The following is a 57,671-nucleotide window of genomic DNA, read 5'->3' as shown; positions in this document are numbered from 1 at the left end:
CATTGAGCGAAGCGGTTCAGTTCGCGATTGAGAACGGGTGTGAGACTGCTGTCGAGCGACTGGCGATGGCCGAACGTGTGCATGCCTGCCTGGATGAACTCGGTAGCCTGTTGGTGTGTGAGCCAGATCATCTTGGAGCCTACCACGTGTTCGAGATGGCGGCCGAAAGTGCAGAGCGTTTGGCCTGCAAGCATCGCGGTACTGTTCGTCGTCAGGTGCAACGTGCCTTCCGTGCAGAGTGTCAGGGTTTGTCGAATGATGAACTACGGCAGGCCGCTGGATCGCTGGCCGGTTGCCAGGACGGGACTAGTACGATGGAGCGATACGACAAGCTCGATGTCATCAGGGAAGAACTCGCAAGACGGGAGGTGTCATAGACGCAGGGCGGCGGGCGATCAGTTCAATGATTCGTTCGCACTCTTTCACATATGCCACCGTGGCACACAGAACAAAAGTTGGGGGTGGGGTACGCCCCGGTTCGGCCCCCTGGCTCGCGATGCTGTATTTACATTACCCATCGGGAACGCTCAACAATTTTGCGTTTGGGGAGTTCTGGAGACGTGTTCCCAGAACATCATTCGATTGAGTTGCCCTATCAATCTCAGGACGGTTTGGCCGTTTAAATCCGTCCGCTTCTTTTGGTTGCACGCGTCGACAATCTCTACGCAAGCATAGAGATATGACACGTTGTCATGCCGTTATTTCCTATAAAGAAAAACTCCTTCTTTTCGGCATTGCAAGTATTGTATCTTTTGCGTAGATGCCCATGATGTTGGTGTAGTCAGCACCGGAAACCAATAGGTTGAAAATCAAATCATGGCTAACGCAGAAAAGATGATGCCGATCGGAGATGCGGTAGAAAAAGTTACGGGGCGAACCTGGAATAGCTCGACATATTGGAGATGGATGCATCCACCAAAGGGGCCAGCCCTGGCGTTTTGTGTCATCGGGGGAACGCGATTGACAACAGTGTCGGCTGTCAGGGAATACATGGATGAGTGTACCAAAGCGGCATCCCGTCCACCTGCGGGAAGCACTCGACGTTCTCCCGCTAAGCGTCAACGCGACATCCGACGCGCGCAACACGCCCTTGAGCGGGAGGGTGTTTGATGATAGCCGCGACATCCCAGCCTCAAGCATCAGTCAATGATGATCAGGAAGCGATGGAGCTAATGCGAATTTTCTCGATCGCTGGAGATGCATTTCATTCCTGGCACGAAGAATCTCAACGCGGTGTGAGTCTCGAGTCCAGCGATGCCCGAAAGCGACTCGATGCATTGCTCAACGATTTAGCGGCGGGCAAATTCCCTACTACGTTTCCACCAGAGAACAGGCGGAATGAACACACAACTTGATTCCCAAAATCGTGCGACCCAGCGGGTTGGGCTTGCTCGACTTAATCAGCAAGTGAACGCGCAGCAACAGCAGGCTGCGAAAACTCCAAGCCCTCTGCAAAGAGCCCTGAACGGGAGAAAAGCAAACGCCGCTGGCAGGCTAGCAGACCAAATTGCAGCCAATCCTCTGGAATCGCAAGTGCAAGCCAGCCCACTGCGTCAGGCAACGGCTCAGAGACGGGCCAACACACAGGCGTCCCTTCAGCAAACTCAAGCTCGCCTTGCATCGCCCGCATTTGGGCAGGTTTCGCCGCCAGTTCAAACGCTCAACGACTACAGCAATCTACAGCATCAGGCGGGGCCAAGTTTGCTCGCGCAATCGGCGGGTGTGGGGCCTGCTGGTCAGGCGTCGATCATGCCGGTAGCAAACCAATTTGGTCACACCGATCAGTACAACATCACGACACGTCGCGGCGTCTCGACTCCCGGCCCCTCAATGGGAGATCAGGGAGCGATCGATGCGGCCTATGCGGCCCGCCATGCGAACCACCAGATGCCACGGTTCGGACAGGTTCAGCGAGACTCGTTTGTCCCCGCCGGCGAGGAGCCGATCATGCGGTCAGTGGACGGTTCTCGCACACTTTCGGAATTGTTCCCATCCGCCAGCAACGCTGGGGACCGAGCCAAGTTCGAAGCGTATCGGGAGAGCCGGGCGGATCGCCGAGCAAACGCCCGGGCGATGAGGCAAGAGCAGCTCGCTCAACAGAAGCAAGCCGCCCTTGCTCTCCAGAACCAGACGCCTGTGATCAATGCGTTCCAGAACCCGATTGCCCTGGAAGCGATGCGGCGAGATCCGACGTTGGCGTTCGGCGCGGTTAACTCCCTTAATGAAGCTCTCCAAGGACGACAGCGATTGCAGTCAGACAGGACTGCCACGGTGGCATCTCAGGGGTTGCGAGAGCGGGAGCTTGGCTTGCAGGAGGCGTTGGGGACCGGTCAGTTGGAAGTCGATCGAATGACGGCCGAGGCGAACGCTGCCCGGGCGCAGGCGGAAGCGAACGCGATTGGCGATCCAGCGAACCGTCAATTCCAGAACGACATGGACTTGTTTACCGCGGCGTCTGACGTCCCTGGCATGGAGGATCAGGCCTCGGCGTTGTTCGACCGGATGAATGGATCCGAACAACCGGCCCCGGTCGCTGGGGATAGCTCGCAGCCTCCATTGAAGCCTGTTCGCCCAGGCGACGACGGGTCGGTTGATTTCGCTCATGCCGAGAACATCGTCCGCGAATTGCAAGCGCAAGGCCTCGAGGGCGATGCTCTGGTCGCCGAGGCTGCGAATCTTGGCGTGAGCATCAACACGCTTCACCAGATCAGCGAGAACGCTCCTGGATCGATTGGACAGTTATTCGGTTCGCTTGGCAGTGCGTTTGGCTTCGCCCCTGGTCACGAACGCAACATGCGGTTTCACCAGACGCTCGGAGATGCCCTCGGCGTTAACCCCCGCATCGGACCGAGCAACCCACCGCTACCGCCTGGAGCCACTCCGAGATTCTACAACCGCAGGTAGCCTCACCGCGACGACAACCGATCAATGATGTGCCACGGTGGCATATTTCCAATTCACCGAAGTTCCCCCTTTCACGTGTGAAGCAATGACCCAAAGACACCTCAATCGAAAGGATGGTTTGCGATGCAAACGAAGGAAACAGCCGAAGCCGTAAACGAAAAAAGCCCCGGCCAGGACAGCAACCTGGAGCGAGGCGAAGATTCAGCGAGCAGCTTGAATCGAGACGACCGAGTTATCGCGGACGCGCCCCGCGATACAGCCTCACACGAGGTTCTTCTGTCTCGCGTGTTGATCGATGACACTCTGCAAGCTCGTACAGCGATCGACGAAGCAACCGTGGCGGACTACTTGCGAGTGGCGGCTGACGCGTCAGACGATGGCAACCCGTGGCCGTTTCCGCCCGTTCAGATGGTCGGCGGATATCTGATTGACGGACACCATCGGTACGAAGTCGCAAATCGTCTTGGGTACGAGACAATCCTTGCGAATGAGCATCCTGGAACGGAAGAGGACGCGGTTCTCGCAGCGGTTGCTGCCAACTCTAGCCACGGCCTGCGTCGAAGCCGCGAGGATACCCAACGAGCGATCCGGCTAGCTTCCCACGCGTGGCCCGATCTTTCGGCAAGGGAGATTGCGCGCCGCGTTCGGTGTTCACCTCAGACGGTTCTCAATCTTCGTAGCCGGGAAGCAGCGAGTGATTCAGTGTCCAACTTGGACACCACTGGACCGTCGCAAGAGTTGACGTTGCGCGAGGCAATTGCTGGCCTGGGATTTGGTGAGTTTCTTTGCCAGCGATACCTCGGTGATACCGGGCGGGCTTGCATGACCGCAGTTGGGCCGATTGAAGACGGCCGCGGATATCGGTTGCTTCTTGTGTCTGGCGACGACACCCAATTAATCGATTGTATCGACGCGGACGAAGCCGCAGAGGCCATCGAAGACGCTCCTGACGCCTGGAGCAACCAAGCGTTGAACTCGCCGTTTGTCGTGCTGGGCGAGACCCTAGCTGCGTAGCTTTCACAATTGATCCCATCGCCAGGATTGAGCCGGGCGATGCGTCTATTCCGAGGGAGCCACCAATAACAAAACCCGCCCACCCAAGTTTGGCGACGAGGGGCGAGCGGGTTCGGAGATTAAGCTGTGTCAGTATCGCACCGCTCGCGGGGCTATCAACCGCGACCATTCATTCTTCCATGTGATTTTGATCCGTTTGCCATCCTGCCAACTGCTCTGCATCGGCGCGCTGACGACGCCCGCTACCTGGTTGGATTGATTCAACGAAAACTCGCTTACGGCGACACTGATCATCGTGGCCGGGTTCCACTGATGGGCAAGTACCTGAAGCGGATCATGAATTCCGACAACTACAAGGCGGTCATTGATTGCCTGATCGAAGGTGGTGTCATTTGCCGGGACCACTACGCGGTTGGCGATCAGCCCTACAGCTATTGGTTGGGGGACCAGTATCGAGGGAATCATCACATCCGAGTCGATGCCACCGATAAGCGATTGATCAGAGCTCTTGAAAGGTTTCATACCGAACGGGCGATAATCCAGCGATCGCGAATGCGACCAGTCCATCGTCATCTGCAGCGTGTGCAGTACCAACTCGGCATTGACGGCGAAGCTGCCCGAGCAAGCTTGCTGGGCTTGCCGAAAGGCAAGAACGCTTTCGATTCACAGGGGATACTTGTTCGCGACTTGCAGCAAAGGCTGATGCACTTTTCAGTCGGAAAATACGGGCGAGTGGCAAACTCAGTCACGAACCTTTCACGGCAGATCCGGCCAGCCCTGCATCACAGGGGCGAGCCACTTCATGGGATCGACATTAGTTGCTGCCAGCCAGCTCTGTTAGGACATCTAGTCTCTCAGGAGCACAACGGCAGGACCAGCCAACAACCCAACCAGCACAGGCAAGGAGGAGGAGAGAACGCAACCATATATGATTCCGAAAACACCCCCAGAAGTGCCACAATGTCACATGAAGACCGAGAAAGCCTGGATCAGTTTGTCTCACTGACTCAACGCGGCGAGTTCTGGGAGTTTGCCTTGCGAGACTTCGAGGGAGTGTCACGCGACGAGATTAAACGCCGGATGCTCTGTGATGTCTTTGCCAAACGCAAAGCCAACAAGAACGGGGCAGAGTATCATTCGGCGTTCGAGGACTGGTTCGAGCGAGTGTTCCCGCCGGTCTACCGGTTCATTCGGTCGGTTAACAAGGATGGATGGGAGCATGCCAACCTCATCCGCGAGCTACAGCGGGCTGAATCGGGATTGGTCATTGGTCAAGTTTGCGAAAGCCTGCGCGTTCGCCATCCCGAGATGTTTGTTATCAGTTTGCACGATGCGCTGTATTCGACCGAGGCCAATGTGCCGACGATCCGAGCGGAATTTGAAAGGGTGTTTAACGCGAACGGCTATCCGATGGCGTTGTCGCCAGGCTAAGCGAACGAGTGATTTGCTACGATCTATCGCTATCACGCGGGCCCCCAGTCGGAGCATTGGGGCTGGTGTTCCGCTGCGGTGGCTTGCTGACGACAAATAGACTGTAGCGTGCAAAAAAGCCGGCGATACACCAAACCCAGTCGTGTTCGCTGGAGCGAGTTGCGGGTTCACCAATTGTTGCTAAGGAATTCGGCTCGGCGTGCCAGTACGGCTGATCACGATTGGTCATTCGGAAGTGCTTTGACTCTCGGACGCATCCAGCTAATGATTCTCGTCGATAGATCGGTCGAGCACCAATTCCTGCTAGTGCCATATCCAGGGGCCTGGAGCCTAAACCTGTCAAGAAACATTCCATTGACTCTGCCCGCCTTCTTTCGGAATTCCTGCTCAAGCAAGGCAAATGGCATTGCGAATCCTCGTTGTGGTTTGTTGGTGAATGCGATGATTCGTTGCCAAGTATCTGGATCAGGCGTGTGCAATTTATCCCGCCAATTGGCGCCGCTAGCGCACTGAAACAAGAACAGAGGCCTTCCACCCCATGTATCAGCGAAAGGGTTGACGCAAACAACGTCCAACTGCTCTTCATTGCTTTGCTCAGCTAGCCAGGTCTTAATGGCACCGCTGATCTCTGCTTCTCCAAGTTGCTGACTTACCTCTCGCACAACATCGCTAATCTTTTGGGCGTTGCCGGGGGCCCAGCCTGTTCTAAATGCTTGCCAACCGAGTGCATGTAGAGACTCTACCGTCAATTCCTCGAACAGGCTTCCCTGCTCGGTATAGTCGCTGCCGAATTGCCTTGCCCAGCCTTTCATCCACACCTGGGTCGCAAGCAACAAACAAAACGAATAGGCGGGACACTTGTTCCAATCGCTATTTCGACAGATAGTTCGTCCTTCAACATGAAATGCTGCACCATCTCCCATGGACTTTTCTCGGCGTCCGAGTTCAATCCATGCATCTGATACGACTTCGAGAGCGAAGTCCTGCTCGTTGTAAATTAGATTCTCACAAAGAATGTCCACGACATCATTCTGCGAAATCTCCTCTTCTTCGAAGATCACGCTTGATTCAATCCAATCTGTCAAAATGTCACGTTTGACATTGTGAGCTTTAACAGATAGCTGGAATCCCTTGTCCGGTAGTGCAAGCATTTCAGCCTTCTTCCTCGAGCTCTTTGCGAATCAGAGGGAAAAGTTCGAGCAACTGCTTTACGTCTGCACCTAACCGACGAACCGCGGCCCTCAATTTTCGAGATTTCTTGTGATGATGAGCAGTAGCCAACGCCTCTTCTACCTCGTCTGCTGCCCGTTCGATATGTCGAGTTGTTTCTGCTTCTGCTCCCCCTGCCATGCGAAAAGCGGTCTCAAACACAGGCTTCTTGGTACGTTCCAGGTACGCGACTGCAGCTGGGCTCTCAAGAATTTCACCGAAGTTGTCCGTTTGTCGTGAGTCTCGGACAATGGGGTCAACTTCTTCATTGCCAAAAAGCCAAAGAGCGAAATTTGCGAGTTGGGCTAGCTTGCTTTTGGGTACTGGCGATTGGGCGGAATCGGAATCCGCAAAGATGTCTACATCAAGGTATTGCCTGACACCTTCGGTGCGTAAAGAAAGGTACAGCACACTAAATCTATCCTCGACCTTTTCAATGGCGATTTGATCGCTTTGACTCTCCATTTGTAGCAACATGCGATACGCAATGTAGTTCTGACGGACAGTCGGAGTCTTGCTTCCGATCCGGCGAGTCACTTGCTCATATGTAAGCTTTTCTGTGTCAATTAAGTGAGCGATGAACTCAGCCTTCTCTGCCGGATTCCATTCTTTGATTCCACTCACATGGCGAAATCCTAGGTACGCTTGAACTTCCTTTCTAGTTTCCGCCAAGACGTACGGGATTTGCTTCAAACGTTCCATTGAATCATCCGTGGCCTTCGATGCAATTGCAGCCCACCTTTTGCTGACGCTTGTCTCATCGCGATGAGCTTTCCAAAGCATTTTTAAAGCAGCAAGCCGTCGGTTGCCCTCGACGACGATAAGCTCACTTTTTCCCGCCAGCTTTTCTTTTACGACGACAACTGCTTCTTGAGTCCAAAAGCCACTTTCGATAAATGAGACAGCGAGTTCTTCGAGAACGGCTTCAGACTCCATCCAGCGCAAGATTTCTTCTTGTTCTGGATTGCTATTGACCATCCGTCTTCCAAGCCGCGGATTTACCGGGTCGAGGAAGAGTTTTTCGACGGACTCACGCTCTATTGTTTCGCTAATTGTCATTTAGGATCACGCTGCAGAAAGGTAAGTTTTGTGTTTCTCGTGGAGCAACTCGCGAGCAACCATCTCTACAAGCCTAGCATTCACCGCGTTCCCCAATGCTTTGTAAGATTGGGTTGGGACTTTTGGCAGGTGACGCAACTCATCCATGCTCTGAAGCCTGCTACATTCCCTTGGCGTCATATATCTTCGTTCCCAGCCGATGATCGGTATCTGACTCATGGTCATTGCTACCAGTGAGGGGGCTGTCGTCGGGCGTTTGACCCGTACTCCAGATGCTCGGAACTGGATGACGAAGTTCCAAATGTCGCGATGCTCTCCCTTGCAATTCCACTCGAACTTCTGCAGGCTTGGTGGGAAGGCTCGAAGCGATTCGAGCCATGGTTTAATCCACTTCTTATTGTTCCGGTAAAATTGTCTGTTCTGTCGGATAAATCGCTGCTTCCAATGTGGGAAGGTTCCCGTTTCGGAACGAGCGTGACTAGGGACATGCTCCAGGATCTCGCTACGCCTTCGGTACGCTAGGGTGCACCCGAAGCTCCCACGGTGATTTCTGAGCGTCGCAAGTGGAACGCGGTGGAGACTTGGGTATTTAGTGAAAGGGTATGTTGCGCCAAATTCCATCGCCCAAATCGGAAACGACGGCAGCTGGATGTTTGCCGGAGCGAATTCTAAAAATTGGCCCCAAGCTTCAAGGCATGCTGTCGCCTGATCCGAAAGCAATTTTGCTTCGGGTGGGTTGTTGTCGAGGACTTGATGGATGCTTGGCTCACCCTCTACGGGGTCTGGCCATCTAAAGTCGTCGAGGCTCATTCTAGACCCGACGATGATTAGCCTTTGCCGAATTTGTGGAATTCCAAACATATTGGGAGATAACACCCGTGTCTTGACGTCGTAGCCGCAGCGAGTCAGCTGTCGACGCATCTTCGACCACGTTCGCCCCCCATCGTGTCGTTCAAGGTTTGCAACGTTTTCAAATATGAAGTATTTCGGGCGGTGTGACTTGAGGATCCGGAGCACATGCCCTGCAAACAAGTCCCCCCATAGCTTGCAGTTTGTCCCAAGTTGCTCTCCTGCCTTCGAAAACGGTTGGCATGGGAATCCAGCGCACAAAACGTCATGAGCTGGTACATCGCTGGAATGGATTTTCCGCAGGTCTCCAGCCGGCACGATTCCAAAATTTGCAGCGTAAACCTGCTGCAGGTTTGGATTGCTCTCACTGGCCATCACGCACTCATGCCCCAGCCGGCGAAGCGCGAGGTGAAATCCCCCGAGGCCAGCAAAAAGATCGATAAAGCGGAGGTGTTGTTTTCTGTGCATCGACGTCTAGCAAGTTTTTGAGAAGTTTCACGATTGGCAACGGCGTAGTCTCGATTGATGCTCTCCTTGCCGTCAGTGGCGTTTTGAAGAGGTGCCGCTCGCGTACTTTTTTATCGGACGATCAGCTTAGAGACTTTGTAAGTCTGTTCGGATTATGCGGGTTTTCCGGCTCGACGGTAGTCGGCAAGCTGTGAGGTGAGCTTGACAAAGACGTGTGTTCGTTGAGGCTCACACCGAGAGCCGAAACACCATCGCACCTCAAAAACGCATCAAATCCCTGTTGCTGAGCGTTTTTCTTAAACGGGCAACTAGTATGCGTGGCGAATCTGCGAACAACTTGAGGCCGAAAAGGCTGGGCAGGCTCAAAAAGCGATTCAGCCACCTCTTGAACGCGTGAAACCAAACTCAGCGGCGATCGCACCCGCAGTGTCTGGATCCGACCGAAATAGCTCGATGGTCGCACTGATGCGAGCTTGTCGAGCCTCTTGTTTCAATTGGTCGTCCGACAGAGTGGCAGCATCGGTGATAACGTCTGGGTTCTGTTCCAGCCATTCAGTAAGGCAAACAAAACTCTCACACGCCCTAACTCGCTGGGCCGCTGTTCCTTCGCGAAGTGCTGAGGCCCATTCTCTGGCGATTCCTTCCGATCCACCGAGTTCATCCCAGAGACGACCAACTAAAGACTCGATCGACCAGCGTTGTCTCTTGGCCCGGCAGATATCCGACCAACCCTTGAGCATCGCTTGCCGGCGTTTCGTCCTCTTGCTTCGCTCTCGACGATCCTTCTCGGATTGCCATCTGCATTCATCACAGATAGCAAGACGATGCTCTGAACCATCTTTTCGTGAATGAAGGCGAAAGCATCCAGCAGGAACCCAGACACGACAACGAGGACACTGACGCACCGGAGTAGCAAAGGCCGTTGAGGCGGATGCATCAACGCCGATCGGTGCGACTGAAGCCGATGGAGTGACCGGAGATGGGGCACGGATGCGGGGAGATTCGTTGGCGGCGGGGGCCGGGCGTGCGCCGCTTCGTGTGGCTGGAGCGATCATGGCTCAAGTATGCCACCCGCAAAAACATAGAGCAAACCAATTCCGCACAACTGCCACCGTGACACATCGTGTTGATTCGATCGTTCAGGGTGGAAACGTTTCCACTTCGGGCTTGTGTCCAACCTGGACAGTTGCCGAAAAGAGTTTCGGACACACTGTCCAAAGTTTTGGACAGTCGACGGACAGAATGTCTGTTTTCCCTGCATTTCACTGCAATCGTTTACTGCTCTTTGCAACAGCCATTTGGGCCGCTATATTCCGTTTTCATCTATAAGGAAAACGCCGCTTATTCGTTGTTGGCGAAGTTCTCTGGGGGTGCAGAGGTCGCAAGTTCGAATCTTGTCATCCCGACTCGTCATTGACAGTGTTTTTGACGATTTCCAGAAATGAAACTGGAACAAAAGGCAGTGATTTAGAGCGGTTTTGACCCTCTATCTCTGCCCCGCCGCCGAATTCCTCTGAGTTCCGCCGCATTCAACCTAGCTCTACCCACTATCCAGCCTCGAATTGCTGCTCATCCGGGGCCAATGCAGCAAATCTCATTTCCAGCGACTTGCTGCGTGAGCATGCTGACAGGCACATGCCCAGCCCTGGCCACCTAGAGCCTGCAAAGCCCCCGCTCCCTGGGCGAGGCGTCAGGATGACACTCGGAACTGCGCCACGAACAATGCGTTGGGTAGGTGGCACCGATCAGTTCTTAAGTGAAAGCGAGACTAGAAAGGTCGTCCAATCTGTAGAACGCATGCATTGCAATCGAAGGAAAACTTGCCTGAAAACCGAAGATCAAGCCTGCCCCCTAGCGAAGCCTGATCATCCCTTCTCTGCCGAGGTGAGCAACCGCGGCTTTTCTTAAGGACGATGGGGCGAATGCGTAATGAACTTCCGTTCGTCAGGCTCCGCGACGCAACGGAACGGGTTGCTGTGGAACCTTCTGCAGCGTTTCCAATGCAATGGGCAGATGCTCGGGGCTGTTCTGGAACAATTCCTCTATATGCGATTGAGGATCATCGAGCAGACGCCGGTACGCTGTCGCGATCAAATCAATGAGTTCATAGTCACACGCTCGCAACACGCGAACGAAACATCGGTCCAGCGCCGGCACGACTTCCTCCGGAACGGAATCCTGCATGCACAAAGCATGAAGACCGGCGAAAGTGAGGTGCTTTTGATGGGCTTCCAGCATCGTTGCTGCCGTTTCCACCGTCGCTTCGTCCAGCCCACCTAGCTTTGCAAGAACACACATGCTTTTTGCACAGACTTCACCGTCGCGATGATCCGTCAGAGAACGAAGTTCACGAACAATGGACTCGCTGCCAATCGCTGGTCGCTGCGACGCCATCCGTTCAATCGCCGCAATCGCATTCATCGTGATTGCGACGTTTGCCGACCCCAATTTGTCTATCAACAAGGATTCTTGCTGGTCATCCAGCTTGCCATCCGAATTCAAGTGTCGAATCGCGATCACCTGACTGGATGCCGATGATTCGTTTGCCAGCTTCCACCATTCGCGTTGCGACTGCGTCAACCGAAACTTTTTCGCTCGTGGTTGAAAGAAGGAATCGTTGGTTTTCAGCAGGAACTTCAGCGACTTTTTCATGGGGCGTTTCAGGTCGCTGGGTAAATCGCTTGACCACTTGAGCGTCTCATCGTCACGGGCCCATGCCGCAATCGCGTTGGCATAGGCAAGGGATTGACCGTCGAGAAAAGGTCGTGGGAAAACGTCCCACTGCGTCGAGTCCCAGTGAACCGGGTGCTTGGCAACAAGACTGATGCTGTTGCGAATCATGCCAAGTCCCGTCCCGACAACGGCAAGGTCGACTTGCTCAGGCAAATGTGCCCCGGCAAAGTTGTTTTGCGAAAGCAAATCGCAGACGACGGCATTGATCAGCGTGGCAAGCCCCATCGCCGGATCGCTGTCGATCGTCTGGTCCAGCATGATGCTGCGGTCCGACGGTTCATAGCGACCGGCCAGCCCGCTGGGACCATCACAAGACCCACCACCGCAACAGCCATCGCCTGCACTCTGAGCTTGCGGGAGGGCATTGCGAACCTGGATTCCGTTGACATCATGCCCGAGGTGTTTTCCGACAAACGCGATCACGTGCTGCGGATTCCGCTCGGCTTCATAGAGGTCGAAGATCGCTTTGCGACTCACCACGGGGAGTGAGAGGCGTTCAAAGCCAACACATTCAGCGATCTGTTGCAGGCAAAATTCAATTCGCGACTTGGCGGAATCGGACAGGTTCGCTTTCGGTTGAAAGAACACGATGCAGGACTCGGGGTTTCAGGGGATTGACCGAACAAGACAGGACGCCGATCGTTGACCAGAGTACTGAAAGCCCAGACCACAAGGCAGCGCCAGTTTTTGAAACGTCCCCGCGTGCCAACATCTCGTCGTGGACGAGGCAACGAGTCCCACATCTCGTAGTGGACGAGGCGACGAGTCCCTCCCGATCCATCCCGCAACAAACGAAGCGAGACGCCCCGCGTCCACGAGGTATCTTCGCGTCGTTGGCTTTCTGTGCAGGGGACTCCTCGCGTCGTCCACTACAACGCTGCACGCCTCAAAAACACCCGTAGTGGACGAGGCGACGAGTCCATGCGCAATAAAAAACACCCAGGCATCGACACGCACCACAACATGCTAAATCAACCAGGCATTAAGATGGGAAGGCCCCCTTCCGTCGATGCAGCAAGGCTCGTCCGCAACGGCGTTGTTGTGCAGGGGACTCGTCGCCTCGTCCACTACGGTTTCTCTCATGAAACGCGATCACTTGAAGCGTTTGTCGCGAGGGTACTATCAGGGCGAAGCGATTGTTCACTGGACGATCACGATTCTGGATCGTCGCCAAGGCTGGCTTTGTCCGGCGTTCTACTACCGATTTCGTGAACTCTTGACCCATACGCTGTTTCGGTATGGCATTGCTTGCCCGATTCACTGCCTGATGCAGGATCACGTTCATATGGTGTGGATGGGACTGTACGCCAAATGCGATCAACTCAACGCCATGAAGCACTTTCGCCCCCGATGCGATGAGTCCTTGAATCGCATTGGCTTTGCACTCCAAGACCAAGCCTACGACCATGTTTTGAAGGATGAAGAACGCATGCCATCCCACTTTCGCGAGCTCTGTGATTACATTGCCAGAAACCCCGAACGCCGCGGGTTGGTGGAAATCGATAGCTTCACAAAGTACGCCTTCACCGGTTGCCTGGTGCCTGGGTACCCCGAATTGAAACCCTTTGAATCGGACTACTGGGATCGCTTCGACCGCATCGTTTCACGCCTCAAAACTCAAGGCATTCAACAATGGAAACACCCGTAGTGGACGAGGCGACGAGTCCTTTCCCATCCCTCCCGCAACAAACGAAGCGAGACGCCGCGCGTCCATAAGGAATTTTCGCGTCGTTGGCTTTCTGCGAAGGGGACTCCTCGCGTCGTCCACTACATCCTTTCACGCCTCGAAAAACAAAGACTGCAGCAATCAAAGCCCCCGTAGTGGACGAGGCGACGAGTCCTTCACCACGCAATGGACTCGTTGCCTCGTCCACTACCAATTGTTTCACGATGTCCCCGGATGCGCCATGCGATCCGGGGCGAATCGACTTCTTGAGAAACGCTTCGCAACCAAGCACCCAGCCGCTGAGTGAACAGCCGCTGAGTACCCATGAGAGCGGATTCTCCGGCATCTCCAATCTCTGACTGACATATTGCAGGTCGGCGCTTGCTGGGGGCTTTCGAAAATCGCAATCTCTTCCGCTTCGTTGATGATCGCAGTTGTCAATGTCGTTGCGAGGGCACACCGAGTCTGGTTAAATCGAATGATCTCACTTATGCAGATCGTTCACCGTGGAAGGGAAGCCGGTGAATCCATTCACCTCCTGTTCCCAATGGCTTGCCGTTTCCACTTGCTTGCGGGACGTCTAGTCAGTTCACTTTCTGGCACTTTTGAGATTGGTGGTTTTAAAATTGCACGCTCCCAGTGAGAACGAATCTGTGTTGAAACATCTCGAGCGAAGTGCCACGCAAAGCAGTCTTTGTTCTCGTGGTTGGGCTGGGCCCATTGAGTGCCTCTCGGCGGGACAGGCTGCAACGCTTGCGGCGCACGTACAGACTTTGGATCAGGACCTGGAGGCAGCGTGGGCGAAGGACCTTGCGACAAGAGATCGTTGGCTGTGGGACGTGGCGAGTTCTGAGTTGGCCTTGCAGCATATCCGACCACTCCTAGGTGAAGACATCGTCTTGTGGGGGAGTATGGTTTTGAAGCGGGATCCTGGTCAGGCACACCCATGGCATTCTGACATGGAAGTGTGGGACGCAAGGGAAACGGATGCCGTGAGTGTGTGGATTGGCTTGGAGTCCATTTCTAAGGCTTCTTCGCTTAGCTTTATTGATGGCTCCCATCGGGCTGGCGTGTCGGTTCAGGAGGCTGCCGCCGATCTTCCACGCGATGCTCGAACGGGCGAGGCCGTCCTGGAATTGGCTCGATCGTATTGTGATGACGACGTGGCACTTAGCACGGCCGACGCCTGGGACGGGGCGATGCTGATGTTCGCGGGGGGAACTTGGCATGGCTCGCTTAACACTCGATCCGAAGGCACCCGGGTTGCACTTCTGTTGCAGTACGCCCGGGCGGATTTTCGCATTCGTCAACCGGATTGGTCGCAAATGGATTGGCCTTTTCGCTATGACGATACAGTGCAACCGGCGTTGTTGTGTGTTAGTGGCGATCCAGAGATCGCGCGTCGAACTGGCAATCGTCTGGTGACACCTCCGCCGGCGAATCCCAATTCATTGTGGAAACCCTCGGAAAGCCTGCGTGCTTTGCGGCCACAAATCCACGCCTGCAATTCCCCACTGGCCAAGGCCGAGGTTGGTGATCGGCGGCCAACCGTTCTTTTTGAGGGGCACACTCAGGGATTGAGGAAAATCAGCGCCCACACCTCCGTGATTACCGCTGGTGCGGTTCCACATACTTTGCATCAACACGCTGACGAAGAGTTTCTTATCGTGTTGGGCGGCGAAGCAGAACTGCAGCACGCAACCAGGAAGGATGATCCCGAACCCGATGTCTTTCGAGTTGCCGCAGGCGATTTTGTTTTCTACCCAGCCTACTATGCCCATTCGGTTATCTGTCCGGCTGATGCGGCTGAACCAGTGTATTACCTGAAGTTTCGATGGAATTCCAAAGTCGACTGGGGCAAGCAAGCGGCTGCGAAGCTGGGAATTGAGAAGCCACGAAACCTGAACGATTGGCTGCCGGCCTCAGGCTGTGGGTTTGCTTCACAGTTGATTGATGAAGGGCCAACGGACTGTCTCACTCAATTACATCTGCACGCCAGTACAATCGAACATACGAGCGGCTACCCGACTCATGAAGATGAATGCGACGTTGTTACTGTCGTAATGGAAGGCACTGTCGAAACGTTGGGGAAACACGTGCAGGCTCCCGCTGTCTTGTTTCATCCCGCTGGAACTACTCATGGGTTGAAAGCTGTCAGCGAGTCGCCAGTCCATTGCTTAGTGATCGAGTTACACCATGCAAATGATCCAGAGCTTCCGCTGCCCCGCCGTCGCTTGCGAGATTACTGGCGATCCTTCCGAACGCCGTGATGAAGTAGGCGAACTCACGCCCCGCGGCCGCACTTCGAAAACCAATGGACTCTGCCTGTACTCTGCCTGGTCGACATCATACTAGGCAGCGGTTTCGGTGATGATCTCTTCGCAAATGACAGCCTTCAATCAGCGAGTCGTGCGTGGTGAGAGACTGTGAGTCTGCAGAGCCAATCGTTCGACGGCGAAGCATCAAGCTATTCACTATTTGCTGATGCAAACGACGTTGCTAGTGCCTGAATTGGGTAACTCTGTTCAGCACTTGCTTGGATTGGCACGTCTTTGTTTGCCAATGACGTCTCCGGGCTCAACTTCTCATTCTTGGATGAAGCGGTGATGCCTCAGACGACTTGCCAATCCTCTATCCGGACTGAGACGGTGGAACCATTTGCCTCGGTTGTTGCTTCAACGCCGAAGACAAAGTGTCAGCGTTCACCTTGTACCCCGCAATAACGCGGCGCAACGGTGACGATCGTTTAGTACAATACCGCTATCCCTCCCCCCCTTTCCCACCGTGTTTCGACTAAGCGACCGTTATGACTCGATTGCCTTTGTTTTCAATGTTTGCCGTCGTGGTCCTCACGTCGCTTGTCATCTCGTCACCGCACGGCATGGCGCAGTGGCCTGATCGGCATGGACCGACCCAGGACGGCGTCGTTGCGGCAGCAGACACTCATGGCCTGCCGATTCATTGGACCGATACTGAAAACGTTGCCTGGAAGGCACCGCTGCATGACGAAGGACACTCGTCGCCTGTAATTGGTGAGGGCAAGGTCTGGTTAACCACAGCAACCGGGGACGGCAAGAAGCAGTACATCATCTCGATCGATGAACAGACCGGCGAAATCCTGCACGACCGACTGCTGTTTGAGAACGACGAGGTTGAGGAACTCGGTGGTGCGGTCGGATTCAACAATTACGCGGCACCGAGTTGCGTGCTGGGGCCAGGCGTCGTGTACGTTCACTTCGGTAGCTATGGGACCGCGAAACTCGACGCGGAAACCGCCGAGGTGATTTGGCAGCGACGTGATTTACCGTGCCAGCATTTTCGAGGACCGGGCTCCTCACCGGTTTTGCATGGTGACAAATTGGTGCTCACGTTCGACGGCGTTGACCAGCAGTACACAACAGCCCTCGATGCGGAAACCGGGAAAACGCTGTGGCGGACTGACCGCACCACCGACTACGAAGATCTCGGTGACGATGGGAAGCCACTGCGCGACGGCGACATGCGAAAAGCGTACTGCACGCCTGCCATCGTCCAAGTTGGCGATCAGCACCAAATTCTTTCAGTCGGTGCTCGGGCGATGCAAAGCTATGATCTGGAGACCGGCGAAGAGCTTTGGACACTACGACACAAAAGCTACAACGCCGGCATCAGGCCACTGTGGATCCCGGAAGAGAAACTAGCAATCATCAACACCGGTTCACGCGGCGCCCAGCTAGTCGCTGTCCGGCTTGACGGGACCACCAAGGGCGACATCACCGACTCGCACGTCGAATGGGTACGGGAACGCGGCAACCCTCGTTTCGCCAAACCGATCCAGCACAATGAACTGATCTTCCAAGTCACGGACAACGGTGTCCTATCGTGCATTGAATTGGAAACAGGCGACGAACTTTGGAAGAAACGGATTTCGGGTGACTACTTGGCTTCCCCGATTCTGGCTGACGATCGCTTGTACTTCTTCAATCAGAGTGGGCTCGGCACGGTCGTGAAGGCGCAACGTGAACCTGAGATCATCGCGGTCAACGACGTGCCCGGAATGGCCACGACCGCCTGCCCGGCAGTGTCCAAAGGTGCAATCTTTGTCCGGGGCAAAGAGTATCTGTATAAGATCCAAACGCATTGATTCAAGATTACTTGACGCCTGCGGTGTGGCCGACAGCTTTAAATTGTGGCCGAACGCTCCGCGGTCGGTGTAGCAGAAAACAAAACGCGACGGGTCGGTGGGAAGGCGGTTGGTAGTTTGGGGATTCCGACCGCGGAGCGTTCGGCCACATCCGTCTAGGTGATGGACGGCCGAATTGATAGTGCGACAGGCCTATTCGACCTCGGATCGCATGCCCGCTCATTTTTCACCGATGCCGCCAACGTCACTCACGCAAAAATCTCCTTCTAGAACTAGGTTTGCCGATACGTGTTTCGTAAGGATCGAGCCATGAGGCAAGACGAGGAAACCGATCACGTGGCGTTGGGGCACTTCCTGGACCGCGATGGTGACATTGAGGTTTCCTCTCATTCGCTTCCACACTGGATGCAGGACGGAGCGATCACGTTCATCACGATACGCTTGGCCGATTCGATTCCAAAAGAGGTCATGAAGCGATGGGATCGAGAACGCATCGTTTTTTTGAAACGCAGAGGAATCAAAATCGAAGATTGGAAATCGGGTCGACATCAATTGGGCGATGAGGACCGGCGCCGGTTCGACAAACAATTCCATCGAAAGAAGCATGACGAACTGGACCGCTGCCACGGCCGATGTCAACTTGAAGATTCGCGAGCCGCTACGATTGCGGCGGATGCTTTGCTGCACTTCGACGACGATCGCTACTTCATGGGTGATCTCATCGTGATGCCCAACCATGTCCATTGCTTGGTCGTCTTCCCCGATGCGAAGTTGATGCGGAAGCAATGCTATTCTTGGACACACTACTCGGCTGTCCAGATCAATCGTTTGCTTGGCAACGCTGGAACGCTTTGGCAAGAAGAACCGTTCGATCACTTAGTACGAGGCGAAAAACAGTTGGAATATCTTCGCGACTACATCGAGCAAAACCCAGTGAAAGCCAAATTGAGTTCCGGCCAATATCTCTATCGCCGATCAAACCGAAACTATTGATTGTGGCCGAACGCTCCGCGGTCGGTGTAGCAGAATTCCGAACGCGACGGGTCGGTGAGAAGGTGGTTGGTGGATCGAGGATTCCGACCGCGGAGCGTTCGGCCACATTCGTTCGGCCACATTCTTTGTCCCGTTCTTTCGGAGCAAGGGTCGGGGTGGCTTCTGTGTGGCAATGGGATTTTGGTTCAAAACGACATCCCCTTTTGCCAATTTGATATGTCTAACTATGATGTCGCGCCCTACCGCGCCGAATCGCCAACACGCTCAATTTAGGCGTGGCGAATCCTCCCCCCCGAACTTCGACCGAAGCTCACACCATCAGCGACATACACGATAGCCGTGAAATACCGACACCTCTATCGATCGTCCGTTCTGCTGATCCTCGCGGCAACCGCGATCTCGATGTTGGGCCTGCGCGGCGTTATGACGCACAGCCACTCCGACGGTGACGAAAAACACATTCACGCTCAAGTGAAGGCATCCTTGCCAACGTCTTCGCACCACCACGAGCATCCCCATCATCATGGACATGCGCACGATCATGCCCATGCCCATGCACACCCTCACGAACACGTCCACCCGCACACTCCGGCGGGTTCGCCCAAACAGGGCGATTCCCACGATCGACTGACACAGACGGTGTCGCCTGACACCGCCACCGAGATCGCCTCGACTCGGCCACACTCGCACTACGTATTCTTTGGATTTGAGTTTGTCGTTTTCGAATCCGGAAATCGCGGAGTGGTCTCCAACGACGGATTCAACACTGTCGACTTACGTTCCTGGCTCGTTCGCGTGTTCCAGGTTCGCAGCCCACTGCCACCTGAAAGCCTCGCTTTCGAACCAACGCCAGCGAGTATTCTTTGCGACAGGCTCCTTCGCATGAACGGAGGTCGAGGCAACGATCCTCCCTCTACGCCTCCTCCCGAGTTCGCATCTATTTGACGCCCAACAGCGTTATCTGAACTCCATCTTGAACGCAACAAACGGTCACCGTTCTCTCCGCCTCTCGCGTTGAGACCGCATCCGCATTGCTACGTGTTCGCTCGAATCATCTCGTCGCAACCGGTCTGCCGTCATGTCGGTACAGACTCGCCGTTTGTCGCGACTGGATGACCGCGTTTCTGCAGGCACACAACCGCCCTCGGTTGGAACACTCTTCTGCATGCGCGAGCGGATACACGGGCACGCCGATGCAACCGTGAACCACTCAAAACCCAAATACAACGAATCGAAAACTAACAATGCATATGCAACCTTCTTCCCCGCTCCGTCACTCCCGCGAGGCGTTTACCCTCGTCGAACTCTTGGTCGTGATCGCCATCATCGGTGTGCTCGTTGGTCTCTTGCTTCCGGCGGTCCAGGCGGCCCGCGAAGCGGCCCGCCGCATGTCGTGCAGCAATAACCTCAAACAACTCGCCCTCGGCATTCACAATTACGAATCCACCTTCGGCAGACTTCCGCCGGGCTACCTGCACAAACCAGGACCGAGCGGCACGCTCTTGGACGCCAATCACATGGGGGTCGCATGGGGAACAGCCATCCTTCCCCAGATTGAACAACCTGGTTTGTTTGACCAATTCGACTTCAGTCGGCCGGTTTGGGATCTCGAAAATCTTGAGGCCCGCGAGACACCAATGGCAACCTTCCTCTGCCCCTCGGACACCTATTCGGAAGACTCCTACGTGATCCGAGATGACTCGGTGACACCAGTCGAACGCTACGCGGCAGCTTCTTACGCTGCGAACTGGGGGCCCTCCACCGCGACCGTTAACCTCGATGACACACCGCTGCAGAGCCAAGGCGTTTTCTATCGAAACAGCCCGACGCGGTTTCGAGACATACTCGATGGTCTCTCCAACACGCTAGCACTCGGTGAACGGACCAACGGACCTCTCCCCACCAGCAACGTCTCCACCGGCGGTCACATGAACTTCGAAACCGCTTGGTCAGCCGCCGTCCGCGACATCGATGATTTAGCGGATGACCACGGTCACATGGTTTTGTTTGAAACCCAGTATCGGCCGAACCAAATTGACGGCGACGACAAAGGCCTTTCAGCCCCGCACGTCGGACTCTGCCAATTCGCACTTTGCGACGGATCCGTCCGCGCGATCTCCGATCAAATCGACGAGAAACTCTACAACGCGTTGGGTACCCGGATGGGAAAAGAAGTGATCGAAGAGTTCTAAACTTCGAAGGAGACCTAGCTTGTGGGTAGTGGACGAGATCTCGCGTCCGTCGACGACCCACAACTGGGTTTTCAACAGGCGTGCCCGGGCCTGATGGAACTCGAAACTTCACCTGGCGGCTGCTGCCGTCCAGAGACGCGGGTCAATTTCGCCAAGCATGGGTGCATTCAGAATGCCGACGAACGATTGACTTTGATCACGTGTTTTCGTGTCACGAACACTCTTTACGAATTTTGGCCGCTTTCCGGATTGAGATTTAGACCGACGACGCCAACACTTTGCTCGAATCATTCAGCAATCGATGCGACCCGGCCACAATTCTGGATTTCTAGCGTCGGCATCGCTTCGATCTCCGCTGGCAATGGTCGTGGCTACAGGTGGGCCGATGCATTGCCCGTCTTCTCCGGCATGAATACGATTCCTCCGCCGAACTCGCCTGCTTGCTTGACGGCAAACGAAGGCAACGAATGGGCCAACTTCCAAGACAAGGGACGCAGCGGAATGCTTCCGCCCAGTAGCCGTCACCAAGGTGGCGTTCATGTTTTGATGGGCGATGGTGCGGTCAAGCTCGTTACCGATTCCATCGTAGCCGGGACTCAATCTCAAGTGCCGGTATCAATCGCCAGCACCGGTGGCGTAGCGAATCCGAACAACGTTGCCGGAGCCGCCAGCCCTTACGGGCTATGGGGTGCACTCGGCACACGTGCCAGCAAGGAAGTGATCGAAGAAGAACTGTAATCGACAGATCGCCAGGAACCAAAGTTCCGCGATCCTAACTCAACGCACCTCCTTCGCGGTTCGCGAAGGAGGTTGCCGACCGACCGCGTTGCTAGTCCGAGCTTCGGACCGCTCTTCATGTATTGGGATGACACCGCGTCTTCACCATCAAGACATGGAGCGATCAACTAAGAAAATCTATTACGGGAATTAAAAATGAAATGATTTGCCTGCTTGTTATGCGTCAGCTTTGCTCTGTTTGCTACCGCACAAGGATGCGGTGGTACTCAGGAACCGAGAGCCGTCGTCGGCGAAGATGACCAAGCAGCCTACGCTGCAATGGACGCGGAAAAATTGGCTCGAGAGAAAGCAGAGATGGAAGCAACCGGCGAACAGTAAACTCGCTACCCCAGCTTGGTCGCAGCCAACGACGACTGCCGACCAACTGTTGCCAATCGTTTGCCGCCAAACCAGCCTGGGTAGCGAACGATTGGAAGAGCAAGTGCATCCGGAAAAGCAGCGATCCGTGTGCACCACGCTCGACCAATTTCATTTCGTTCATCCACAGAGGCTGACAGCGTCAGATTTGGTCAACCCGATCTCGACGAACACCTCGAAAAGTGTCATCTTGCCCACCGATTAACCAATCGGTGTCACCGTTTCCGTGCAGCGTGTCGATCGACTCGTCACTGCCCACGGTATCGCCGGGGCGAACGGCGACAAAGGTATCGGCGACGCCTTCGATCAACGCTCCAACACGATCAGCGAAGTCATCCGGTCCGGACCAAATGTTTCGGATCATCAGCAACGCCGATTCATCGAACGTTCGGGTAAAACCTGCCGAGATCAACAGATCCTCGTCGCGGCCACCGGATAGCGTGTCGGCCCCCATCCCGCCGATTAGAATGTCACGACCGGACGCGCCTCGAATCAAATCGTCGCCATCACCGCCATCGACAATATCGTCGCCGTCACCTGCATTGATGTCGTCGTTTCCAGCACCTGCCCAAATCGTATCGTCGCCGTCGCCGCTGCGGATTCGGTCGACACCATCACCCGTTCGGATCCGGTCGTTACCACCTTGGGTCGTCACCTGGTTATCTCCGAGCGTATCAATCACGGTATCGTTACCCGCCGCCGTGTCGATACGATCGTTTCCACCACCACCCAAGACAACCGCCGAGATGGCCAGTGACTTTTCGATCAAGATACTGTCGTCGCCTTCGCCTAGCGTTGCGTAAACCGACGTGACCGAAGCCCTGTCCACGTCATCACGACTCCACGGCCCTCCATCGATGCGAGTACGAATTTGCAGTTGTCCTCTTCGAACCTTTACCTGCAACTGGTCGTCGCCTTCACTACCGATAAACTTCAAACGTCCGTTGGCGTCGATCTGGTAACCGGCAATGAAGACGGTCGTGCTTTGTGTCGCCTGGAAGGTGCCGTCATCCACCGTCACAACGACTTCGAATTCACCTCCGCTTTCATAAACGTGATCGGCTGCGAACGTGTCGGCGACTTGGTCCACCGCATCGGCTGGAATCGTGACGACAGTACCGTCCCCCCAATCAATCGTCACGGAGTGCACGTCTTGTAATGCATCCTGAAACGATCCTTGCAAACGGACTGGTTCGCCGATGCGTCCAGGTTGATCAATTCCAGGACCAATGATGGCATCGATTGTGGGTGGTGTGGCAAAGTCGACGTTGACAACGGTAACAGTCGCATTGAAGGTCAACAGGTCGACGCCTTCTAGTTCCGGTGCTTCCAACACGCCCGTGATGGTCACCAACTGATCATCGTCAACCAGTCCGTCCGCCACCGCTGACAATGGCACATCCACATACGGTGTCCCAGCAGGAATCGGAATTTCCATCGGCACCATCAAAGCTTCCGGGGCACTTGATTGTAACGAGACCGTTGCGTCGAAGGCCAGTTGCGAAACGTAGAGTCGCGCCGTCAACGAGTCACCCTCGTCAACTTCACCTGACCGGACATCCAAGACGGGCGGATATAAGTTTTCATCTTCGGTGATTTGGACGGTGGCGACCAAGGGTTCATAGCCCTCAATTGTCCCGATCAAGGTTACGGTCGTATCGCCCGCGAACAGATTGTCGTTGACGGCCACAATAGCGTTTGGTGTTCCGATGCCAAATCGCCCCGCGGGCAGGACAATGGTCGGGGTTAAAACTTCTAACCGATCGGGATCAGACGACGTCAACGTCAATGTCACGTCATGGTCGAACACAACCGCTGGCCCAGGGCCGCCACCAGTCCCAAACCCAAACAGTGCCGAATCACCTTCGAAAAGATTGAACTGGTCCGTGAAACCGAACACCGCCTCATCATCATCGATCAGCGTCGCCGTTAGCGTGGAGCTTTGGAATCCGGTTGCCGATGCCGACAGCACCAACTCTTGATCATCCTCAACCACGTTGTCTTGCGGATTGCTCAAAAACGCAAAAGCAAACGCTCGGTTTGGAGCAACCGTCATCGTCGCGGGAAGCCCCAGTGCATCACCACCGGACGTTTGAATGTCGAATCCCGATTGAGCAAGCGGATGGCTATCATCAAGATTGTGCCGAACCACTGCAACGACTTGCTGGCCCTCATTGAATTCGATTGGTTGGCCATCCGGCGGTGGGAACGGCCCCTGACCAACATCGAGTAACAAAGTCAACTCAGCGACTTCGTTATCCACCGTCGAGATCGGCAACGGGAAAAACCTACGTTCTTCACCAGGCAATTGGAACGTGGCCTGCAACTGACGCGTTTGCGTTCCGTCTACCCGATCATCATCCAATGCGGCGACTTCGAAGGAACCAACACGATGTCCGGCCGGGATAATGACTTGTTGCGGAATGAGAATTTCGTCGGAATTGCCGCTAGGTCCGGAAACTCCGTCAATGAAGAAATTAACGGCGATGTCTTGGTCAAGCACTTGCCCAATATCAATTTGCCCGATCGCCGCTGGGCCGCCTTCTTCTAGTGTCGATGTGGAAAGTGTGACGGTTGGCTCGATCACTGGATCTCGTAGGGTCCAAGTCGCCGTACCAAAGAGACGATCCGGCTGGTTAGGCCATGATTGCAACAATCGCAGTGGCAACTGCTCGTTTGGCTCATCAATGCCGTCGTCGACGCCCAGAATATCGATGAAGCCACTCTTTGCTCCTGGCTCTAGGACAAGTGGCGTGATCTCAATGTCATCGCCGAATTCTTCCACCAACGCTTCGGGAAGCTCCAAACGGAATGAGGTCTCGACTTCATAGGCCGCTGTCATGGTGATCTCGAATGAGGTCACTTCGCCTTCGCGGATCTCCCGACCGTTTAAGTTGCGGCCAAACGTGTATCGCTGTTGGGTTTGATCCAGCACGTCAACCGCGACGGCTTCACTCACCGAGACTCCGTCGAACACCGTTGCCACTTCGATCTGCACCGTTTGCAATCCGTCAAACAAATCGTCTTGCACCCCCGCGATCACGACATCAATCGAGTCTTCCCCCGCAGCGATGGTGACCTCGCTGTTTTCAGGAACTAATTCCGAATCGTCCGTCGTGAGGACATAGGTGGTATCGGTTGCTAAGGTTCGATCTTGCGTTATGGTCAAAATGAATTGACCGTTTTCGCCGATTTCAGTTTGCTGTGGCGTGACGACGAATGAAGGTGTCGTCGTTAGGGGTGGGTGGATCAGGATCTCGGTGGTGGCGGATTGCCAATCATCAGCAGCAGCTGTGACTGTCACGGCAGCCGATTCTCCCGGCGCGAGCGAAGATACCGTCGCGGCGAACACTTCAAAACTACGGCCTGGTTGCAAAGTCACACTTGTTGGCACTGAAACGATCGACGGATCATCGCTACTGAGTTGCACGACCAACTCTTCCGATAGCATCGGTGTGCTCGGTGCCGAATTGCGAGAGACAACAAAGCTCACCGTTCCACCATCAACCGGGATCTCACTGGTGGGAGTAATGGTGAGCGCGGCTTCGTCTCCGTCTTGGATCGTTAGCTCGACCCCAATGAACTCGGTCCCGTTGTAAAACGAGACGCTGACGGCCTCCTCTTGCAGCTCGTCCAACCCATCGGAAATTGCCAACACATCGAACGTCGCTTCGTCATGCCCCGCCGGAATGGTGAATTCGGTCAGATTGTTCGCACCGACGGCCGGCGTGCCACCAATAACGTCAACGTCGGAAGGACTGCTTGTCGAGATGCCCACGGTGACCGGTTGGTCAGTTGGACCGGTACGACTCAGTCGTAGCGTACGAACTTCCCCCTCGGGCACCTCCGCCGATTGATTCACCGCCAGCTCAAGACTCACCAGCTCCAAGTCTCCGGCCAACAAACGTCTCGCCTCCAAGGTTTCTGGCCGTAACCCGCGGTGCCTCCGCCGAGGACTGCCGCTGACCTTTCGGGGTGTCCTACGTGTGTTGCCGAACCCTTGCCGAATCATTCGTCGCAGTACCATTCGCCTTGTCCCAAGAAGAGCATACAGAAAAGTTCATGCAGCAAGCGGAGACTCGCTGCTGCCGTTTGGGGGAACATTGTAACGCATCTATGGGGGCGAAGTTTCCACTGCGAGTTTTTCAACCTGGAAACAGATCGCCCCCAAGCGGTGAACAAATGCATCTATATGGGACGGCAAATCTCACGCTAAACCGCCTCAATCCAAGCGGCCAAGAACCCGCGTTTGAAACAACTCCGTCAAAATCGTGGCCGAACGCTCCGCGGTCGGTAACCAGCACCACCCATTGACGCCTGTTCCGACCGCCCGGCGTTCAACGCCACCAGACGGAATACAAAACTGTGCACCGGAGTATCCGAATCGTTCTCGATGCGATTGTTACATCAGGCTTCCAAACGATTCAGGACAAGCGTTCTACTCTGGCAAAACGAAGGGGCGGCTTCGCTCGTATGCAAACTTGGAATGCACCAAGCGTCACCTTGGCTACACCTCTCGTTGGCAAGCTGTTACCGAGCGAGATCGCTCCACCAAGCATGCATCTCATTCCCCTTCCACAAGAATACGACCTTCACCCCTACGCCGATCCGCCATGACAATGCATCTCGCACAAGATCGCAGCCCCTAGAGCGAACCGAAGGATTCCCGCAGAAGGCCCGCTCGCATGAGCCCAATCCAAAACACTCACTCATCAAAAAACGCTACCGCCAACGCTGTCGCATCTCGTCCAAAAGCCAAACGCCACGCTAGCATGTAAAAACAAACCGTTCACTGCCTGCCAGGTCAGATTGAATCGCTCTTTAAAGTCTCAGCATCTCCCGACAACTTTGCACCTTCCAATTTCGAAGGGTACTGCTGAGGCGTGCATCCGAAATGCTTACGGAATGACGTCGCGAAGTAACTGGCCGAACGAAAGCCACAAACTTCAGCGAGCTTTGCGTTGGTGATGTCTGAGTTTTTGACCAACTGTGTTGCAGCAAATTCATGCCTCAGCCCGTTCAAGAACTGCATCGGCGTAGCGTCCACAAGATCTCGAACATAATCCGTAAAACGGGTCACACCGAGCCCACAGGACTCGGCCATCAGTCGGACGGACCATTTCTGTCTGAGCTGCCTTGGTTCGGAACGTAGATCTTCTAAAAACAGTTCAACCGTGCGTTTCGGCGTTGAAAGGTTCTTATCCATGGGAGCGTCCTGCCGTCGAATCACATCGAGAGTCAGGATTAGCACTTCGTTGAGTAGCAGGGTCAGCCGAGACAAGCTTGATAAGGCTCCGTTGCTCTGGATAGTGTCAGCGATTTTTGTAAAGCAGTGACGAATCTCGCTCGCATCGTGCCAAAGCACCTGCTCGTTATGCCGCAGAAAGTATGTAAGTTCTTTTAAGTCTGCTGGAGCAAGAACGACCCAAGGTGGCCAACACCAATCGTGATGGGGTCGACGAGTATGAAGGTCAACAATGAACCAATGCAATCGACTCGGTGTGATAAAAGGGTTCCCAAGTCGATGACTTTGCCAGGGACGGGTCAGTGTCATGTCACCAGGTAGCAACTTGGTTTGTTTCCCTGAAGCCGAAAATTCGAGAGACCCACGTTCCAATAGGCACAGTTCAATTCCTTCATTGCAATGCCAGTCCAACCCCCAATCCTGATCTGTGACGGCATCCCAATACCCGACGGTCTTAAGCCCTGGCAAAACTTCCGAAGGCAAACTATCACCTGGGTAGTGCCCGTGGACCAATGATCGAAACTGCACCTTACCGCGATTAGCGGCTCTCGCCAAAGGTTGACATGTATCGGCCCATCGTGTTTGTTCACGATCGCTAAATTGTGGAACATCCCGAATCATTCAAATACCGTGTTTTGGATTCTTTAAGATCTGACTGTATGGGCCTGGGCATCTTCTTTAGTTTACTGTCTTATAAGCGACGCAAACCTCGCCTTTCTTAAACTAGTGGCAAACCAACTTGTCGACCGATAGCAATCGTTTGTCAGCTAAGGTGTCACGGTTACTGGATTGAGTTGGTCAGCCAACCTTGTCTTCTACAAACTAACGAACCCATAGTAGGAACTAAAAGTGAACATCGGCCTATTTTTGCTCATCGAGCCCTTCGCTAGCGTCGAACAACAACTGCTCCGCGCGAAGAGCATGGGTTTTTCTCATGCCGACATAACCGATACCAATTCAGGTGGCAGCATGCTTGGCACAGCCGGTTTTTCGCCAACGGTTAGCTTGGACACCAATCCGTTTGATGTAAAACGTCTTTTTGAGACGCATCAAATTACCCCATCTTCCGTTTGCGCACACGCTGCTCTACTAGAACCGAGCAATCCCGGTAATTTTGGCACACCAGAGATCATGAAAGCAATTCAGTTTGCTGCAGCAATTGGTGTGAAGGACGTTGTTACGACCGAAATGGAGGCCAGATCGGACTGGGCTCGCAACCTCAGCCATGACGAGCAAGTTTTCATTATTGCAGAAAAGCTATGTGTTCCAGTGCAAATGGCCGCGGATTACGGTGTTCGCTTGCTGCTAGAGCCGCACGGCCCGATTACCGATAGCATCCGCGGCGTCCAAGATGTATTCGAACGCTTGGGCAATCCCTCGTCCCTTGGCGTCAATCTTGACACTGGAAATGCGTGGCTTGGCGGAGCTGATCCCGTCGAATTCGCAACTGTTTTCCGAGACAAAATCCATCATGTGCACTGGAAGGACCTAACTGCCGAATGGGAACCCAAGAGGGGAAAAGAATTCGGCTGTGGTTTTTCAACCATTGCATTAGGTGATGGAATAATTGATATACAAGGCGTGTGCAATGTGCTTAAAGACAGCTCGATCGAAAGTTCAACATTAGAGATTGTCGGGGACGAAGATATCTTAAAACGAAGCGTTGCTTATCTTCGAGAATGTGGAATCTAGGCTTCCCACAAAACGATGCCGCTTGACAACATGACGACTTCGTTTTGTTTCAGTTTTCCTTGTTTTTAAGAATGCAATCGCCGAAGGTTTGCGTTCGTTTGGCAAAGCAATCAACGTGTTTTGACGCGACGTTGTTACGTGAAATATATCGAAGTATCGACGGATGCCTTTGACTAGCCATATAGTCTTTTTCGCTAGTCCGAATCCACCTTCGTGCGACTACGAAAACTGCCGATCCTCACGCCATCCCCGACCAGAACGCAGGGCTTTCAGCGCAGATCAAACCGCGCATCCCTGCCATCTTGGGTGGCGTTCTGATCCCGCCAGAGCGACCACATCTTTTATGGTCTCGGCCATTTCCCAAAGCTGCTCAGGTCCCCAAAACGCAGACGCAAGCTGCCGAAATTAGCAGGCCAACTCCGCTTCTGCATTCCCCAAAGACCGTCAAGAGTCGCATCAGACGACGGGAAATTTGCCCTATCTCTGGTTCGTTGTGACTTGGCTCGCGCACTCGGGAGTTCAATTTTGTTCAGAACTCACTTGCCGAAGGTTCGATATCCTTCACTAGAGCCCCCTGTTTGCGACTTTCTTGGCCCTAATGCATTTATCGCAATCAAATGGCTGCTAATTTCAAAGGTGTTCCTACCAGGATTGCTACTTCCCCCCTTAAACGCGTTGCCTTTGAGTATGAAAACCGCTGCAACCTCTCTTTCGATGATCTGCTGGCTTTCCATTGCAATCGTAACCTTACCGGGTTGCGGCAAACCAAGTATGGAGGTCGAAGAGGGGCAAATGACCGAGCAAGAAGCAAGGGAAGCGATATTCAAAGCTTCGGAAGAAAAGGCAAACGGTTTGGATGGATAGCCAATTTTGCATTAGGAATTTCTACATTCTCTTTTCTCGGAGCCATACATGTCGACTCAATCTTCAAGACGGGGCTTTACCCTTGTCGAACTATTAGTGGTAATTGCAATCATCGGGGTCCTCGTTGGACTATTGCTACCAGCGGTTCAGGCCGCTCGCGAAGCAGCACGCCGGATGAGTTGTAGCAACAACTTCAAACAGATTGGCCTATCTCTTCACAACTACCACTCCGCTTACAAACAGTTACCCAGGCAGATGGGAGGAACGGGAGGCACGATCTCGTACCCTAGCCCACTTAGCAATTATCACAATCTTAGCTGGATGGTTCCGATTCTGCCTTTTATTGAACAGCAAGCATTGTGGGAACAGATCGCAAATCCGAACGGTCAGCAGATCAATGCTTCCGCAGCCATTACGACAAAGACACCACCGTGGCCAGCGATGGGTCCTGGACCATGGACGACCGGCTACATCCCTTGGAACAGCCAAGTCTCCGCTTTCATGTGCCCGAGTGACCCAGCAGTTAGATTTGAAAACTTGTTCGCGAGAACCAACTATGCGGCATGCCAAGGCGACCACGCTTTCTTGGTAGCTTCCGGTGGAAAGAACCGAGCAAATCAATACGAAAACACAACCTCCAACCCGGATGGCGGATTGTGGGGAAGCCCTGGTAATGCAACGGTCGCTGCAAACGCATCAGCATCAGCATCCATCGCTCGAGGTACCAATCGAGGCTTCTTTTGGGCTCGGCACACAACAAAGTTCCGCGATATCCTTGATGGACTTTCTAACACAATTGCGTGTGGCGAAGTTGTTATCAGCGCAGGCAACCGAGAGGTCAACGCAGAGCTTTCGACCGGACATAGTGCGAGCACTCTGGTTACTGCAACTAGCCTTGACATTCAGTCTTGTTTAGATCGGATCGATCCGGAACGTCCAACTCATCTGATCGGCAATGTCTCGACCGCACTAGACCGGGCCAAAGCATCCAAATGGGTTGACGGTCGCACCTGGTACACGGGGTTTCAGACGATCCTGACGCCGAATAAACCAAGTTGCTACAACAGCAACGACGACCGCGCCCAGGGCTGGACAACCGCTAGCAGCCGTCACCAAGGTGGTGTCCATGTGCTGATGGGAGATGGCGCGGTGAAGTTCATTACCGATAGCATCGAAGGCGGGGACCTCTACGCAACACGTTCCGTCGGCCAGCAGAGTCCATACGGACTTTGGGGTAAACTTGGCACCCGAGGCTCGAAAGAAGTAATAGACGAAGAGCTATAAGACACCGTATTGCGTCTATTTACGATGCGGCACCTTGCATGTGCAAGGTGCCGTCTTCCCGTTTGATGGAGAATATTGTTGGATCGAACAACGACTCGCTTCTTGATGGCCGTAGTGCTCATGTTGCCCGGCGGTTTAATGGCACGCGGCGAATCACCGTCGCAGACATCACAACAGGAAGTCTCCCACAGTAACACTCAGTGGCGTTGGAAACACTCGGACGGTGCAGTTGCTTTGATGAACGAAGAGAATGTTCTCTGGCAATTCAATCACGGCGCGGAGCAAAGCAAACCTTACTTCCACCCCATTGCTTTACCGACCAACACCGTTCTGACAACGGATCGCCCCAAAGATCATCCGTGGCATCACGCCATGTGGTTTAGTTGGAAATACATCAATCACGTCAACTACTGGGAAGAAGATCGCAAAACCGGCCAAAGCGAAGGCCGAACTTCTTGGTCCAACGTCAAAGTCGAAACTCACAACGACTTTTCGGCGCGAGTAGCGATGGACTTGTCGTACACCAATCCCGCCGGCGAAACCGTGATGACAGAGAGACGCGTCGTCGACGTTTCTTCGCCAGACGAGCAGGGGAACTACTATTTTGATTGGGATTGTCAATTCACTACCAGCCAAAATACTGACGACGTAGATCACGATGGCGAGGATACGGGCAATAAATATATTGGTCGTCAAGTTGAACTTGGCCGCACCCCCGTAGCCGGCGAACCCAACGGCCAAGCTTGGGGAGGATACGCTGGACTATCGGTTCGATTTGCTGTTGATATGAAAGACCAACAATTGTTTGTCCCCAAAGGTGCCGTGTCTTTCAATCAAGGTCGCTATCGAGGCAAGGCAACCGCGATGGACTACAGCGGGACGATTGATGATCAATTCGTAGGTATTGCCATTCTCGACCATCCCTCCAACCGCCCGCATCCCACGTCCTGGTACGCGGACGCGTCAAACACGATGAGCTATTTCAGCCCGGCGATCCTCTATGACAGTCCAATACATTTAAGTGAAGGCGAACTGTTGACGATGCGCTATCGGGTTTGGATCCATGCCGAAAGATGGCGTGCACCTAGACTGCGTCAAGAATATGAAGCGTATCTCAATCCTTTTGCACACAACAAGCAGCTTGAACCTCAATTCGATACTGGAGATGAATCTTGAAACGTTTAATTAGTGAAAAATCACTAGGACGTCGCTCGCTTCTTAAGGGAGCGGCCGCCGCAGCGATTTCAGCACCCTATTTTGTTCAGGGGCGTGCACTCGGACTCGGAGATGTGGCTGCAGCAAGCGATCGCATCACGGTCGGTCAAATTGGTGTTGGCAATCGAGGCATTGGTTTATTCCGTGAAACGTTTGGTCTGAAAAATGTTCAGTTCGTCGCGACGTCGGACTGTTACAAGTCTAAACGCGATTCAACTGCCGCGATCATCAAAGGTACGGCCTACCAAGACTACCGCGAACTGTTAGCAAGAGAAGATATCGATGCGGTGATCGTTGCGACTCCTGACCACAATCATGTGCCGATCGGAATCGCCGCCGCACGAGCTGGCAAGGATGTGTTTATCGAAAAACCCCTTGGGATTTCGATCGAGGATGACCTTGCCATGCAAAGCGTCATCAACCAAACCGGGCGCATGTTTCAATACGGAACACAACAACGCAGCCTTCGGCACTGTTGGAAAGGCTGCGAACTGGTACGACAAGGAGCGATCGGAAAGATCAAGTCCATCGAACTAGAAGCACCGGACGGTGGCGAAGGTGGCTCAACAAAAACCTTGCCAGTACCTGATGATCTAGACTTCGATGCATGGTGCGGCCGATCACCCTTGCGGCAATACACCGCCGACCTTTGCAAGCAGCCGGGTTCCTATTGGGTGTACAGTCATTCCATTGGCTATCTTGCCGGATGGGGAGCTCACCCGCTGGACATCATGGTCTGGGCTTGCGACGCAGACACGCTTGGGCCAATCACCGTCGAAGGAACGGGCTTCATTCCAACCGAAGGGCTCTATGATTGCGTGATCCACTGGGATATGAAGATTACAATGGGTGATATTGAAGTCACTTTTAAGCCTGGAGCTGATCGGACGAAGTTTGTCGGAGAGGACGGCTGGATTCAAGTTGCTCGAGATGCGGGCCGCAGCTTGGGAAGCAGTCCCGACCTTAATCCGCGAGGCAACCAAAAGCTTGAGTTAACCGACGATAGTCTGCAAGTCAGCACGAATCATATGGCAGACTTCATCAACTCGGTTCAAACTCGGAAGCAACCAGTTTCCAACATTCGCGACGCGGTTCGTGGTGAAATCATTAGCCAGTTATGTGACATAGCGGTGCGAACTGGCGAGAAGATTGTTTGGGATCCAGATGAAAAGAAGTTGGTTAATCCAAGCGATGCGGCGAAGGCAATGCTTAGCCGTCCATTGCGAGACTCTTGGACTCTCTAAACCCCGGCCTAGGCCCCCTTATTACGATGCGAGTGTTGTCGGTGTTATTGATTTGCGAATTGCGAAAGCGGGTTCGGTTTACCCTGTCGGGGCTCCTGTGTTCTGCTGCAACGATCTTTTTGGTGGTCGGATGCGGAGTGAAAGAAGGGGATCCAAGCTCGAGCTCCAAAATCGCCTCAAAACAAGAATCAACCGTAGCAGAGGAACCGCGCACTGCATTGTCACCCAAACAAACCGAAGCGATTAAGTCGATTCAGTCGGCCGGTGGTACCGTGGTATTAGGTGACGATGGCTCGCCGTCTTCGATCGACCTTGTCACAAACCGAACCTTCGCCGACGCCGAACTGGTCGACTCCGTCTTGGAATTCCCTACTCTCGAAAGACTTCTGCTGGGTTTAAGTACTGTATCACCCGAGACAGTTCGCGAACTCAAAAACATCTCCAACCTCAACGAACTGATGCTACAGGATGCCAGCATTAGTGACGATGATTTGGACGACTTACTCAGCGGCCTTCCGAAGCTCAAACGGCTAACTCTTCGACGGCCCAGTCGCCTCACCGATAACGCAAGTGGATTAATAGTCAAGCATTGCCCAAACATCGAAGTATTGGCACTGATTGAAATGAATCAGTTGACCGGCGAAGGACTTCGACCGCTTCGCGAGTTGTCGATTTTGCGAGCACTGGACCTTCGGAATTGTAATGCGTTAGCAGCCGATGACTTCAGCAAACTCGACGCTTGTAGATCACTACGAGACCTAAAAATTGGAGGGCCGCAAGTCGATGACTCCACGATGAACCTCGTCGCCATGTTGCCTGCGGTGACATCCTTGGCCGTAGAAGGGGCCGCTATAACCTCGGAAGGGCTCAAGCAACTTGCCGAGCACGACGCCTTTTCGAGTCGCATCGAAACACTTCAGTTTGCGAGAGCCTTCGGCGTTACCGACGACGCAATGGTCATCGTATCGAAATTCCCCAAGCTGAAGACACTCGTACTGCGTAACGTGATGGTCACTGGCTCTTTTCTTGATTTCATCTCAGAGCCTCTTCCTCTGAATAAACTCATTATCACAAACGCGTACCTATCGGACGAATCAATCACCGCCCTCCCTAAAGTTGCCCCCAAGCTCGAACACATCGACTTTCGGGGTAACCAAGGGATCACACCTTCCAACAGAGTGTTTGAAGAGCTGAAAGGTTTAAAGGTCCTCCGCTTAGACGAACCGGGTTAGGTTGATAGCGATCAATTCGTCGGCGACCAATCTTTTGCCCCTGTCGCATCGAGCACTAACAAACTTTTTCCGCTATGCTCGTTCCGTCATTTTTGACGCCATCGAACACTCACAACCGGCAGGTCTTGATCAAAGAGCACCGCAACTTGCCACGTCCCCGGCCGAGAAAAGAAACGCAGCACAAATGCGATAAACTCGCCTAATATTCATTCAGACGGGTTTGTGCTCATTCGATCGGACTCACACGTGGCTCAGCCACCAAGTGCCTTTCCAATGGCACCACCGATGTTGCCTCCACTAGGGATCGCGTTACCAGAATTGCCGCCTCCGTTGTTGCCACGGCCTGGATTATTGCCGCGGCCCGGATTGTTACCACGGCCAGGACTGCTACTGCGGCCCGGATTTCCCTGGCCCAAACCACCGCCGCGATTCGGCGTCCTGGCTGCGCTGGGTGAGTTTGCACTCGGCAAGTCTACACCGGGCAAGTTGGCACCGCGCGATCCAGTGCGCCACCGATTCCGGGGACGCCGCCACCTTGGCCAGGAGTTTCTCGACCAGAGTCGCGATTGCCGCTTGTGGGGATTTCTGGGATGCCACCACCTCGGTTGGTGCGCGGTTGTCGAGTTGGCCAGTCGTCGGGACGCTGTGGTCGCGCTCGTCCTTCTTGCCGAAGTTGTTGCAGGCGCTCTCGCATCTGGTCTTGCTGGCGGTTCAGTTCCTGGTTCAATCCATCTGGCGCGCCATTTGTCGGCGAACCGTTCGCCGGCAAGTTATCGGTTGCGCGTGGTGATTGATTATCTCGAGCACCTTCCTGCCGTTCGCGGGCGTTTCGCGTTTGACCTTGGCCACCGTTGACTCGTTCACGAACCTCTCCGATCGCATCGTCGGTTGCTTCTCGCGATTGTCGTTCGAGGCGTTCGATTGGATTGCCGTCTCGCTCATTCGTTCGCGCCCGTTGGTTCGAGCGTGAACGTAGGTTCGTCTCGTCATTCGCATTTCGAAGCACTTCGGGCAACTGCAATCGTGCGTTTGTATCAACGTTCGCGTTGGCGGAGGCCGCGGAGTTATCCGTTTCCGCATCAACATCGGTTTCCGAACGCGAGCCGACTTCGAATTCTCGACGGCGATTGATCAAATCATTGGTCGTTTCGCGAATGTCTCGGCGGAAGTTGTCCAGTTCGGAATCGTTGACGCGTTGCAAATTCAAGCCAGAACGCTCGTCGTTGACCAGACTGTTCATGCTTTCGGCGATCGCTGCCACTCGTAAAATTCCTGAATCCAAGCCATCGGTGTTTTGCGCGTTGGATTGAAGGAAGCGACGTTGGTCAGCTACTGTGCGAGGCGGTCGGTATCCGTCATTCTTTGAGAAGTAGTCATAGCGACGGTTGATCCAATCCAGCGTTCTCGAGTTTTGACCGACACCGCGGGCGGAATAGTATGCGTACAGTGGGTCATAAGAATTTCGGCGTTGCGAATAGTTGATCCACGGGTAATACGAATTGGAGTAGTTGTTTCCGTAGTAGTCACCAAAGTAGTAGCGGTTGGTGTTGGAACGCAGGAATAGGTTCACCAGCAACGCCGACGTTGTATCAAGAGCGTACCGTGGTCGGTAAACATAGTTTGGCTGCGTGTAGGTGCGTTGCCGGTAGTAGACAGGCGTGAAGACGATGCCTCGGTCAGGCAAGTCGTAGTCCCAATATCCGTTTCGATAGACGCAGCCACGCGGTGTCCAGTAGTACTGCGACGGAACCCAAACCCAGTTGGGTTGAGCTTTGGCCCAATACCCTGGTTGCCACTGGTAGTCGTTTGCTTGATAGGTCCAGTGGCCCGGGACGTAGAAATGGTTTTCACTGGGGGCAGGAGCTGAAGGACCTTCCTCAACGGACTCCGGTGGTGCTGGCAAATAGGCGACCTCGCGAGCGTTCGATTCAGTCCAGAAGCCATCAACCCAGCGGAAACCGTTGGAAGCTTCTTCCCAATAGCCAGCTACCCAGCGACGATTCGGAGGAATGTCTCGCCACACTCCGCTGATCCACAAAAAGTCTTCTCGCTCGTCATCCCAAGCCCAGTATCCAGGGATCCAACGCACATTGTCTCCGTCCGGCCGATACTCCGGTGGTAGTTCGTCAATCGGCTCGGGCGGCCGCTCGCTGATGATAAGGTTGGGTTTGGGATCGCGTGCATATGGATCCGCGAAGGCTTCGTGCAATGGGCCGCGGGTGAGGTAGTCAACTCCCTCTTCATCCGACGTGTTGGATTCATCGATACGAGTTTTTGAAGAACCTTTTTCTTTGGAAGCTTCGATTCCGGCGGGTGTCGGCGTAGGCGGCTGAGCGTACACGCTGACCGCTTCGAAGCCAAACAAAGTCGCAGCACCTGCCGCCATGCAATGAATCGCGTGACGGCGTAAATCAATTCGTCTCATCGAGTTTGTCCAAGTGTTTTGTGGGGAACGAACGGTGTGATCTCACATCAGGAGTGAATGCGTTCACTACTCGCAAGGCATCATTTATGTGGATTGCCATGCAAAATTCCTGAGGCCAAATCCACGTGCAAACAAAAGCAAAGGATGTACCAAAGGAAGGTAGAGGGCACGGCATCAAGAACGCTCGTCGATCGATTCCATAGTCCCCGTGAAGACTCCTATTTCGGTAGAGCTTCATCACTTCTCGCTTGAACCATCCAATTGCGACGAAAGCTTTTCAGACGGGTCCCACCGCGGCGGCACCATTGTTTGCAAACGGTTCAGTACCCCCGAACAACCCGCCTATTTACAGATCCGTTCAACCTCCCGCGTGGCCGAAAGAGGACAAACCGGCTCACATAAGAACACACGCACTGTGCGCAAAAACATCGCTACCCGGCGAATACAACACATCTATCGTTGCGATGGTTGTTAGCATCAACAGACGGTTGATGTGTCCACATCTTCTTGCCTCGACGAATCCAGCTAATGTTGAGAAGACAACAATCGAAGGTCTCAACAGCCACTGAACTTAAACGGCGATAACTTAGGACATGGCTCAATGATTGGCTGTCCTCAATTATCAACGAGTTAGCAAGCGGACCATTCGCTCTCCCCTGCCTCGGTCACATCACCAGCCACTCAACGATCGACAAGGGTAACGAGGTGAAGCTATTCCACTGTCGCAGAGAAAACTTTTCGATGGTTAGCGGCAGGACGCAAGCCGTCCATTGCCGCTGATCATCGCCATCCGAATTGCCTGCCTCTCTGACCTGCTTCCTTCCTGCGACGTGTCTCAAACCAATACCCGTATACGAAACCAACAATGCTAAACCTGAGAGTTGAAATCCTGTCGGCCACGTTGATTGCCCTCTGCGTCTTTACGGCGACTGCGTCGGGCAAGCAAACCGAAGAGGAAGCCAAACGGCCTAACGTTGTCTTGATCATGGCAGACGACCTGGGGTGGAAAGATCTTCATTGTTACGGCAACGAAGAAGTTGACACGCCTCACCTGGACCGCTTGGCACAGCAAGGTTTGCTGTTTACCGATGCCTATTCGGCGGCTCCCGTTTGCACCCCAACACGCGCGGCTTTGATGACCGGCGAGTCACCGGCTCGCCTAAACATTACCAACCATGCCGGAGGACACCCCAATCATTTCCAGAAGCCTGGTACGGACTTGATCACGCCGACGTGGCTGCGTCATTTGCCACTGGAACGGATCACAATCGCCGAGCAACTCAAGGAAGCCGGTTATGCGACTGGATTCGTCGGCAAATGGCACCTCTCCCATCGCGGTCGCTCCACGTCCGACACCGGCGTAGACCATCCAACTGAACCGGAGCTACGGCCTGAACACCAGGGCTTCGATATCAATATCGGTGGCTGTCGTTTCGGTGGGCCACCAAGCTATTTCAGCCCGTACGGAATTCCTAACTTGGAAGGCAAGACCGATGGCGAGTACCTACCGGATCGTTGCGCCGACGAATGCATCGATTTTATCAGTTCCGCCCAAGCGGACGGGAACCGCCCATTCTTCCTTTGCTGGTGGAATTACTCGGTGCACTATCCCTTCCAAGCTCCAGCCGATTTGATCGCCAAATACGAACAGCGGAATGGACCAGGCGTTGAGAACCCAACTTACGCCGCGATGATCGAAGGAATGGACACATCGATCGGCAAGCTACTCGATGCAATCAACCAGAAAGGTCTGGACGAGGACACACTGGTTATCTTCACGTCAGACAACGGACCGTTCAGCGCCAACGTTCAACCACTTCGGGAAGAAAAAGGATTCCTGTACGAAGGCGGCATTCGAGTCCCGATGATCGTTCGCTGGCCCGGTCACGTCACCGCAGGCACGCGAACCGCGACACCCGCGATCACCATGGACGTTCACGCAACCATTCTTGACGTCACCAATCTGAAAGCCGATCCATCCAATACGCCCGATGGAATCTCGTTGTTGCCGCTACTAGAAAACGGATCCGAATTGAAACGCGATTCGATCTACTTTCACTATCCCAACTACGCTTTCCACAAACAGAATCGACTTGGAAGCGCAATTCGCTCGGGTGACTACAAGCTAATCAAGTACTACGACGATGATTCCGTCGAACTCTATAACCTCGATGAGGATATCAGCGAGTCGCAAAATCTCGCGAAGGAGATGCCAGAGAAGGCAGACAAACTTCGCTTGGAACTGGAGTCTTGGCTGAAGAAGACCCATGCCAGCCAACCGCAACACGCGAAGTAAAATCGGATCAACCGGCGGTTAGTTTTCCTTTTGGCACTGCGGTCCACCGGCAACCTGCTTGGTAGCCCGTCTGGCAAGTGTATGATGAGCGTGAACCTTTCGAATCCTAAGCCAGAATCGATGTTGAACACTGGTCCTGGATTTCGAATCACCACCACTCAATCGAAAGCGAACCGAGATGAACATTGCGGTCTCGGGATGTGGCATCGCCGGTACCGCGGTCAGTCATCTGCTCGCATCAGCGGGCCATCAAGTCACGATCTTTGAACAAGCGGCCCAGTGCCAAGCGATTGGTGCGGGCATCATGCTCCAACCCAGTGGGCAAGTCGTGTTGGATCGCCTAGGAATCCTTGACACGATTGCTCGTCAGGCGGCCAAACTGGAAGGCATCGAGGCGTTCCTACTCTCCGGCCGACCACTGATTGAATTGAACTACGGCCACCTCGGCGACAACCACTTCGCCTACGGCGTCCATCGCGGGTTGCTCTTTCAGCAATTGATGAATCTATGCAATCAGTCCAACGTCCGTCTGCATACTTCGACCCAAGTTTGCAACTTTCGCGATGATGGGAACGACGTCTATGTGATCGACCAACATGGCACCCAACACGGCCCCTTTGATTTCCTCGTCGCTGCAGACGGATCTCGATCTCGATTGAGAACGGTGGCGAAACTCGGTTCACGAACCATCAACTACGACTACGCTGCCATTTGGGCGACGGGCCCTTGCTCACAGGTTCACAATCGGTTGCATCAAGTCATTGATGGCACCAACCGGTTGGTCGGATTGCTACCGATTGGCAATGGACAATGCAGCTTCTTCTGGGGACTGCGCACCGATCACTACGAAGGACTTGTTCAACGAGGATTGCCGGCTTGGAAACAGGAGGTCGTTGCCATGTGCGAACCCGCCACGGAACTCCTCGAATCCATCAACGAATTCACAGAGATGGCGTTCGCCGGCTACCGACACGTCAGCATGCGACAATGGCACACAGACAAGATCGTCTTCCTTGGCGATGCAGCTCACCCGTCGAGTCCCCATTTAGGCCAGGGCGTCAACTTGGCCTTGGAAGACGCAGCCTGTTTTGCGGATGCAATCGCTGACACGGGAACCTTCCAACAAGCAGCCGTCCGCTATCAGACACGTCGGCAACGAAAGGTCCGCTACTACCAATCGCTGACCCGATTGCTGACACCGTTCTTTCAATCCAATGTGCCGCTGTCTGCCACGTGCCGCAACATTGGCCTACCTTGGTTTCCCAGAGTGCCCTGGGTTCGCCGCCGCATGCTGCAAACCCTGAGCGGCCTGCAAAACGGATGGTTCTGAAACCCCAGTCGGCAAGGAAGTGATCGAGAAGTTAAAACGATTCGCCTCAATCGCGGAACAACACGGTTTCATTCTCGAAAGCATCGGCTCTCCCGCGGTGACGGTATACTATTACAACGCCAACTCAGCACGCATGGGCAACGACATTTATCAAAAGATCGAAAATCTCGGCTCTGATAACCTATGCGAGATTCACTTGAAGCAAGACGCCGCTCTCTCAGCCCGGGCTGACATCGACTTTATCAAGGTGAAACGTTCGCTCTAAAGGATGAACTATCCAGGCTGGCTGATCCTCGAAGGCTCGATCCCCAAGTCCAGCAACCGCACCGAAGCAGCAGCACGAATGACAATTCTAAATTCACTGAAGATCACCACGACAAAACCTGGCTGCAAAGGGTGGGCGAACGCTCCGCGGTCGCCTCTCTCAGCACCGACCGCGGAGCGTTCGGCCACATTTCTTTCCACTGGGATGCTTGCAGTATGTCTATTCTGCTTCAGCGTTCTCTTGTCGACCTGTGACACCGCGAGAGCCGATCAGAATTCCAGTGACAAGATCCAAAGTGGGTTGTTGGGTGATTGGTCACTCAAACTGGATTCTGGCTTGCCCGCATGGATGAGAGTGACCGAGGAAAACGGCGAGCCGCTTGTTCACATTCGCTTGTACATCGGTCCAACCGGCCCCTACAAGGCGAGCGTGGTAAACGATCGATTGAGATTCCAAATCATCAAGAACAATCGGAAGAAGAGCTCACCAGCGACAGTCACCCAAGTCGACGTGGGAATCAACGATGGCGTTCTAGACGGCACCTTTGAACGCAAGCTCGCCGATGGGACAACAAAACACGACGCGTTCACAGGAACCAAAGTTCCGGCGATGCCCGCTTCCGCCCCGGATCTATCCAACGTTCACTTTGGGCACCCAATCTCGCTGTTCAACGGAAAGGACATGAGCGGCTGGCGTCCTTACGAATCGGAAAAGACGAACGGTTGGAGCGTGATCGACGGAATGTTGGTCAACACGACAACCAAAACCGATTTCAGCCCAACCGGTTCCTATGCCAATCTGCGGACCGAAGCCGAATTCGAAGACTTTTGGTTGCACATCGAATTCCTTGTCGAGGAAGCTCGCAACAGCGGTATCTATTTGCGTGGAATGTACGAGGCGCAAGTGGTCGATCGCGATAGCCGTATGCAAGGCATCCAGGGCGTTGGCGCCATCTTCGGCGCGATCGCTCCGTCGACCAATACCGGAAACCCTGGCGGCCAGTGGCAGTCGTATGATCTAACGTTGGTGGATCGGCATGTGACCGTTGTCCTCAATGGTGTGAAGGTGATCGACAATCAACCCGTCGATCGTCCTACCTCGGGTGCCATCTATACCAACGCAGCTCAACCGGGGCCGATCTACCTGCAAGGCGACCATACCTCGGTGAAATACAAAGACATCTACTTGGCTCCGGTTCTGAAAAACGAAGACCTTCTTACCAATCCAAACTAACCTCGCGAGGTGGCCCGGCCTTTGCGAGGAAACCGCCTCACCTTTCGATTACGAGGGACCACTGACCGAACCGCTGTTGACTGGAACCATCAGCTTTATCGGTTGGTCAGGAGAACATTATTCGACGTACTTGTCGAAGGGCGTGGAACTGTCTGGCTGGAGTGGGCGGTAGGTGTTGCCTCGGCAATTGCCTGTTTGAGCGACGGCGTTTCCACCTTTGCCGTAGCGGATGATGTTGTCGAGAATCGCGGAATCGGTGACGTTGTGCAGCCGAACTACGGTTTGGGTTTGGATCGTGTCGAACACGTTATTGGCGAGCATCAGGTTGGTGGAGTTTTCGATGTTCACGAAAGCTCGGCCGTTAGGTTTCTTGTGCACCGTCGTGGTTTTAGTACGTGCGTCGATATTACTCCGGACGCTATTGCCGATCATCACGAGGTCTCGTGAGCCTTCGATGTGACAGAATCCGCCAAATGCTGCCGCACCGATCGACTGTTCCCAGTTGTCGAGTGTGTTGTTGCTGACCGTCGAGTAGAGAGTGTTGCTGAGCTCGAAACACTTGCTGACGTAGGCGAAACCATTGCTATTCAAATTAGCCATCCTCGCCCCGCTAACGATCACACCGGTTTCAAGGTCGGCGAAGCAGTTGTTTTCGATCGATAAAACGGGTTGCTGACCACGCATCCGGATGCCGTAGGCCATTTGAGCGAACCAGCTATCGGTGATATTACATACGTCGATGGAGCCGGTTTCGACGCCAACGTAAAACTCAGTGAAGACGCAATTGTTGATGCTAAGCATCTCGCACTTACCACTCTTGTCTTTAATGACGATGGCTCGCTGACCTTCCTTTTCAACATCCTGGTAGCGATCCGGCGCGGGATACCAGTGGAGGCCCCGAAAATTGGGTTCATCGCCGCGGAAACGGCTGTAACCGCTAGCAGTATCGACACCTGTGTTGTTGTATCCCACAAAGGTCATGCCAGAGACACCGACCTTGCAGTTCTTGTATCTCCAAGGAGATTCCCCATCTGGAAAGCTCTTGGAATGTCCGGCGGTGAGGAAGGTCAGACAGTTGGGCCCGGTGTTTTTACCGAACCGGAAAACCGTACCGCTCTTCAGGTTCATGCCGTGAACATCGATTCCTCGGTGGCCGCTGCCCCGTAACTCGAGGCTGACCAATTTGACAGTAAGGGGTGCGTCGAGGAAATAAACTCCGGGCAAGAATTCAAACGTTGCCGATGAATCCTCAAGAGAGGCCGTGCGGTCGAAGATCTCTTGAAGTGCCGCCGACACTTCCCGCTCCCCGCTATTGTCCAGGTAGTATTCCAACTTTCCGTGATCGGTGAGGACGACGACTGTCGCGGGACGTTGTGCGGCAACCTCCAGCTCGTCGATCGACTGAATCGATGAGTTGTCGTTTTTGCCTGTCGAGCCTTCTGTCTGCACCAGCGTGTAATCAACTCGAGAGATGCTCGGTACATGTTTTGAAGACCGTGCATCGAAAGGAAACCACATTGGACGATAAAGTGAATCGCCAGCGAAAACAGCGACTACCGCCAGGACACCAACAGCAAAACAGGACTTCATAAACATTAGTTTTTTTACAAGTTGCCAACGGATACAGAAATTGGGAACGGAACGAGATGCCCGATCGAGACACGGGACGTGCCGTGGGTACGGCGAGTTGTGGGTACGGCGATTGGCTCATCTTCGTGTCCCCCAAAAGAGCACTTTAACTTATACACTTAGAATCGCCTAAGTCCGTGTCATAGAAAGTCAGAGCTTCAATAGAAGATTCGGTTAGCAAGGTTTTCGTCAAGCAGCCTGCCGTCAGCAAGACGAGCGCAAACGCAGTGCGTCGCCAATCCCGGAATCTCAGGGATAGCGACGACATTCGAAAGATGCTTCGACGCCTGAACGAGAGTCGCTTCATGCTGAGGCATCCCAAGTGATTACTAGCGATCCTCGGTCTTGCAGGCAACTCTTGCTACCGAAACTCCTAGTCGAAGGAGAGAGCGGTCGCATTCAACCCGACGACCACGCCAGCGATCGCGCCGCACAGGTGCCCGTCCCACGACACCGTGCTTCCTGGCATTGGAATCACACCCCAAAGCAAGCTTCCGCCAAAGAAGAAGCCGACCGCCAACGCAATGACGATCGACATGAATTGCTTTTCCTGGATACCGACTGTTATCAAGAAGGTGATCAAGCCAAAGATCAACAAACTGGCCCCCACATGATTGGCTGATCTGCCGAACAACCACAGCATCATGCCACCGCCTAACACGATGGAAATAATCGACGGCCATGGCCGGTCTCGGGTTGCGATCGTCAGCGACAACAAGATCGCGAGCGGAACCGTGTTACTCAACAAATGCTTGAAGCTTCCATGCAGGAACGTCATCACTGGAATGCCCAACACGCCATGCAGCGTACGCGGAACCAACCCGAACGACACCATCGAGATCGGCAGCAATAAGTCGACGAAATAAACCAACCACATGGCTGCAAGAATTACTGCGACGGGAATCAGCGAAGGTGGGATCAAGGTTTCCTTTCAATTTCAAGCCTAGTTCTTCAACGCTCGTTCGCTGGGCAATCTCCCAATCGTCCGCCACCCGATGACATCAATCAGAACAGCCAGACGGGCTCGCCAGGAATCGGAACCACATGCTACCAAACTTCCTAGGCTGATGATGTGAATAGGCGCTCATGAAACAACGAAGACCTAAGTTTCCATGTCCAGCCAATCGAGAAGAGTGCTGCTATCGACAACACGATATCACCAGTGCTTCGATTCCATCCATTTCCAAACAGTAGTGGTCGAGGCAACGAGTCCATTTCAAAAAAACTGTACAGATACATTTAGGTTGATCGCCGTCAATCGCTAAAGTAGTTTGTTTAAAATGGAGACGTCGAACGGCCCTCAACGGTTGTCGATATTCCAATCCCTCCACCGGATCACCTTACCTCACCTGATCCACAATTAGCAGATTGGCTTGCTTGCCCGCTCGCGTTTGCCAAACGGCCAGCGGTTCGGCACCCTGCTGCATCGTTCTCCCTCTACCCTTGCCTGGAGACTCCTTTGTTATCCCTTCCATCGTTTCGTTTGCACTTTTTGTGCACCGGAGTGTTCGCCGGAACGCTATTAACCAGCTTCGTGTTTGGTCAACCAAGTGTGATGGCCGAGAAGGTGAACTATGTTGCACCACCACCCGTTGCGCCGGTCAAACTGATTATCGATACTGACATGGGCAACGACGTCGATGATGCGTTGGCACTTGGCGTCGCCCATGCGTTGGTCAGTCGCGGCGATTGCGAACTACTTGCGGTTACCGTAACCAAAGACAATCGGCTTGCAGCAGAATACATCGATGCGGTGAACACATTTTACGGACGACCGAACATTCCGATTGGAATGGTCCGTGATGGCGTATCGAAACAGGACGGTCGCTTTTTGCGTATCGCTCAAAGCATCGAAGGTGGCACGGCTCGCTATCCGCACGATCTTCCTCAAGAATTGCCAGACGCCACTAAGCTGTTGCGGCAGACACTCGCCGCACAGCCCGACGATAGCGTCGTAATCGCCCAGATTGGGTTTTCGACCAATCTGGCACGATTGTTGGAGTCTCCAGCAGACGAGTATTCGCCCTTGACTGGCCTTGAATTGGCTAGCCGCAAAGTGAAGCTGCTGTCGGCGATGGCTGGCAGTTTTGACGAAGAGCACGCCAAAAAGCGATATCTCGAATACAACATCAAGTTGGACATCCCTAACGCCCAGAAAGTGTTCCGCAATTGGCCCGGGCCGATCGTTTTCAGCGGCCACGAAATAGGCATGGCGATTCGTTATCCGGCGTTCAGCATCGAACACGATTACGACTACGTTTTGCATCACCCACTGAAAGAGGCGTACATTCTTTACAACCCTCCGCCTCACAATCGCCCGACGTATGACCTGACCAGCGTCCTCTTTGGCGTGTTTCCCGAAGGTGACTACTTCGGTCTCTCCGAGCCCGGCGAAGTGCAAATTGCCGATGACGGTTTCACGACATTCACTCGCAATCCCAACGGCAACGCTCGCTACATGACACTCACGAACGAACAAATCATACGGACGCAAGAAACCTTGGTATGGCTGGCCAGCGAACCGCCGCATTGAATCGAATTTCCGTGTCAACCACTTATCGTGCGGTCGGAAGCTCTAAGCGGGTCTGCGGTTTATCGAACTTCGCAAGACGTCGCTAACCAGAGTCAATCCGATCGTTTGACAATTGCGGCAATTTGCCGAACTCGCTGTTCGCTCTCGAAGACAGACAACACGGCTAGAGCATTTTGAGATTTGACGTGCCCGATCCCGGTAGTTGGGTTCGCCAGAATTCAGTTTGTGGTTCGTAGGCCGGACCAAGCGCAGCGACGTTCCGGCATTCACGCGACTGCCGGATGGGCGTCGCAAAGCCTCCTTCATCCGGCCTACTTTGGGTCGTTACGTGACTGGTTTTTGTAGCTGGATTCGACAGAATTCAGAGCACCGGAATCTGGTGACACCGCCTGCATCCTTTTTTAAAACGCTCTAGTCACTGGTAAACTCGGATCTTGTCTAATCATCTCGAAGTTACATTGACCTCACCCACTCGGACGCACATACCCGTGACTAAGATGCGCACTCCCCGGATCGCGGTACTTGGTTCCATCAACATGGACTTGGTCGTTCGTTGTGAAGAGCTTCCTGTCCCAGGCCAAACCATTTTGGCCGAATCTTCTAGCGAGTTTTGCGGCGGTAAGGGGGCCAACCAAGCGGTCGCGGCGGCTTTGGCGGGCGGTAAGGTGTCGATGATCGGCGGCGTGGGAGGCGATGCCTTCGCGGACCGCTCAGTCGATGACTTGGGCAGACATCATATCGATTGCGAATCAGTTTCGCGTTTTGTGGATCACGCGAGCGGCATGGCCATCATCACAGTGGATTCGCATGGCCAAAATTCAATCGTTGTGGTACCGGGTGCAAACTTAGCGGTAACACCGGAACGCGTTCAAGCAGCCGAGTCGATCATCAGGCAATCCGATTGTTTAATGGTGCAACTGGAAATCCCGATGGAGTCGGTACTTGAGGGTATCCGAATCGCTCGCAGACATAATGTCCGAGTGATCTTAGACCCTGCGCCCGCTCCCACCGACTTTCCGCGTTCGTTGCTTGACGTGGATTTGATCTGCCCGAACCAAACTGAAGCGGCGACGCTAACGGGCTTACCTGTTGATAATGCTGAAGACGCACACAAGGCTGCAGTTCGACTGCATTCGATGGGAGCTAGGAACGTTGCGATCACAATGGGAGCCGGCGGAACCCTGCTTTACGAGGCCGGAAGATTGTCACTAATTCCTACGTTTACCGTCGATGCGATCGACACCACGGCAGCAGGCGATGCATTCGCGGGAGCGTTAGCGGTGCGTTGGTCACAAACCTGTGATCTGCCGGAAGCGATTGCCTTTGCTAACAAAGCTGGTGCAATCGCGGCTTCTCGCCACGGCGCTCAAGCCAGCATCGCGACCAGGGAGGAAATCGATCAATTTGAAGAAGCGAATTAGCAAAGGCGTCAGGTGCTACTCGGCGTATAGACGTTCCCTAGCCGGTAACGGAGATCGCTCTATATCGCTCCTTGTGCATTGACCGCTTTAGTCTGGCCGAAAGCGTTTACGCAAATTGGATTTCACGCTGGACAGAAAATGCCTCACCATCAAGGTAGCTGGAGGAGGCCGATCCAGCGTGCAAACATGATGGTGCGGGTGCACCCACGGGCTACTCGCAATTGGACTTCAATCGGTGTGCGAAGGATTCGATACGTCATCCATCTACGGTCGAATTCAAGAGCGATTAAGGTTGGAGCGTTAGGTTGGCAGACCGATGTCTTCATTCCACAGCGTGGGATGGGTGGCGATAAATTCTTTCATCATCGCGATGCATTCGGGATCGTTGACGATCTTCACATCGACGCCGCGGCTTCGAACGTAGGCTTCCGGGCCTTGGAAAGTTCGGTTTTCACCGACGACGATCTTCGGAATTTTGTAAAGCAACGCCGCGCCGCTGCACATGTCACATGGCGACAAAGTCGAATACAGAATCGACCGAGAGTAATCCGCAGCGGTAAGGCGACCGGCTTGTTCAAGACAATCCATTTCCGCGTGCAGGATCGCACTGCCCTTTTGGATTCGACGGTTGTGTCCGCGGGCAACGATTTCACCGTCGATCACGAGAACGGATCCAATCGGGATCCCATGTTCGGCGAGCCCAACATGAGCCTCTTCGATAGCGGCTCTTAAAAAGGAATCCATTTGCAACGTCCTGTTTTCGAACTGGTGATCCTGCCAAATCCCTCTAAAGATTCTGGTCTCCATCAAGATTTGGGGAGAGCCAGACTGGCCAACTAACTCGGCAAAGTTGCGTTGTGATAAATGTCCTGCACGTCGTCACAATCATTCAGCATGCCAATGAATTTTTCGAACATTGCGACGTCATCCGCAGGAATCTCGGCACTGGTTTGTGGGATGAATGAAATTTCGTCAACAACGAGTGAAGTTTCGGGATAGGCATCCAGAATCGCTTGCTTTGCTTTGGCGTATTCCGTTGTAGGTGCGAAGACCAGAATCTGATCGTCTTGGCTTTCCACGTCGGACACATCCACCTCAGCCATCAAGAGTGCTTCAAGCACTTCGTCGACCGAGGGTCCGTTGAAGGCGAAGACAGCGAGATGGTCAAAGGAATGAGAAACCGATCCGGGGGCACCAAACTTCGACCCTGTTTTCGAAAAACAGTTTTTGACATCCGTGATCGTGCGCATGTTGTTGTCCGTCAGACAATCGATGATGACAGCACAACCGCCGGGGCCGAAGCCTTCGTACCTAGCGGCGACATAATCTTCGCCTCCGACACCTCTGGCCTTCTCGAGCGCCCGGTCGATCACATGGGCGGGCACTTGGTCTCGCTTCGCTTTTTCGATCAACGCACGCAAGGACGAGTTATTGACGGGGTCGGCACCACTATTCTTGGCCATCACATAGATCTGTTTTCCATACTTGGAATAGACCTTTGTTTTTTGGCCAGCCGTCTTGGCCATCGATACCTTACGAACTTCGAAACTTCTGCCCATCGCGTGTAACTCATGCTGGAATGATTTTGTTTGGGTGCGATCTATTCTCGCAACTCCAGGGTATCTTTCCAACGTACAACATGGCAGACCCCATTGGTTTCGCGAGAGTGATGGGGCAAGCTTTCGCCTACTGCAACGGGCCAACCGAGTCGAGAAAATTGCTGGTCTCGTCCGAGTCAACCATTGCGGGCGTCCCCTCCGCGATGAGCTGGTACAAACGCTGGCCGTCGAAGAGAACTCGACGCCGGATGACCAGATCTTTTCCGCTACGAAGCAAATGACCAGGAAGACGAAAAGTAAACTCCTTGCCTTTGGCTCCGTTTTGGATAATGCCCCTAATCTTAGACGGTTCTCCAAACGATTTGGTGAACTGTTTCTCCGCCTGGTTGACCATCGATTCGCCGTATTGATCGAGCATTGCTTGATCGTCCAGCTTGATCGGGATCAAAACCTGCACCCGAACCTCCATCTTCCCGCCTTCGAATTCGGCTGTCGAACGGTAGACGGTATCGACCAGTGTCTTGCCCTCGGTCGTTTTGCTGGTCACGCCCGTTGGCATCATTGCCTCGAAACGTGCCGTTGGGTTGGTGAATGGATGAAGCTGCGGCACACCAGCCGATGCGTTGGCGGCGAAAAGGACAGACGATGCGGTGGCGGCAAGCAAGATTGCGGGACGGAAACGGTTCATCGGTTGGTCGCTCACGCTTGGTAGGGTGCGAAATACGGGAGCAGACCACAAACATCACTCCCACTGCTTCATCAATGATGAATTGCCAACCTCACCGGACAGCACAATTCCAGGAAGCCGAAACTCTCGCAGAGTAATCCCGAAAGCCGAAAACCAGATCGTTCAAAAACCAAGGCGGTTCCTGGATTGCACGCCGGCGTACTCGTAGCGACGCTGAATCGAATAGCGACGCTGAATCGAACGACCAATCCGCCACCGCAGGCAAGTTGGAGTAGAATGAGAGCAACTGATTCCCCGATTTCACCTCACGCTTCAGCCGAGCCTAAAACAGACGCACATGCGAACTCAAACGATCTTAACCCTAGCGGTGCTTTTCACTTCCCAAGCCGCTGCGGCCATTGCACAACCCTTCTTCGCCGAGGGCCAAGACCCAAAACCGGCGGGAACCCAGTGGGTGCGAATCGATGCGATGTCAGACGAGTTCGACGGAACTTCGTTGGACAATTCGAAATGGAACCCCAATCCGTCTGGCGATGGATGGAACTGGCTCGGCCGCCCACCAGCTCTGTTCGTTCCTGAAAACATTACCGTTCAAGACGGCAAGATGAATGTTACCGTCAGCAAACTGGAGACACCGGTTCAGCACAAACGGTATTCGTTTACGCATCAAGGGGCGATCGTACGATCTCACCAGTCGGGACAAGTGGGCTGGTACTACGAGTGCCGAATGAAGGCCAACCAAACCGTAATGTCATCGACCTTTTGGCTGAATACCAAGGGCGGACGGAAGCGACTGGAGACCGACATCCAGGAATGCGTCGGGCGGACGACCGAGCTTACCGAACCCTGGGCCAAACGCTGGGACGAAATCTTTCATTCCAACGCCATCCATTGGCACGGGCCGGACAATCCCGAAAAGCTTCAAATCCAAGGCCAGGAAAGAACCCCTACTAAGAACTGGGAGCGTTTCTATGTCTACGCGGCTTGGTGGAAATCACCCGACGAACTTCGCTTTTACCTGGACGGTAAATACGTCTACTCGATCAAGCCAAAAACCAAGTGGGACGTTCCGGCCTACCTGACGATGGCCATCGAAACGTATGACTGGAACCCGCTTCCCAAAGACGGCGGACTGGTCGAGAGCGGTACCTGGGAACAACGCACCACCCAGTACGACTGGGTCCGAACTTGGCGTTTGGAATAAACGCCCGGAACCAGCGTCAAGAGATCGCCAAGGTGCCAAGCACTCAGCGAACACGATGCGAGCAAAGCCATTGAAGGACCGACAACATCCACCATATCGTTGCAAGCTTGTAATGCACCTCGCGAATGCTTCCAATGAAGGGTACCCCAAGACCAGCGGTCACGGCTTTGAAATTTCTCGACGTTCAGCTTTTCACCAAGCGATGCGTCGATCGCAAAGTCTTACCGCAACCGCATAAGATCCATCGTGCCGTTTCATGAAAGAGTCCGCTCGCTATCTGCTGCCCATTCTCTTCTTTGTCGCGTTGGTCTTGTCGGTCGGCACCAGCGGATTCCTTTTGCTCGAAGATGGAATTAGCGTCCACGATGCGTTCTATATGGCAGTGACCGCGATCACGCCCACTCAGTTTCATGAGGTCCACAAACTATCGATCGGCGGTCGATACTTTACCGTCGCTCTCGTCTTTTGTGGATTTGGAGCCGTTGTGGCGTTCGCGACTCAGTTTGCCAGACTGATTGTCCAAAGCGAGTTGGAAGGCGTGGGAATCATCACACAAAAGCAAATGAGACGGAGAATTCGGCATATGAAGAATCACTACATCGTTTGCGGCTTCGGCGAAATCGGCGGCGCCATTTGTGGCGAACTCGTTCAACAACAACTGCCTTTCGTCGTGATCACGGCCGACAGCGAATCGAGCGTTGCGATCGAGCGTGAGGGTTTTGCCATAGTCAAAGGCAACCCAACGACCGACTCCTCGCTTAAGGAAGCCGGCATCGAGCATGCCAAAGGGGTCATCGCCGTACTGGCGGACGACGCCGACAACTTGTTCATCTCACTGGCGGCTCGCGAGCTCAATCCCAAGATTTTGATCATCGCCCGCGGCGAGGATTCTGGAGTCGAAGACCGGATCCTCCGAGCGGGCGCGGACATTGTCGTCTCGCCAATGAAACTAGGGGGGCAACAAATTGCCACGCTGATTCGACAACAAGACGGTTCGTCATCCACACGCGAATCAGCTCAAGGCAACGTACGAGGCTTAGAACTGATCAGCTACAAGAATGAGTCCGACGCCTCCCTCGAAGTGGCCGGTGTGCTTGCTCAATGCGACGCGATTGGTCTCTGCGGGATCGAACACGTTGACGGAACTTTCGAAGCGGAAACCTCCCCCGACCGCAAGCTTGCATCGGGTGAAACGCTGGTGATGTACAAACGCGTTAAGACGACCGGCAATATCACAACCCCGGTCTCAAACCCGCGTACGATTCTACTGGCCGACGACCACCGCGCACTGCGATTGCTGTTTTCACGCAAACTGGTTGCCGCCGGGTACGACGTTGTCCAAGCCGCCACCGGGCAACAAGCATTGGAACTGGCTCGATCACAACAACCTGAATTGATCGTACTGGATGTCAACATGCCCGTGCTGGACGGCTACCAAGTATGCCAACAACTTCGCCGAGACCCTGACTTCCAACCGATCCCCATCATTCTCTATTCCGCCGACGAAACCAAAGAGTTCGTTCGTCGCGGGAAAGATGCGGGGGCTCACATGTGCATTCGCAAAACAAGCAAGAGTTCGGAATTGCTGGCCAGCATCGAACAAGCTTTCTCTTCACGACAGACGCCACAAGAAAAACCACCCGTGGAATCGAACGATGTTTTCAGCCTCGATGCTCTCAAAGAGAACGTGGGTGACGATCCCCAACTTTGGGACGAGCTCATAGATGCCATGCTGGACGAAACCCCGCGATTGCTAGACCAAATGGAAGGCGGCTTCGAACAAAACGAACCCGCTCAGGTGCGTCGCACTGCGCACACATTGAAAGGATCTCTAGAGATCTTCGGCGCCACTGAAGCTCACCGATTGGCGTCGAGGCTTGAGAGTACCGACGAGGCGACGGACCTGGATCAACTGGCCGACGTCCACCAGCTTTTCAAAACACAGTGCAATACATTGATTGAGGTTCTCAAAGAACGCCGCATGTCAGTGGCGCAAGACTGAAAAACACGCATTTCCCAAGCCTCATATCCATTCCGAAGACGCTTGGTTAGAAGCAGAGTACGATAGGAGAGTGTCACAGACTTACCGAGCAATACCCGGCGATCGGACCGCATCGAGCCGAGCCTCAATAGGTCGAGCCTCCAGTGAGTCGAGCCCCCAGCAGACAGAGTAAACGGTAATGGAAAATCAGACACTTCAGATCACTCACGATTTCGAATCCATTTCCAACCCTGAAAATGAATCCGACACGACGTGCGATACACCGCAGGCTCATCGCCGAATTCTAGACCACGGTGCGCTGTGCGTCCTCCGCAAGGACTTGAAAGGTCGTATCCAGTACGCCAACGAAGCCTTCTGTCAATCGTATGGTAAGCCGGCCGAAGAATTGGTCGGAAAGACGGACTTTGACTTGTTCCCCGCCACCTTGGCCAAGGACTATTCCGACAGCGATCACGCGGTCATGGACAGTGGCCAACCCCTGCACGCAATCGAAGAACATCAAGTCGCCCAGGGCAAGCGTCGACAAGTCGAAGTACTGAAGGTTCCGATGCATTCCCAATCGGGAACCGTCAATGGAATCCAAGTCATTTTCTGGGACGTCAGCCAACACCAACAAACCGAGCAAGAACTTGCGACGACCAAGTTTTTAATGGACACCTTATTAGACAACGTCCCCGACGCGGTCTATTTCAAAGACAAACAAAGTCGCTTCATTCGTATCAGCCGCGCCATGGCGACACTGTTTCAACTGCACGACCCACATGAAGCAGTTGGCAAATCGGATGCCGACTTCTTCGGCATCGAACACACCCGCGATGCATTCGCCGACGAGCGACGGATCATGGAAACCGGCGAAGCCATCGTCGCCAAAGTCGAACGCGAAACTTGGCCCGATCGAAAAGACACGTGGTGTTCAACGACCAAAATGCCTCTGCGAGACCCGTCGGGCATGATCATCGGGACGTTCGGGATCTCGCGTGATGTCACCAGCCAAATGCGAGCCGAGATCGAACTGGAACGTGAACGCGATCTACTAAAAACGATCTCGGATAACATCCCCGATCTCATTTACGTCAAAGATCAATATGGCCGCTTTGTCACCTGCAACGCAGCCGTCTTAAAACTGTTTGGGTTGGAATCTGTCGACGACATCGTTGGCAAAACCGATTACGACTTCCTGCCTGCCGAACTGGCTTGCGGCTACGTCGCGGACGACCAAATTGTCGTCCGCTCCGGCGAAGCCATGGTCGACAAAGAAGAATGCTCACAACAGGCCGACGGAACCCAACTGTGGTACCTGAGCACGAAGGTTCCATTGCGAAATCAAGAGGGCGAGGTCACAGGAATTGTCGGCATCGGACGCAACATCACGTCCCGCAAGAAAGCGGCTGAAGAATTGGTCGCCGCCCGCGATGCAGCGGACAGTGCCAACCGGGCGAAAAGCGAATTCCTGGCGAACATGAGCCACGAGATTCGGACGCCGATGAACGCCATCATCGGGATGACCGAATTGCTGATGGACACCAAAGTTGACATCTCGCAGCGTAGCTACCTGAAGATGGTTCAGGAGTCTGGCGATTCGCTGATGACGATCATCAACGATGTTCTCGATTTTTCAAAGATCGAAGCCGGCATGCTAGACATCGATTCAATTCCCTTTGACATTCGGGAAAATTTTGGCGACACGATGAAAACCCTAGCGGTCCGTGCCCACGCCAAGAATCTCGAACTGGCGTTTCGGATTGATCCAGAAATCCCTCGGTTCGTAGTCGGTGACCCTGGTCGCTTGCGTCAAATCATCATTAACTTGGTTGGCAACGCAATCAAATTCACGTCCAAAGGCGAAGTCGTGGTGGAGGTGGAACTGCAAAGCACCAGCGAGGAAGAGCATCGCGTTCTTGTGTGCGTACGCGACACAGGAATCGGCATTCCCGAAGAAAAGTGCGAATCCATCTTTCGAGAATTCGAACAAGCCGATGCCTCGACGACACGCCAATACGGCGGCACCGGTCTCGGTCTCACCATATCATCCCGGCTTGTCAGCATGATGGGCGGCGCCATCTGGGTTGACAGCGACATCGGCAAAGGCAGCCGGTTCTACTTCACATCCGTTCTGGGTGTCGCTCCCGACGATGTCCAAACGAGCAAATCGCGAGGCGTGGTCATTGTCGGTGGGACCAACGTGTTGATCGTTGACGACAATGAAACCAACCGTTTTATCTTAAAAGAAATGCTGACCAACTGGGGAATGAACCCAGTGTTAGCGGAATGCGTCGACGATGCGATTGCCGAGATTCATCACGCGACTCAGGCTGGGAATCCCTTTGGGCTGGTTGTCACGGACGTCAACATGCCCGGCCAAGATGGATTTGATTTCGTACGCCAACTGCGAGCGGAAGAGTTGCTTGAATCTGCCCCCGTGATCATGCTGACCTCCGGTGGACGCCTTGGCGACAAAGACCGTCGGCATGAATTGGGCGTCGCCGATCGCTTGATGAAACCCGTTAAGCAATCCGAACTGTTCGACTCCATTGTCCGTGCTCTGGGCGTGAACGGTAGTGAAGATTCCGACGAACCGGAAAGCAAAACCGACTTCGCGATCGAGAACCTCAAAATTTTGCTCGCCGAAGACAACCTCGTTAACCAGAAACTGGCCGTGGGTTTACTCACTCGGTTTGGACACGAGGTCATGATTGCCAACAATGGTGAAGAAGCTGTTAAAGCGTTGCTGGACGATGATTACGATGTCGTCTTGATGGACGTTCAAATGCCAGTGATGGATGGGATCGAGGCGACCCGAGCGATCCGAGAAAATGAAAAAGCAACGGGCAAACATGTCCCGATCATTGCCATGACGGCCAATGCAATGAAAGGCGATCGCGAAGAGTGCATTCAGGCTGGAATGGACGACTACGTGCCCAAGCCCATCCGACGCGAACTCCTCTTCGAGTCACTCGCGAAAGTGGCATCCAACCTGAAAGCGGAGCCGAGCTCAAGCTCCGATGAACCTTTCTCGAATCCTGCGTCTTCAGAGCAAACATCGACGTCCGAGTCCGCTTCTGATCCGGATTGCGAAATCGCGACGGACGATCACGTGGCACCCGATCTGACCGAGACCATTACCGACTGTGACACGGACACTCCCAGCGCATGCGAAACGGAATCCGCCCCAATTGAGTCACAGGTTGCCTCCGAGCCAATGCTGGATTGGGACTGCTTAAAGGAGTCATTTGGCGAAGATCGGGAATTGATCGCCGAGCTATTCAGTGCTTTTATCGAAGAAAGCGGGGTGCTGCATGCCGACATCCAAGACGCTGTCGCCAAAGACGATCGCCCCCAATTGAAGCGTGCCGCTCATGCACTCAAAGGAGCCGCGATGGCAATCCACGCGTCCCCAATCGTCGCGAAACTACGAAAGCTCGAAGAGACGACTGAGGACACGGACTTAGCAACGATCCGAGCGGGACTCCCCATGCTGAAGATCACCTTGCTTAGAACGGAAAAGGCAATCAAAGACTTCCTGAAGCAGACCAAAGCGAAAGAGGTTTAGCACCGATCGATTGATGACTGGCATTGTGGACAAAGAGACAAATCCTTGGCAATAAAACTTGCCCTTCGTCCGATACCGTTTCGCCGCTTGCTGATCCCGCAATGTTCAGAACACCGACGCAACCGAAGTTCGATCCATGCCACTACGCGTCTCGCCTAGGTTGCTGTTACGCCGAAGTCACAGTTAGGCCTAAATCGCTGTGGCTCTAAATCACTGTGCCCCTAAATCGCTGTGGCCCTAAATCACTGTGGGTTTAAATCACTGTGGGCTTACCTAATTGACGACGAACCGGCACCAATTGGCCGGAGTGCATCAGGGAGTGTGTGCCAATCAGAACGAACACCGCACCAACGGTCGGGCACCAAGGCTGAAAGTGTTCTGGCGCGGCGGCGTTCAACTCTTCGTCGGTTGCCGCGTCCAGAGCCGCAAGCGACGTCTGGCGAACCTTGCCCATCAATGCCAAGTATTCGTCCTTCGTCGAGAACTTCGAAGCATCGTCACAATCGGTATTTTCTTTGCCGTGCGTTTCGGCAAATCCCTCAGGAAGCTCGGTAGTCACTCCAGGGCAAACTGAGGCCAACAACTCGACCTCCGACGCGATCAAATGACCGGTTTGCCAAGCCAGGTGGTTACACCCAGGCGCCGGTCGCGTCATCAGCTCGGCGTCTTCCATGTCAGACAAATACGCCGTGTAAACCATGTCGCTCATACTCATCGCGGCGCGGATTGCTTCTTTTGCGTGCATGCTTCTTCGTTACCAGAATAGTTGGAATAAGGCGGCATCAAGTCGACGGCAACTCGGCCACAAGATGCGGATAGTGTACCAGACCGATCACGATTGGTCGGAACGAGCGGAATCGAGGCCAATGCCTGTGCTCAACGATCGACATAGATGCGTGCGACTTCGGCAGCCCAATCGTCCCAGCCTTCAGCGGCGGCTTCAAAATCCGCTCGCATCCAACGG

The 57,671-nt window shown here is 54.0% G+C and carries 46 protein-coding genes (2 of these 46 running past the window's edge); 29 read left to right on the top strand and 17 right to left on the bottom strand.

Annotation, left to right across the window (positions count from 1 at the left end):
* The 5 genes from ACR3ZL_RS06610 to ACR3ZL_RS06590 form a co-directional block, all read left to right on the top strand.
* Positions 1–377 carry the 3' portion of a hypothetical protein gene (locus tag ACR3ZL_RS06610; RefSeq protein WP_473648672.1) on the top strand. Its footprint begins 199 nt before the window's first position, so only the last 377 of its 576 coding nucleotides appear in the window; its start codon lies beyond the left edge, outside the window; it ends in the stop codon at positions 375–377.
* Positions 378–816: 439 nt separating this feature from the next.
* Positions 817–1,110 carry a DUF1580 domain-containing protein gene (locus ACR3ZL_RS06605; protein WP_486173305.1) on the top strand — a complete coding sequence of 98 codons (294 nt, stop codon included), beginning with the start codon at positions 817–819 and terminating at the stop codon, positions 1,108–1,110.
* The gene (locus tag ACR3ZL_RS06600) at positions 1,110–1,355 is read left to right on the top strand and encodes a hypothetical protein (RefSeq protein ID WP_473648673.1); all 246 of its coding nucleotides are present in this window, start codon (positions 1,110–1,112) and stop codon (positions 1,353–1,355) included. Before ACR3ZL_RS06605 ends, ACR3ZL_RS06600 begins: the two co-directional genes overlap by 1 nt.
* Complete coding sequence (locus ACR3ZL_RS06595) at positions 1,339–2,904, top strand: hypothetical protein (RefSeq protein WP_473648674.1); 1,566 nt, start codon at positions 1,339–1,341, stop codon at positions 2,902–2,904. Before ACR3ZL_RS06600 ends, ACR3ZL_RS06595 begins: the two co-directional genes overlap by 17 nt.
* Positions 2,905–3,027: 123 nt before the next feature.
* Complete coding sequence (locus ACR3ZL_RS06590) at positions 3,028–3,918, top strand: hypothetical protein (protein ID WP_473648675.1); 891 nt, start codon at positions 3,028–3,030, stop codon at positions 3,916–3,918.
* A 129-nt stretch (positions 3,919–4,047) separates the two neighbouring features.
* Here ACR3ZL_RS06590 and ACR3ZL_RS06585 read toward each other — a convergent pair whose 3' ends face one another.
* On the bottom strand, positions 4,048–4,485 hold the full coding sequence (locus ACR3ZL_RS06585; RefSeq protein WP_473648676.1) for a hypothetical protein: 438 nt from the start codon (positions 4,483–4,485) through the stop codon (positions 4,048–4,050).
* 393 nt (positions 4,486–4,878) lie between these two features.
* On the opposite strand from ACR3ZL_RS06585, the gene ACR3ZL_RS06580 reads away from it, so the two are divergent.
* On the top strand, positions 4,879–5,349 hold the full coding sequence (locus ACR3ZL_RS06580; protein ID WP_473648677.1) for a hypothetical protein: 471 nt from the start codon (positions 4,879–4,881) through the stop codon (positions 5,347–5,349).
* A 215-nt stretch (positions 5,350–5,564) separates the two neighbouring features.
* Here the strand turns inward: ACR3ZL_RS06580 and ACR3ZL_RS06575 are convergent, their stop codons facing one another.
* The 5 genes from ACR3ZL_RS06575 to ACR3ZL_RS06555 all read right to left on the bottom strand — a co-directional run bounded on the left by ACR3ZL_RS06575 (position 5,565) and on the right by ACR3ZL_RS06555 (position 12,255).
* A complete protein-coding gene (locus ACR3ZL_RS06575) occupies positions 5,565–6,500 on the bottom strand; it encodes a hypothetical protein (protein ID WP_486173304.1) in 936 nt (311 codons plus the stop codon).
* A gap of 1 nt (position 6,501) precedes the next feature.
* A complete protein-coding gene (locus ACR3ZL_RS06570; protein ID WP_473648679.1) occupies positions 6,502–7,617 on the bottom strand; it encodes a hypothetical protein in 1,116 nt (371 codons plus the stop codon).
* Positions 7,618–7,623: 6 nt separating this feature from the next.
* Entirely contained in the window at positions 7,624–8,934 is a 1,311-nt protein-coding gene (locus ACR3ZL_RS06565; protein WP_473648680.1) for a DNA cytosine methyltransferase, read from the bottom strand.
* Between the two features lie 374 nt (positions 8,935–9,308).
* Complete coding sequence (locus ACR3ZL_RS06560) at positions 9,309–9,674, bottom strand: hypothetical protein (protein ID WP_473648681.1); 366 nt, start codon at positions 9,672–9,674, stop codon at positions 9,309–9,311.
* A gap of 1,204 nt (positions 9,675–10,878) precedes the next feature.
* Positions 10,879–12,255 carry a hypothetical protein gene (locus ACR3ZL_RS06555; RefSeq protein WP_473648682.1) on the bottom strand — a complete coding sequence of 459 codons (1,377 nt, stop codon included), beginning with the start codon at positions 12,253–12,255 and terminating at the stop codon, positions 10,879–10,881.
* Between the two features lie 493 nt (positions 12,256–12,748).
* Here ACR3ZL_RS06555 and ACR3ZL_RS06550 point away from each other — a divergent pair, with 493 nt between their 5' ends.
* The 8 genes from ACR3ZL_RS06550 (at position 12,749) to ACR3ZL_RS06515 (ending at position 21,757) form a co-directional block, all read left to right on the top strand.
* Entirely contained in the window at positions 12,749–13,315 is a 567-nt protein-coding gene (locus ACR3ZL_RS06550) for a transposase (protein ID WP_473648683.1), read from the top strand.
* A 671-nt stretch (positions 13,316–13,986) separates the two neighbouring features.
* Positions 13,987–15,603 carry a phytanoyl-CoA dioxygenase family protein gene (locus ACR3ZL_RS06545; RefSeq protein WP_473648684.1) on the top strand — a complete coding sequence of 539 codons (1,617 nt, stop codon included), beginning with the start codon at positions 13,987–13,989 and terminating at the stop codon, positions 15,601–15,603.
* Positions 15,604–16,139: 536 nt separating this feature from the next.
* Positions 16,140–17,456, top strand: a complete 1,317-nt coding sequence (locus ACR3ZL_RS06540; protein WP_473648685.1) for an outer membrane protein assembly factor BamB family protein — start codon at positions 16,140–16,142, stop codon at positions 17,454–17,456.
* Between the two features lie 309 nt (positions 17,457–17,765).
* Entirely contained in the window at positions 17,766–18,449 is a 684-nt protein-coding gene (locus tag ACR3ZL_RS06535; RefSeq protein WP_473648686.1) for a transposase, read from the top strand.
* A gap of 339 nt (positions 18,450–18,788) precedes the next feature.
* Entirely contained in the window at positions 18,789–19,394 is a 606-nt protein-coding gene (locus tag ACR3ZL_RS06530; RefSeq protein WP_473648687.1) for a hypothetical protein, read from the top strand.
* Positions 19,395–19,693: 299 nt separating this feature from the next.
* On the top strand, positions 19,694–20,641 hold the full coding sequence (locus tag ACR3ZL_RS06525; RefSeq protein ID WP_473648688.1) for a DUF1559 domain-containing protein: 948 nt from the start codon (positions 19,694–19,696) through the stop codon (positions 20,639–20,641).
* Between the two features lie 408 nt (positions 20,642–21,049).
* Positions 21,050–21,379 carry an H-X9-DG-CTERM domain-containing protein gene (locus tag ACR3ZL_RS06520; RefSeq protein WP_473648689.1) on the top strand — a complete coding sequence of 110 codons (330 nt, stop codon included), beginning with the start codon at positions 21,050–21,052 and terminating at the stop codon, positions 21,377–21,379.
* A gap of 213 nt (positions 21,380–21,592) precedes the next feature.
* Positions 21,593–21,757, top strand: a complete 165-nt coding sequence (locus ACR3ZL_RS06515; protein WP_473648690.1) for a hypothetical protein — start codon at positions 21,593–21,595, stop codon at positions 21,755–21,757.
* A 181-nt stretch (positions 21,758–21,938) separates the two neighbouring features.
* Here ACR3ZL_RS06515 and ACR3ZL_RS06510 read toward each other — a convergent pair whose 3' ends face one another.
* Together ACR3ZL_RS06510 and ACR3ZL_RS06505 are read right to left on the bottom strand one after the other, a co-directional pair.
* Positions 21,939–25,823, bottom strand: a complete 3,885-nt coding sequence (locus ACR3ZL_RS06510; protein ID WP_486173303.1) for a hypothetical protein — start codon at positions 25,821–25,823, stop codon at positions 21,939–21,941.
* Positions 25,824–26,600: 777 nt separating this feature from the next.
* Entirely contained in the window at positions 26,601–27,662 is a 1,062-nt protein-coding gene (locus ACR3ZL_RS06505; RefSeq protein ID WP_473648692.1) for an AraC family transcriptional regulator, read from the bottom strand.
* A 228-nt stretch (positions 27,663–27,890) separates the two neighbouring features.
* On the opposite strand from ACR3ZL_RS06505, the gene ACR3ZL_RS06500 reads away from it, so the two are divergent.
* The 6 genes from ACR3ZL_RS06500 (at position 27,891) to ACR3ZL_RS06475 (ending at position 34,572) form a co-directional block, all read left to right on the top strand.
* Positions 27,891–28,733, top strand: coding sequence for a sugar phosphate isomerase/epimerase family protein (locus ACR3ZL_RS06500; protein WP_473648693.1), 843 nt, complete (start codon positions 27,891–27,893; stop codon positions 28,731–28,733).
* 687 nt (positions 28,734–29,420) lie between these two features.
* Positions 29,421–29,597 carry a hypothetical protein gene (locus tag ACR3ZL_RS06495; RefSeq protein ID WP_473648694.1) on the top strand — a complete coding sequence of 59 codons (177 nt, stop codon included), beginning with the start codon at positions 29,421–29,423 and terminating at the stop codon, positions 29,595–29,597.
* Positions 29,598–29,645: 48 nt separating this feature from the next.
* Entirely contained in the window at positions 29,646–30,881 is a 1,236-nt protein-coding gene (locus tag ACR3ZL_RS06490; protein ID WP_473648695.1) for a DUF1559 family PulG-like putative transporter, read from the top strand.
* A 78-nt stretch (positions 30,882–30,959) separates the two neighbouring features.
* On the top strand, positions 30,960–32,057 hold the full coding sequence (locus tag ACR3ZL_RS06485; protein ID WP_473648696.1) for a DUF6807 family protein: 1,098 nt from the start codon (positions 30,960–30,962) through the stop codon (positions 32,055–32,057).
* Entirely contained in the window at positions 32,054–33,340 is a 1,287-nt protein-coding gene (locus tag ACR3ZL_RS06480) for a Gfo/Idh/MocA family protein (protein ID WP_486173302.1), read from the top strand. Before ACR3ZL_RS06485 ends, ACR3ZL_RS06480 begins: the two co-directional genes overlap by 4 nt.
* A gap of 218 nt (positions 33,341–33,558) precedes the next feature.
* Positions 33,559–34,572 carry a leucine-rich repeat domain-containing protein gene (locus tag ACR3ZL_RS06475; protein ID WP_473648699.1) on the top strand — a complete coding sequence of 338 codons (1,014 nt, stop codon included), beginning with the start codon at positions 33,559–33,561 and terminating at the stop codon, positions 34,570–34,572.
* Between the two features lie 251 nt (positions 34,573–34,823).
* On the opposite strand, the gene ACR3ZL_RS06470 is transcribed toward ACR3ZL_RS06475, so the two are convergent.
* Positions 34,824–35,042 (bottom strand): hypothetical protein, encoded by a 219-nt coding sequence (locus ACR3ZL_RS06470; protein WP_486173301.1) that lies wholly within the window; start codon positions 35,040–35,042, stop codon positions 34,824–34,826.
* Positions 35,043–35,044: 2 nt separating this feature from the next.
* Positions 35,045–36,997, bottom strand: coding sequence for a hypothetical protein (locus ACR3ZL_RS06465; RefSeq protein ID WP_486173300.1), 1,953 nt, complete (start codon positions 36,995–36,997; stop codon positions 35,045–35,047).
* Between the two features lie 865 nt (positions 36,998–37,862).
* Here ACR3ZL_RS06465 and ACR3ZL_RS06460 point away from each other — a divergent pair.
* The 4 genes from ACR3ZL_RS06460 (at position 37,863) to ACR3ZL_RS06445 (ending at position 42,121) form a co-directional block, all read left to right on the top strand.
* Entirely contained in the window at positions 37,863–39,293 is a 1,431-nt protein-coding gene (locus ACR3ZL_RS06460; protein WP_486173299.1) for a sulfatase, read from the top strand.
* Between the two features lie 178 nt (positions 39,294–39,471).
* Complete coding sequence (locus ACR3ZL_RS06455; protein ID WP_473648702.1) at positions 39,472–40,623, top strand: FAD-dependent oxidoreductase; 1,152 nt, start codon at positions 39,472–39,474, stop codon at positions 40,621–40,623.
* A 19-nt stretch (positions 40,624–40,642) separates the two neighbouring features.
* Positions 40,643–40,888, top strand: coding sequence for a hypothetical protein (locus ACR3ZL_RS06450; protein ID WP_473648703.1), 246 nt, complete (start codon positions 40,643–40,645; stop codon positions 40,886–40,888).
* Between the two features lie 240 nt (positions 40,889–41,128).
* Complete coding sequence (locus ACR3ZL_RS06445; protein WP_473648704.1) at positions 41,129–42,121, top strand: 3-keto-disaccharide hydrolase; 993 nt, start codon at positions 41,129–41,131, stop codon at positions 42,119–42,121.
* A 117-nt stretch (positions 42,122–42,238) separates the two neighbouring features.
* Here the strand turns inward: ACR3ZL_RS06445 and ACR3ZL_RS06440 are convergent, their stop codons facing one another.
* Entirely contained in the window at positions 42,239–43,717 is a 1,479-nt protein-coding gene (locus ACR3ZL_RS06440; protein ID WP_486173298.1) for a NosD domain-containing protein, read from the bottom strand.
* Between the two features lie 406 nt (positions 43,718–44,123).
* The gene (locus ACR3ZL_RS06435; RefSeq protein ID WP_473648706.1) at positions 44,124–44,672 is read right to left on the bottom strand and encodes a rhomboid family intramembrane serine protease; all 549 of its coding nucleotides are present in this window, start codon (positions 44,670–44,672) and stop codon (positions 44,124–44,126) included.
* A 537-nt stretch (positions 44,673–45,209) separates the two neighbouring features.
* Between ACR3ZL_RS06435 and ACR3ZL_RS06430 the strand changes: the two genes are divergently transcribed.
* Both ACR3ZL_RS06430 and rbsK read left to right on the top strand, forming a co-directional pair.
* Positions 45,210–46,283: a nucleoside hydrolase gene (locus ACR3ZL_RS06430; protein ID WP_473648707.1), complete on the top strand. Its 1,074-nt coding sequence runs from the start codon at positions 45,210–45,212 to the stop codon at positions 46,281–46,283.
* 497 nt (positions 46,284–46,780) lie between these two features.
* A complete protein-coding gene (gene rbsK, locus ACR3ZL_RS06425; protein WP_486173571.1) occupies positions 46,781–47,704 on the top strand; it encodes a ribokinase in 924 nt (307 codons plus the stop codon).
* Positions 47,705–48,004: 300 nt separating this feature from the next.
* On the opposite strand, the gene ACR3ZL_RS06420 is transcribed toward rbsK, so the two are convergent.
* The 3 genes from ACR3ZL_RS06420 to ACR3ZL_RS06410 form a co-directional block, all read right to left on the bottom strand.
* Positions 48,005–48,448 carry a nucleoside deaminase gene (locus ACR3ZL_RS06420; protein WP_473648709.1) on the bottom strand — a complete coding sequence of 148 codons (444 nt, stop codon included), beginning with the start codon at positions 48,446–48,448 and terminating at the stop codon, positions 48,005–48,007.
* 92 nt (positions 48,449–48,540) lie between these two features.
* Positions 48,541–49,263: a YebC/PmpR family DNA-binding transcriptional regulator gene (locus ACR3ZL_RS06415; protein ID WP_473648710.1), complete on the bottom strand. Its 723-nt coding sequence runs from the start codon at positions 49,261–49,263 to the stop codon at positions 48,541–48,543.
* A 127-nt stretch (positions 49,264–49,390) separates the two neighbouring features.
* Positions 49,391–49,951, bottom strand: a complete 561-nt coding sequence (locus tag ACR3ZL_RS06410) for a hypothetical protein (RefSeq protein ID WP_473648711.1) — start codon at positions 49,949–49,951, stop codon at positions 49,391–49,393.
* Positions 49,952–50,288: 337 nt separating this feature from the next.
* Here ACR3ZL_RS06410 and ACR3ZL_RS06405 point away from each other — a divergent pair, with 337 nt between their 5' ends.
* From ACR3ZL_RS06405 to ACR3ZL_RS06395, 3 genes are all read left to right on the top strand, one after another.
* The gene (locus tag ACR3ZL_RS06405; protein ID WP_473648712.1) at positions 50,289–51,155 is read left to right on the top strand and encodes a family 16 glycosylhydrolase; all 867 of its coding nucleotides are present in this window, start codon (positions 50,289–50,291) and stop codon (positions 51,153–51,155) included.
* 256 nt (positions 51,156–51,411) lie between these two features.
* Positions 51,412–53,157, top strand: coding sequence for an NAD-binding protein (locus ACR3ZL_RS06400; RefSeq protein WP_486173297.1), 1,746 nt, complete (start codon positions 51,412–51,414; stop codon positions 53,155–53,157).
* A gap of 178 nt (positions 53,158–53,335) precedes the next feature.
* The gene (locus ACR3ZL_RS06395) at positions 53,336–56,707 is read left to right on the top strand and encodes a PAS domain-containing protein (protein WP_473648715.1); all 3,372 of its coding nucleotides are present in this window, start codon (positions 53,336–53,338) and stop codon (positions 56,705–56,707) included.
* Between the two features lie 253 nt (positions 56,708–56,960).
* Here the strand turns inward: ACR3ZL_RS06395 and ACR3ZL_RS06390 are convergent, their stop codons facing one another.
* Positions 56,961–57,452 (bottom strand): DinB family protein, encoded by a 492-nt coding sequence (locus ACR3ZL_RS06390; protein WP_486173296.1) that lies wholly within the window; start codon positions 57,450–57,452, stop codon positions 56,961–56,963.
* 131 nt (positions 57,453–57,583) lie between these two features.
* A protein-coding gene (locus ACR3ZL_RS06385) for an extracellular solute-binding protein (protein WP_473653385.1) crosses the window boundary here: on the bottom strand, positions 57,584–57,671 show its final stretch. The gene runs 965 nt beyond the window's last position; 88 of the gene's 1,053 nt are visible here — the last part of the coding sequence; its start codon lies beyond the right edge, outside the window; it ends in the stop codon at positions 57,584–57,586.

Source organism: Rhodopirellula sp. J20-39, from assembly GCF_057365095.1.
The sequence above is the reverse complement of the archived record's forward strand: the minus strand, read 5'-3'. Positions and strand labels throughout refer to the sequence as shown.

Bases quoted from the DNA above. Each gene is read 5' to 3' on its own strand.
- ACR3ZL_RS06415 (WP_473648710.1), bottom strand. From the start codon at position 49,263: ATGGGCAGAAGTTTCGAAGTTCGTAAGGTATCGATGGCCAAGACGGCT.
- ACR3ZL_RS06565 (WP_473648680.1), bottom strand. From the start codon at position 8,934: ATGCACAGAAAACAACACCTCCGCTTTATCGATCTTTTTGCTGGCCTC.
- ACR3ZL_RS06455 (WP_473648702.1), top strand. From the start codon at position 39,472: ATGAACATTGCGGTCTCGGGATGTGGCATCGCCGGTACCGCGGTCAGT.
- ACR3ZL_RS06410 (WP_473648711.1), bottom strand. From the start codon at position 49,951: ATGAACCGTTTCCGTCCCGCAATCTTGCTTGCCGCCACCGCATCGTCT.
- ACR3ZL_RS06405 (WP_473648712.1), top strand. From the start codon at position 50,289: ATGCGAACTCAAACGATCTTAACCCTAGCGGTGCTTTTCACTTCCCAA.
- ACR3ZL_RS06595 (WP_473648674.1), top strand. From the start codon at position 1,339: ATGAACACACAACTTGATTCCCAAAATCGTGCGACCCAGCGGGTTGGG.
- ACR3ZL_RS06395 (WP_473648715.1), top strand. From the start codon at position 53,336: ATGGAAAATCAGACACTTCAGATCACTCACGATTTCGAATCCATTTCC.
- ACR3ZL_RS06390 (WP_486173296.1), bottom strand. From the start codon at position 57,452: ATGCACGCAAAAGAAGCAATCCGCGCCGCGATGAGTATGAGCGACATG.
- ACR3ZL_RS06600 (WP_473648673.1), top strand. From the start codon at position 1,110: ATGATAGCCGCGACATCCCAGCCTCAAGCATCAGTCAATGATGATCAG.
- ACR3ZL_RS06460 (WP_486173299.1), top strand. From the start codon at position 37,863: ATGCTAAACCTGAGAGTTGAAATCCTGTCGGCCACGTTGATTGCCCTC.
- ACR3ZL_RS06510 (WP_486173303.1), bottom strand. From the start codon at position 25,823: ATGGTACTGCGACGAATGATTCGGCAAGGGTTCGGCAACACACGTAGG.
- ACR3ZL_RS06585 (WP_473648676.1), bottom strand. From the start codon at position 4,485: ATGGACTGGTCGCATTCGCGATCGCTGGATTATCGCCCGTTCGGTATG.
- ACR3ZL_RS06505 (WP_473648692.1), bottom strand. From the start codon at position 27,662: ATGATTCGGGATGTTCCACAATTTAGCGATCGTGAACAAACACGATGG.
- ACR3ZL_RS06575 (WP_486173304.1), bottom strand. From the start codon at position 6,500: ATGCTTGCACTACCGGACAAGGGATTCCAGCTATCTGTTAAAGCTCAC.
- ACR3ZL_RS06535 (WP_473648686.1), top strand. From the start codon at position 17,766: ATGAGGCAAGACGAGGAAACCGATCACGTGGCGTTGGGGCACTTCCTG.
- ACR3ZL_RS06590 (WP_473648675.1), top strand. From the start codon at position 3,028: ATGCAAACGAAGGAAACAGCCGAAGCCGTAAACGAAAAAAGCCCCGGC.
- ACR3ZL_RS06400 (WP_486173297.1), top strand. From the start codon at position 51,412: ATGAAAGAGTCCGCTCGCTATCTGCTGCCCATTCTCTTCTTTGTCGCG.
- ACR3ZL_RS06525 (WP_473648688.1), top strand. From the start codon at position 19,694: ATGCATATGCAACCTTCTTCCCCGCTCCGTCACTCCCGCGAGGCGTTT.
- ACR3ZL_RS06420 (WP_473648709.1), bottom strand. From the start codon at position 48,448: ATGGATTCCTTTTTAAGAGCCGCTATCGAAGAGGCTCATGTTGGGCTC.
- ACR3ZL_RS06465 (WP_486173300.1), bottom strand. From the start codon at position 36,997: ATGAGACGAATTGATTTACGCCGTCACGCGATTCATTGCATGGCGGCA.
- ACR3ZL_RS06570 (WP_473648679.1), bottom strand. From the start codon at position 7,617: ATGACAATTAGCGAAACAATAGAGCGTGAGTCCGTCGAAAAACTCTTC.
- ACR3ZL_RS06560 (WP_473648681.1), bottom strand. From the start codon at position 9,674: ATGCTCAAGGGTTGGTCGGATATCTGCCGGGCCAAGAGACAACGCTGG.
- rbsK (WP_486173571.1), top strand. From the start codon at position 46,781: ATGCGCACTCCCCGGATCGCGGTACTTGGTTCCATCAACATGGACTTG.
- ACR3ZL_RS06540 (WP_473648685.1), top strand. From the start codon at position 16,140: ATGACTCGATTGCCTTTGTTTTCAATGTTTGCCGTCGTGGTCCTCACG.
- ACR3ZL_RS06490 (WP_473648695.1), top strand. From the start codon at position 29,646: ATGTCGACTCAATCTTCAAGACGGGGCTTTACCCTTGTCGAACTATTA.
- ACR3ZL_RS06495 (WP_473648694.1), top strand. From the start codon at position 29,421: ATGAAAACCGCTGCAACCTCTCTTTCGATGATCTGCTGGCTTTCCATT.
- ACR3ZL_RS06550 (WP_473648683.1), top strand. From the start codon at position 12,749: ATGAAACGCGATCACTTGAAGCGTTTGTCGCGAGGGTACTATCAGGGC.
- ACR3ZL_RS06440 (WP_486173298.1), bottom strand. From the start codon at position 43,717: ATGTTTATGAAGTCCTGTTTTGCTGTTGGTGTCCTGGCGGTAGTCGCT.
- ACR3ZL_RS06520 (WP_473648689.1), top strand. From the start codon at position 21,050: ATGAATACGATTCCTCCGCCGAACTCGCCTGCTTGCTTGACGGCAAAC.
- ACR3ZL_RS06580 (WP_473648677.1), top strand. From the start codon at position 4,879: ATGTCACATGAAGACCGAGAAAGCCTGGATCAGTTTGTCTCACTGACT.
- ACR3ZL_RS06605 (WP_486173305.1), top strand. From the start codon at position 817: ATGGCTAACGCAGAAAAGATGATGCCGATCGGAGATGCGGTAGAAAAA.